We start from the raw sequence: 55,718 nt of genomic DNA, 5'->3' as shown, positions 1-55,718 counted from the left end.
AGCACCATGCATGATACATGCTTACAAAGCATGTATAACCGCCTGAAGCCCTACGGAACACTGGGCAAGAGGCTCCTACCGTACACACTTTTTGGCCTATAACCCGTTATGGGCCAAAAGTGTTATGGGTCGGGCGTGTCAGGTGGTTTTCTCTACACCCCAAGTTCATTGTTTCGAGGGTTGTAGAGTAAACGGCTTTCGTGTGGCTACAGAAGGCAGATTCGACTGTAACCACTTACGCCTTGGGTCCCGGGGCGTAAGCGATGACGCGCCACAGTTTTTGCACCGCCAGCGGGTTCGTCCGGCCTTGGTTTTTCCGTTCTTAACAAGCTTGTTTTTGTATACACCACAACGTGGCTGATTTCTAGCACCATGCATGATACATGCTTGCAAAGCATGTATAACTGCCTAAAGCCCTACAGAACACTGGGCAAGAAGCCCCTACCGTACACACATTTTGAGCATTAACCCGTCGTCTCCAGCGTGTCGAGCCGACCGGTGGTCGCGCGGATACGGTCTTGCTTGCTCTTGAGCAGGTCGATAGGGATCGCGTCAACGTGGTGAGCTTGAAGGAGCCTGACCTGTTCGGCTTCGAGCTTCGCCTTCTGCCCTGTCGGCCACTCATCCTTCATACGTGGACAATAAATATCCAGATACACTAGGATGGGTATGGTGTACCCGCATCAATTAAGGAGGCAACAAGGATGACCGCTACTCGAACCGCATTTGTGACCGGAGCTAGCCGAGGGATCGGGCAGGCCACTGCTCGACGGTTGGCGTCACTGGGCTTCGACGTGATCGCCCAGCAGCGTGGCGATGACAGCGAACTGGGCCCGATCCGCGAGATCGCCGCCGAGCACCAGACCACCGTGACCCCTGTACGTGCCGACTTCTCCGAACCCGGAGCGGTCGAGGCTCTGCTGCCACAACTCGATGCGGCACTCGACGGCCGCACGGTCGACCTCGCATTCCTCAACGCGGGGATCGCGCCGTTTGGTGACTTCACTCAGCTGACGGAGTCGGTGTTGCGCGACCTGTTTCAGGTCAACACCATCGCCCCCTACGCGCTCGCAGCAGGGCTGGCGGACAAGATGAAGAGCCCTGGCGGGCAGGTCATCTTCACGGGCTCCGCACTCACTCGCTACGCATTCCCTGCATTGACCGGGTACGGGATGAGCAAGATCGCCCTGGAATACCTCGCCCGCAACATGGCCGTAAGCCTCGGCACACGGGGCATCACGGTCAACGTCGTCGCACCCGGCGTCGTGGACACTGACATCAACGCCGGATGGCTGCGCGGCAACGAGCAGGCTGCTGCCGGTACTCGCGAGTCCTCGGCACTTGGGAAGATCGCCGAAGCCGACGACATCGCCGAGACTGTTGCCCTGCTTGCACAGTCTTCGTCGCAAACGATTACCGGGCAGGTCATCGACGTGTCCATGGGCACCAGCCTGTAACCGACCAGCAGAGGAGGCAACCAGTGATGAAGACCGTCGCGGTCATCTACCACTCCAGCACGGGGAACGTGCATCAGATGGCCCAGGCCGCGCACACCCATGCCGAACAGCTCGGGCATCGTGTCCTGTCCACCCGGCTTCCCGAGCTGGACGACCCAGACGCCACCGCCGCCGCGCACCAGAAAGCCCTCGGCGATCTCGAAGCCGCCGATGCCGTACTGTGGGGTACGCCCGGCCGGTATGGGTCAATGACGGGGCCGGTGAAGCACTTTCTCGATCAGACCCTGCCTCTGCATCAGCAGGGTGTGCTTGCCAACAAGTACATGTCGACATTCGTGTCCACCGCCTCCAACCACGGCGGGCAGGAGTCCACGATCCTCGCATTCAACAACGTGCTCTACCACTGGGGAGCGATCATCGTTCCCGCCGGCGCCGCAGGTAAGGCCCAGGCCATGCCGCTCAATGGCAACCCCTACGGCGTTTCAAGCGTCTCCAAGGCTCAGCCGGATGCGGTGCCGTCTGAGAACCTGGAAGCGATGAAATTCCTCGTCGAACGACTCCTGAATCTAGTGCCGAGCGAGTGATCGACAGTCCTCCGCTCCTGGCGCATCACCTGAGCGGCAGGGGAGTACTGCTGTTCAGGAGGAGAGTCAACTAGGACAATGAGAGTCTTCGTTGAGTAGGATGGGAGTGTGAAACTGCCGCGCGGAACCGAGTGGATGGCCCACTGCCTTGTCGCCCTCTACGCGTGCGAGGACATCGGCCCGCTCGCCAAAACCACCCTGGCGGAGATGTTTGACATCCCCGACGCCTACCTGAGCAAGCAACTCCAGCAGCTCGTGCGCGAAGGCATCATCCGATCCTCAGCAGGACAACGCGGTGGCTACTTCCTAGCCCAACCCGCAGACAGCGTTACCCTCCTCGACGTCATCAAGACGGTACAAGGAGAGGCCCCGCTGTTCGTGTGCGAGGAAGTGCGCTGCCGCGGAATCTTCACCGACGAAGCCGACGCCATCAGAGAGACCGGTCCGTGCGGTATCCACCACGCGATGGCCGAGGCGGAGAATAAATGGCGCAGCTCCCTCGCGACCGTCACCATAGAAGAGCTGACCAAGCAGATCGGAGACCAGGGCGTCACCAAGATGCGCGACTTCGCCCGAACGCAACGCACCGCTCAGTAGCTGATGAGACGTCGCGATCCGGAGCGCGGCATCCCAGCCCGCCGAAACGAACAGCCCCACCGTCACCGACAGGACCGCAGCGACCCGCCCGTCATCGCCGTCGGGGTCCGGATCATCATCGTCAGGAGCGACGACGAACGCAGAATGGTAGTCGGCCAGGCCCTCCCGTTCCGCGAACCGCACAGCGTCGTGAAACCCGGCGATCCTGCCCGTGTGTCGGACCTTGCCGGTGGAGACCAGCAGGCCGGCAGCACCGGCCTCGACACCGCAAGTGATCTGGACAGCGCGAGTGACCACCGCCCACGGATTCCCCGCGTTCCGCGTCGAGGGGGCGAGCATGACCTCGAACGCCGCCGAGGCCACCTCCCACACATCCAGCCCATACCTGCGGGCCAGCGGACCGTACCGCACCGCCGTGTATCGCATCGGTTCCGCCGCTTCACGATCACCCCGCCAGGCCCCAGGCCCAGCCACATGCGAGCGGATCAAGAGGGCGCGTAGCCCTTCGGGGCTCTCGAACCCCTGGCTGGCTGAGCCAGCCGGTCCCGCATCATGGTCGCTTTCGGTGGGTGAGGTGTGTTCGGTCACGGTGGCGCCGCCCGTCAGCAGAAGCGTCACGTGCTCCGCGTCGGGGCGGCGGTCCTGGCGGCATGGGAAGGCTTGCCGGAAGGCCGTCCTGCGGTTCTGCCGCCTACTTGATGCCACGCGGGGAATCGCCAAGGTGCGACTGGTCGGCCAGGAGGGAGGCGGGCGGACGACAGTGAAGGATCGTTGTCATTCGCTTCCTGAGTGCGGGAGGAGATGCGAAAGCAAGAGCTTGATGATGAGAAGTGGAAGCACCCAACCGATGACGTTTGCGGCTGGCAGCACGGACGTCGTCACGGCGATCAACGCTGCCGCCGATGCGAAGGCGACCGGCTGACGAAGAGAGCGCGGGACGACAATCACCAACACCGTGGCCAGCACGATCCCGGAGTACGTGACAGCGGCCACCTCCCAGGGCATTTGCTCCGGCAGTAACAGTGCCAGCACAAAAGGGTGGACATGGAACGCGACGAACCCGAGCGCCGACCATCGCGGGGTATCCGGTTGATGGAATCGCCGCGAACCCGACAAGGTGGCGTTGACGACGACGCCCCCGAACACGTCGAAGGCCACTGCGGCGAGGATGACGACACCCCAGGTGGGCAGTGCGGCGTGAGTGGCGAGGGCAGTCGCGAAGACCGCTCCCGAAGCTCCGGCACCGTAACCCAGCAGGCGCTCGCCAGCCGCGGCACCCGGCGCGATGAGCACCTCGTCAATCCGTCTGCTCCACGAGCGCAGTGCTGTCATTGCTCTCCCTCCGGCGTGGCGACTTGATCCTTGGTGACTGCTTAATCACCATAGTAATCATGTATTCACCAGAGGATCGAACCGCGAAGGCGATCATCCGAGACGCGGCCGTCGAGCTGTTCGGTCGTGACGGCGTCGAGGCAGTGCCGCTGCGCGCGATCGCTGACCATGCCGGGGTCTCACAGCCCCTCATCATCAAGCACTACGGATCTCGGAGCGGGCTCATCGAGGCTGTCGATGAGCACGCTCTGAGGATCGTCGAACGCCTGCTGCACAGCGTCGCGATCGACTCGGACGGCAGTTTCGACTCGGAAGCGACGATGGACTCCGTCGCCCGGCTCCTCGCGGACTCGCCCGTGGGGCCTTACCTCTCCCGCTTGCTCACCTCTCACGGGGATCGTGCCCGGCGGGCATTCGAGCGTCTCGCGGAGTTCGCACGGGCGCTGGTCGACCGGCTCACAGCAGACGGAGCGATCGCTCCCGAGGTTGACCGTCATCAGCTGGCGGTGGTTCTGCTCGTGCACGACCTGTCGGTCCTCGTGCTGCGCGCTCGCATTGCCGAAGTGCTCGGTGCAGACCCGCTGGATCGTGGAGGTCTGGAGTCATGGTCACGCACCATGAAGGCGCTCTACTCGGGTGAGGCGCTGATCGACCCGAGCGCGCCGTGAGACCCTGCCCTGATTTCCGGTTCAGTTGTGTCGGATGCCCTACTGATCGCAGCCCTCGATAGTCCGCGCCTTGCAGCCATGATTCGCTTCCCAGCCTCGATCACGATGCCGACTGCTTCGCTCCGACCACAGGCGCCCCCTGCCTCGCAGACTGCTACGCCGAATGGCTCACACGCTGACCTCAGTCGTCCAGAGCAGCAGCACTCGATTCCGTCCGCCTGACCTGCCACCCATTTCCCACTAACTCATTGATTCATTGATGCACGTATGCCACCGTGGGTGGGGCGTGCGCACCTCCCTCATGAGACCACTCATGAGGGAGGCAGACGTGAAAGGCGGGATCATCCTGTTCCGCGACAACGGTGCTGCCGCGCGTCGGTACGTCGAGGCTGACTGCTCCGGCGCGGACGAGTACTATCTCGGCGCAGACAACGCGGTGGCCGAGTACGTTGCGCTCTACGGCAAGGGCGAGGTCACCGCCATCGTCGGCCTTGCTCGGCATCTCGATCCGCGCGACACGGCCTGACGGTCCCACGGACGCAGGTAAGCTGGAACCGTGCACACGCGCACGACCACAGGTGAGTGTGTTTGGAGCACCTCGGCTACGCCGTCACCGCCCACCGCGCCCAAGGCATCACCACCGACACCGCCCACGTCCTCGTCGAACCCACCACCACGCGGGAGCACCTGTATGTGGCGATGACTCGCGGGCGGGAGTCGAATCAGGCGTACGTCATCCTCGACCGCCCCGATGACCACGCCACTGCGCATCCGGGCGAAAATCCCGACGGCTTCGGCTGCGGCGGCGGGGTCGAGGGTCCACCGGAACAAATCCGCCGGCTTTCGAGAGTCCAACGCGACGGCGTGGAGGAGGGCTTGGAGGGCGGTGCGGGTCTTGCCTTCCCAGAACCCACCTGATTCCACACCACCAGCCGACAACCCGGTGGCAGTAGCCAGTCCGGTCGCGCGGATCATCGCCGTCAGCGGGTCTTCACAGCCCCGGACGGGTGACCAGCGCATCCCCGCCGGGAGTCCTCCGGCCAGGTGCTGGGGATCGAACACCGCCACCGGGTCGCGGCGTTGCCGGGCGCGCAGCGTGGCGGTCAGGTTGTCGGGGCGCGTGCTGGTGGTGACGACGGGGCCGGGGGCGTCGAGGATGGCGGGGATGACGATGTGCAGTCCCTTACCGGAACGGGGCGGGCCGATCAGCAGGATCGAGTCCTCCACACTCGCCCACACTCCCTGCCCCTTCGACGTCCCGAGCCGATACCCCACCTCACCCGGGGCCGGGTCCGTCAGCGACGGCCGCAACGTCGACGCCCGTTTCAGCAGCACCTTCTCCGAGGCGACCTGGGCGACCTCGTGCCGCCTCGCCGTGCCCGCCAACCGATGCGGATCCACCTGCTGAGCGTGGGAACGGCGCCGCCAGACGACCCATCCCCAGCCCGCGAAGCCGACCAGCCCGCCCAGAACCACGATTGTGGTGACCCAATAGGCGACCGAACTGAGACCAGGCGCCCCCAACGCGACTGCGGGGTTACCGGGGTTGAACAACACCCCGGCGCCAGCGGCACAACTGCCTGCTGGTTGTGGGATACCGGTGAGGAACGTAGCCACCGACCCAGTCGCGCGGAGCACGAGGGTGAGGAAGAACAGGACGATGAGGCCGATGAGGGCGGCGTTGATCAGTTCCTCACCCATCGACCCACTCTGCCGCTGCGAGGCACTCATCGCGTCTCCTGCACAATCAGGGTCCCGGAGGCCCGCCCGACCACCACCACCGGCATCACAGTTGTGTCGGGTGGGGTGATGGTGCCGTTCTCATCCGCCGCCACTTCCTCAACGATCTGGGCGAGGAGCACCATCTCACCGGGCAGGAACCCCACCAACCGCTCCAGCTCGTCTGACAGCGGCGATGGAGTGTCCGCGGCAGCTTTTTCACCGGCAGGGGCCGAGGTCTCTGGCTCGGGTTCGGGGTTTCGGCGTGGTCGGTGGGCGTGGATGATGTCGGTGAAGTGACTGCCGTCGGACTCATACACATCCACTCGCACGGGAATATGGCGTTGCTCGGTGAGGTCATCAAGGATGGCCGCGAAGTCACCCCGATCCCACACCTCACCGGCCGGCGGAAGATGCAGTTGCTGGTCCACGGTTACCGTCAGGGTGCCGGTGATGTCGACGGTGATGACCACGTGCCGCAACACCACCGGCACCGTCTCGCTCGGGTCGTTGCGGCGGTGTCTCAGGGCGGGAAGCTTGGGCATTAGTTGACTCCTGCGGTGAGGCGGCTGCTGGTGTCGAACAGCTCCAGCTCGCCGGGGTGGAGCTGGTGTTGGATCACGAAGGAGCGGTTCTTGATCCGCCACAGCCCCTGACCCACCCCGAGGTTCGGCAGCAGGGCTTGTTCGGTGCCGGTCAGGCCGAGGGCGGTGGCGGTGGGGCCGAGCTGATCGGATTCCTGGCGGTAGACGATCCGCGTCTCCGCATTCGCCAACAGACTGTTGGCCAGCGAGCGCAGGGCGGAGCCTTCGTCGCCGACGTTGTCGAGGTCGGAGAGTTTGTGGAAGATCAGCATGTTCGCGATCCCGTAATGCCGGGCCAGACGCCAATGCGCATCCAGCCGCTTCAACAACGCCGGATGGGACATCAGCCGCCAGGCCTCGTCGTAGATCACCCACCGCTGCCCACCGTTCGGGTTCAATAGCGCGGATTCCATCCATGCCGAGCTGCAGGTCATCAACACGCTGATGAGGGTGGAGTTCTCGGTCACCCGGGACAGGTCCAGGCTGATCATCGGCAGATCCGGGTCGAACGCCACGGTGGAGGGGCCGTCGAACAGACCGGCGAGGTCACCGGCGACCAGACGCCGCAGGGCATGGCCCACCAGGCGTCCGTCCTCGGCCAGGCGTCCGTCGGGGTCGTGGCTGGGGGTGAGGATGTGGTCGACGACCATTGGCAGGATCGGCACCTCGTTCTCCGCCACCGTCGCGGTCAGGGCGAGGTCGATAGCGGTGTGCTCCAACGGCGTGAGCCCCCGCGCCAACACGGTCTCGGCCAGCGCGCCGATCAGGTCACGGCGCCGGGACGCGACGGTGCTCGCCCACTCCTGGTCGGTGAGCCCGCCGGGGCGGTGTCCCTCATCCAGGGGATTCAGGCGGGTGTGGAGGCCGTGGCCGAGCACGATCGCCTTCCCACCCACCGCTTCGGCGACCGCGGTGTGTTCGCCCTTGGGGTCGCCGGGGACGTAGACGCGGCGCCCGAACGGCAACGACCGCGTATACAGCGACTTCGCCAGCGACGACTTCCCCGACCCGACGATCCCCGCCAGCACCAGGTTCGGGGCGGTGATGATCCCGCGGGCGTAGAGGACCCACGGGTCGTAGACGAAACTGCCACCCGAATACGGGTCCTGCCCGACGAACACCCCATCCGACCCCAGACCGCCTTCGGCCATGAACGGATACGCCCCGGCCAGCGTGGCCGAGGTGTCCTGATGCCGCGGCAACCGCAACCGTCCCGGCGACCGCAACGCCGCCGGCCCCGCCTCACCAGCCGCCGGTAGAAACGTCGTCGCCTTGCGCTCCTCCCGTTCCGCCAGCGCTTTCGCCTTCGCCGCCTCCCGCTCGACCCTGGCCTGCTCAGCCTGCAACCGGGCGGCAGCCTGGCGCCGGGCCTTACGAGCTTTGCGCCGTTCCGCGGCCGGGGAGACCAACACCGCAGCGTGCAGCCGTTCCTTCTCGCTGCTCACCGAGACCGCCCCACCGAAGACGATGCTGCTGCGCCGCCCGTCGGGGGCGAGAACCAATCCGTGCCCGCAACTGCCCGACGCGGAGACTCAGAGGTGACACCACTGAACGCGTCCCGCGCAGCGACGACCTCCTCCTCGTCAGGTGTGGGCGTGGTGTCGAGGTGTTCGCGGACCAGCCCGACATACCCCATCTGCGGGTTGTAGATCAGCACATACCCGTCGGCCTCGAAGTTGCGATCCCACTGCCCGCCCGGGAGCTCGTCGTACACCTCACCGTTCACGACCGCCGCGCCAGTAGTTTCGTCGCCGAAGTCCCACTGCGCCAGATGCGCAATCCCCGCCTGCACCCCCTCCACATCAATCAGGTCCAGCACCTCATCGGCTTCACTGCCCTGGAGGAACACCACATTCACCCACCGCCGCGAACCCTCGGGCTCAGGGCTGGTGTGGGTGTGCCAGGCGATCCGACCGGACGCTTCGTGCGCGCGCATCACCCGGTCAGCGACCTCATCCAGCCCGTCGGCGGCCTGATGCAACTCATCCGCCGCCGCCAACGCCACCGCCTCCGCAGGCACGCGGTCGTCGGTGAACGCGATATCGCGGTGATCAGCATGAGCACGAGAGAGCTGGTCCAGCACCTGCCGCAACAGCCGCACCGACCCCGACACTTCGCCCAACACCCGGTACGTGTCAGCCGGATCCTCAAAGGCCCGGGTGGCATGCGCCAACCCACGCAACCCCTCATAAGCCTCAGCAGCATCAGCAACCGGATCAACAAACGTCGCCATCCCAACAGTCCTCTCTACGCAGCGGCGGTACGCCTATGAGGGAGGTGTGCGATGGTGTCCTCTGATGGCTGTAATGGAGGACAGCCGAATCGACGGATGCGAGGTGCTCATGGAGTTGTCAGTTCCTGTGTGGATGCCCGCGTTCTGGTGGAGAGGCGCAGCGCAGCATGTCCGAGACTGGGTGCTCGAAGACCCGGACCAGGAGGATCACCGTGAACCTCGTTGGAGTGACACCTCCGAGCAGCGCTGGAGACGGATTGCCTCTACCGTTGCCCTCGTCGGAGACGAGCTTGCCGCGGGGCGGTGGACCATCGATGAAGATGACGACACGTACTACGGAATGGTGGTGGCTTCGGTACCGGAACCACTGACGGAGACTGAGCGGCACATCGTGACCTCATGGTTCTCTGCCGGCGAAGCAGTGTGCGTCGACCCCTGGTTCGAGCCCATCACCAACGGGCGGCACCGTCTCTGGAACACGTTGACGCACTTTGGCGATCGGTTGGTTCCCGTCGCCAGCGACGCATTGGGATACGCGACACCGACCAACACCGAAGTTCTTGGCGAAGCGTGGCCTGAGCTGTATCGAGCGCACGTCGACGACCTCGCAGCGATCGAGTGGTTCGACCTGCACGACCCGATGAACTCCCGCTTTGCCCACGCGATCGATCAGGCAGCACGCGGTGAGCACCCTGCACCCCGATAGAACCGTTCGGCTGGTCAGGTGATGCGTCCTAACATGGAGATATGCCAGCAATCGGACGCCTCACGCAACTCGTCTTTGAGTGCAAGGACCCCGGAGCGGAAGCACTCTTCTGGCAGAAAGTCTTGGATCTTGCACCGGCCACCGGTGATGACCAGTGGTTGACGCTGGACTGGGAGCCTGTCGGACGCCTCTCGTTCCATCGCGTCTCCGATTACGAACCCCCGCAGTGGCCGGGCCACGGAGGCGAGCTGCAGGTTCACCTTGACCTGCTAGTCGATGACCTCTCGGAGGCATGTGCCGCCGTCGAAGCAGCAGGCGGCCACCCACTCACTGAGGTCTTGGACCCAGGCCCGAAAGCCTGGCGCATCTACGCTGACCCCGCAGGCCATCCCTTTTGCCTCGTCACAGTGCCCGAATGACCCCTTCCTAGTCGTCGTCAGACCTGGCGGCAGAGTGGGAGGGCTGCGGCGGTGAAGGCTTTGGCTTGTTGTCCGGCGAGGAGTCGGGTTTCGCAGTTGGCTTGGATGGCGGCTTGTTCGAGGGCGGCGACGTGGGCGTCGAGGTCTTCGATCGTGGTGGCGGTGACGGTGATCAGGCCGGTGTAGCGCAGGATGCCGTGGCCGGCGGTGAGGTCGGCTTCTTGTTGGAGGACGTCGTGGTATTCGGCGGTCTGTGAGGCGTCTTCGATCTGTCCGATTTTGGCGCGTTGGGCTTGGTCGGAGATGTGCTCGACTTTCTTTTTGCAGATGTCGCGGGCGGCTTGGTCGGAGCGCATGGGGTGCAGATCAGGGAGAACGCTCGTTGGATTCCGCTGGAGAGCAGAATGGGTGAGAGGAAGCCTGTGTATACCAAGGAGCGGGGCCATTCGCTGATCCACAGCACGGCGTGGTGGGCGGAGTCGGTGCGGATCCGACTCCAGGTCTCGTTGACCGCGACGGGGCCGGCGGTGGCGTACCGGTTGCTGCGTCACCACGAGGACGCACATGATGTGGTCCAAGAGACGTGGTTGCGCTACCAGCGCGCCGACCTGGACGAGATCGCCAACATCGAGGCGTGGCTGACCACTGTGGTCACCCGGTTGAGTCTGGACTGCCTGCGGCGTCGACGCCCCACGCTTGCGCTGGATACGGACGCGGTTGCTGACGCCCGACTGTCCCCACACGAGGAGATCGAGCTCGCCACCGACGTGGAAGTAGCACTCGATGTCGTGCTGGACGAACTCACCCCCGCCCAACGGATCACCTGGATCCTGCATGACGTGTTCGGCATCAGCTTCGCCGACATTGCCGCAATGCTGCAGACCAGCGAGACCGCAGCTCGCCGCCAGGCCAGCAGAGCCCGCCACCGTCTACGAGATGCTCGTCCGGGTCATTCTCCGGTTACGGGTGAGAAGCGGAAGGTCGTCGAGGCGTTCCTGGACGCTGCCAGACAGGACAACATCCACGGGCTGATCACCGTGTTGCATCCCGACGTCGTGCGCACCGCCGACCCTCAAGCGCTCCCTGCTGGCGTATCGCTGAGAATCGCTGGCCGCGACCAGGTCATCGAGGAAACACGCATCCTGCGCACCAACGCTCACGCCGCCCAGATACGAGACCTTGGCGGCGACCCAATCCTCATCGTGGGAGACCCCACCCGCCTGGTGCTCACCTTCAACATCACCGATGGCAAAATCCGCAGCTACGACGTGATCGCCGATCCCCAGCAGCTACGGGCACTCGTCGCGTCGTGAGTCCAGCGGGTCGAGATCCTGTGAGCGGTGTATGCTGCGCTACTGGATGGGCGCATGGCGACGTCAGGTGCCGGTATTGGTCATGTGTCGCGTCGGACGTAGCTGGCGAAGACCTCAGCGAACTCATCGAGCTGCCGTGTTGCCTCGTCATCGTCGCGGTGGGCGAGCCATGAATCGGTGACTCCGTTGAGTGCGGACAGGATCATGCCTGCCAGTAGGGGAATCGGGATCGCATACGTGACATCTGCTTGGGTGGCGAAACGATTGAGGTGTGCGACGACCTGATCGCGGTAGGCGTGTTGTTCCCATGCAGGCAGTTCCGCTAGATCGGGGTCGCGGAGGGCGAGAGTTGTCAGTTCGGTCAGGACGATCTGGGTCTGGGGGTCTGCCTCGACGGTGCTCCAGTAGCCAGTCAGCAGTGCGTGGATGCTGGCCTTCACATCCCCTGAGGGGGTGATCTGCGCCCATGTCTGATCTAGGTCAGCGGAGATGTCGGTCGCCAGTAGAGCGGTGTACAGCTCGCGCTTCGAGTTGAAGCAGTAGTGGAAAGCTCCGTGCGGCATCCCAGCTTCGGCGCAGATCGCCCGCGTCGTCGCCGCTTTGATCCCCTCGCGCTTCATCACCCGTAGCGCTGCCTGAACCAAAAGGGCCTTACGTTCGTTGGCCCTCATGATTCTCCGGCCCGCAGTGGCACTGTTCATATCAATCGATGCTACCGCAAACCTTGGCCACTTGACTTTGGCCAGATGGCCAAACTAGATTGGTGTCTCGACCACACGAAGGGGGACAGAGGACCATGGGAGTGAAGGAGTCGGGGCGTGCTGGTGTCCGTGAGTGGGCTGCTCTCGGAGTCTTGACGATGCCGGTGCTGTTGATGAGCATCGACCTGACTGTGCTTTCGGTCGCGATCCCTGAACTCAGCGAGCACCTGTCTCCGACGGGAACCGAGCTGCTGTGGATCGTCGACATCTATGGGTTCTTCCTGGCTGCGCTACTGGTACTTATGGGCAGCGTCGGCGACCGGATTGGTCGGCGACGTCTGCTGCTGATCGGTGCTGGTGCTTTCGGGGCGGCATCGACGCTTGCCGCGTTCGCATGGTCACCGACCGTCTTGATCATCGCTCGTGCGTTGTTGGGTATTGGGGGAGCCACCCTGATGCCATCAACGCTGGCTCTCATCCGGAACCTGTTCGTCGATCCTGACCAGCGGCGCCGAGCTGTTGCAGTATGGGTAGCTGCCTTCGCCGGTGGGGCTGGTCTCGGCCCCGTGGTGGGTGGTCTTCTCCTTGAACACTTCTGGTGGGGGTCGGTGTTCTTGATCAACGTGCCGGTCATGCTCATCCTGCTGATCGCGACCGTCTTGCTCGTCCCGGAATTCAAGGCCGCCTGCCGCGGACGCTTCGATCTGATCTCGGCTGCTCTTTTGGTGACGACTCTGCTATTGGCCGTCTACGCACTCAAGGACGCCGCCGAACATGGTTGGGGAGCCCAGCACGCCCTGTGGTTCCTGACAAGTGGCGTCCTGGGAACAGTCTTCGTGCTCCGTCAGCAGCGACTGGCGGAGCCCCTGATCGATGTCAGCTTGTTCCGGTCACTTCCGTTCAGCACCGCAGTTCTGGCCAACCTGGCCGGGGTGTTCGCCCTCACCGCCCTGTTGTACTTCCTGCCGCAGTACCTCCAGTCAGTGCTCGGAAAGTCGCCTTTGCAGGCCGGATTGTGGGCGCTGCCGATCGCCGTCGGAGCGATCTGCGGTTCCATGTTGGCAGCGCCCCTGATGAGGCTACTGCATGCCGGATGGCTCATTGGCGGGGGACTGGTGCTGGCCGCCCTCGGCTACATCACCGTGGCTCAACTGGGCCTCGAACTCGACTCGCTCCTTGCCTTCAACGGCGGCCTGCTCATCGGCACCGGGATCGGCATCGCTGACACCCTCTCCAACGACATCATTGTAGCCACCGCACCGGCTGACCGTGCCGGAGCGGCAGCAGGGATCAGCGAAACCGCCTACGAGCTCGGTGGCGCGCTGGGCACCGCCACACTCGGAGCCCTTGGCACAAGCCTCTACCGCCAAGAGGTGACCGCAGCCATCCCTGCCAACACGCCTCCAGACATCGCACAGCACCTGACCGAAACCATCGGCTCGGCAGTCGCTATCGCGGAACACATGCCAGACCGCGAAGCCACAGCCATTCTCGACATCGTCCGCCCAGCGTTCACTGACGCCATGACAACCGCCTTCACAGCCGCCAGCGCTATCTTGGCCATCATCGGAATACTCGCCGCCACCATGCTCGTCACCAAGCACCGCGCCTCCCGATCCAGCGAACCCGACTAGAGCTGGTCGCCGAGGTTGATCAGCCAGTTGAGCCAGGTGATGCCGCCGCCGTTGTAGGGGCGCCAGCTTTCGGCGTCGCGAGCGAGGGACCTGATCTGGCCTTGCCAGATCAGGTACTGGACGCCGAGGGTTTCGGTGTTGTCTTGGAGCCAGCGGGTGAAAGCCCACCCGGTCTCGAGCTGCTGGGGTGTGGGTCGGGTGCCGATGGCGTTGCCGAAAGTGACGTCACAGGCCCGTCCGAGGGGGTGTTCGGATTTGCTGCCGGGGCGGGGTGAGTAGCAGGCCCAGGAGCTGTCGGGGTGGGCGGTGAGGGCTTGGGTGTAGACGTGGAGCATGCGGGCGGTGATCTGCCCGTCGGTGGTGGGGTCATCGACCTTGCGGTCCGGCTCCCCGTCACCCGGATCGGGTGGTGGCGCGGTCTGTGGACCCTGGTGTCGCACCCGTCCTGCCTGCTACCGCCACTGGCCGCGGCGGTGGGGTTGGGGATGGTGGTGGCGGTGTCGCCGACGTTGACGTGAAAGCCGTTCTCCCTCAGGTGGGCGTAGGCGGTGGCGATCTTCTGCCCGCCGATGGTGTGTTCGATGATGATCAGCCCGCCGGACATCGAGGCGTGGGTGACGATGCCGTCGGCGGCGGCGAGGATGGAGGTGCCGTCGGGGGCGGAGTAGTCCGCGCCGGTGTGGAGTTTGTTCTCCCCGGTGATGGGATGGACCCGCATCCCAAACGGCGAGGTGGCGACCCAGGTGCCCTCAGGCAGCGGGAAGACCACACGCCCGGTCTCCGGCAACCGAGGGCTGTCGGTTGTGGGGGTGGTGAGTGTGGTCAGGATCTGTTCGGCGACGGACTCGTAGTTCGCGTACCGGTCGGGGAAGGCGGAGACTTCGACGGCTTGGGCGGCTTCGCCCTTCGCCAGGGTCTGCCAGCCGGGGATGTCGAGCAGGCCGCGGGGTGAGGGGTGGTTGGGGCCTGTGGGTCCGCCGAGGAACGCGCGGGCCTGGTAGACGGGGTCCATGAGGTCGGTGACGGTTCCCCACCCGGCCCGGGGTCGCATCTGGAACAGGCCGAAGCTGTCGTGGTCGGAGGTGTCCCCGTCATTGGGGTGATTCCCGGTGCCGGGGTAGACGCTGGTGTTGGCCAGCATCCGCAGATTCGACTCGGTGAGCGCGGCCATGAGCGCAATCTGCAGCCCGTCACGCGTGACGCCCTCGATCTGGGATCCGGTCTGGATGATGGTGGCGGCGTGAGTGAGCTGGGTGGTGTTCAGCGTGAAGGTCTGCCCGTCTGCGGTAGTCACTTCCAGCGAGTCCGGCACCGGCCCCACCACCCCGGGGCCTGAAGCACTGGTGGTGGTGCAGGAAGCGTTGGCGCCGGGGCTGAACATCATCCCAACCCCCAGCAGGAGCAGGGCGGGGCTGAACAGCACGAGCACGGCAGCGATCACGGCGAGCTTCTTCACGACCAGGTTACCGCGGCGGGTTGTCGAGCTGCGACAGGCGCAGCAGGTGACAGGTCTCGTAGGTCGGCGCGCAGACCACGAACACCGTGAACTCCACAGGGTGGGTCGAGGTGACCGGTTCCCCGTTTCAGGTCCCGGCGCGGTGCCGGGTGCCCTCGATGGTGTAGGCGACCGTGCCTGGTGCGAGTTGTCCCTCGGGTGCCTGGGCAAGAGCTTCGCCCCATTGGTCGGGGATGCAGGTGTGGTCGATCGTCAGCTGCTGAGTGGTGCCGTGCTCACGCAGGTCCTGCCAGGCGGTCCGCGAGGGCAGGTAGGCGACGACGTCGGTGGCGAGGCCGGCTTGTTCGGCGCCGCTGGGGTCCCCGACGGCGAGGATCGCCGAGGTGTAGTCCAGCGGCAGCAGCCCGGTGGTGGTGTCCCACGCAAACAAGGTGGTCGCGACATTGCGAGCGAACGCTCCGGCGCCATCGAACGTCTGCCAGAGGCAGTCGCCGACACCCTCCTCTACCTGTAGACGTGCGACGGCATGGTCTACCCAATGGGGACTGCCCGGCCGAGGCGTCTTTATCTGTGACGCCCCTGGGGGTCACGCAAAGCCACTCCCGCAGCGATCAGATGATTCCGAACTGTGCCCGCTGAGAACCCCTGGCGCTCACCAACACGTTCGAGCGACTCTCCGTTCGCATAACGCTGAACCATGTCGCGCACCTCTGCAGCGGAAGGGGTCGCCCGCCGTTTGCGGACGCCTCGCTCCCGGAGCAATGCCGCCAGCCGGTGACGACTGAGACCGACATCGGTGGCGATCGCGCGAAGAGTCTCTCCAGCGCGGTAGTGCGCTACCGCAGCTTCGAGCGCCTCGCCGGTGACTCTGCTTTGCATGCTGTCCGGCGCCACTCGCCGATGGGTGGCACGTGCCGCGCGGGGGCGGATCACTCGGTGCAGTCGCCCAATACGAACCAGCGCAGGAGCAAGTTTCGACAAGCCTCCCGCTAGGTCCACTCGAGAAGCTAGTGAGACAGCACTCGTAGTACAAAAGCCCTGGTGGGATGACCCACCAGGGCTTTTGCGTTGCCTCCGCTGACTATAACCCGAGATTGCCAAGTCTTCTCCGCGTCAGCGGGTCGCTGCCGCCTCGGGCTCACGTTGCTTGTTGAAAGCCGGCCGACGTGCCCACTTCGGGGCCTTCTCAGGCAGGGGCCCAACACCAACGAGGAACGCGGGGATAGCGGTCAGGGCTGGAATACGTTTCAGCACCGCATTGAGCTGCTTGGGCGGTTTGATGTTCTTCCCGTTGAGAGCAGGCATGATAACTCCGGAGTGCAGGAGACGCTGCATTTGCTGAACGATGACGGTGGGAACGATCCGGCGACGGTAAACGCGAGGCAGGGCGCGATCACCTTCCGAGCGGCTCAACTCGCCTACAGCCAAGGGCTTTGCCAGGAGGCGCGCTGTAGCGACTGCGTCCTGGACTGCGAGGTTGATGCCGACGCCGCGAACCGAGCCTCCGCCATACCCTCGCGACAACCTGCGTTCTCTCGACTGGGCCGCCGGAGGTGTGAACATCGCGGTCGAATCGCAGGGCCCCGATCGCAGAGCAGACTCGATTCAGGCTTTCATGGCACGCTACCTCGGTGAGAACCAGACCTTTTGCCGTTCTCATCGACGATGACAGGCCGGGTGAGGCGGCCGACCTCGTCGGCATCCGAGTCGATGGAGGAGATCTGCACGTCACGCTCGTGCACTGCAAGTACTCCTCGAAACCAGATGCAGGATCCCGCCTAAAGGATCTCTACGAAGTCCGCGGCCAAGCGATGCGTGGCGCGCGATGGCGAGACAACGCCGCGTTGCCACTCCTCGAACACCTCCCGGGCCTGAGCATCAGATCAGCGAGTGACGAGCAACTACGGCTCATCGCTGGTGCCGCCTCATACGTGCAGACCGTGACCAAAGGTGGGTTTGAGGTCTACGGACCGGACTGAGTGGCAATAGTCGTACGGATCTTCGACGAAACAAACGTCGACGCCCACGTCGTCTGTACGGGCTATTGAACGAGTGCGTTGGACAGGTCTCGGAAGTAGTTGTGGCGCGCCCAGAAGGAACGATCGCCAATGACGTAGAGGCGGCGTTTGGCGCGGCTGGCGGCAACGTTGACAAGGTTCGGGGTTCGTGCCCAGTTAGCGGGTGCTCCCGGTTTGCTGGGGTCACCGCCAAGGACGAGGATCACGACGTCGGCCTCGCGTCCTTGCGCTGTGTGAATAGTTCCGGCTCGGAGGCCCTGATATTTCGGAATGAGGCTACGGAGGCGATCTGCGACGGCTCGAAACGGAGAGATGGCGATGACCTCCGACGGCGGGACGCCGTGGTCGTTCAAGTAGTCGAGGGCCTTCTCGAATCGCTCGATCTGGTTTGGTTGGAGATGGCTGCCGGGGCTGTTGGCCGGCTCGTCGGCCCAGAAGCCGGGGGCGATGAGTGGCCCGGTTGGGCTGTCGAAGCGCTCGTTGGGGTTGTCGAGATTACGGTGGACGCCGTTGACCATCAGGTTGTTGTAGGCGATCTGGTTGCACAGAGTGAACATCGGGTTGTCGCAGCGTCGGTGCACCAGGAGTGGCGCGCTGACCCAGACTTTTTCCTCGCCCTGATCGAGTTGGGTCCCGAACGGCGTGACGCGGTCGGCCAGGGTCTGGACGGAGGCGCGTGGCGGGATCCAGGTCGTGCTGAGGTCGTAGTTGCTGGCGATGTTACGTTGTGCCTTTTCAGGGAGTGTGACGACAGGCTCGAGCTGGAGCGGGTCGCCCACTGCGACGATGCGTTGCGCGCGCCAGATCGCGCCGGCGGCGTACTGGGGTGAGGCTTGCCCGGCTTCGTCGATGAGGAGCCAGCCGATCGCCTCAGAGCCGATGCCGCTGAACATCCGGCTGGCGGAGGCGAAGGTCGTGGAGATTAACGGAACGACGAGGAAGAACAGTTGCCAGGCGGCACGGATCTTCTCGGGTTCGAGGTCGCGTGGGTAGTTCCCGGTGACGACCTCACCGGCAGCGCGTAGCCCGTTGAGCATGTCGCGTGCGGTGTTAGCGAGGAAGTCTTGGTGCAGTTGTAGTGCCGCGATGAACAGGTCCGAGCGCGCGGTGTCGAGTTCCTTGTCGAGCCAGGGTGCGTGTAGCTCTCGCTGGTCGCCCTGCCATGCCGGGCCGGGATAAGCCGCACCGAACCGTTCTTCGTCCTGCGCACACTGATCCTGAAGTCTGGCCCGTTGATCTCGGAGGCCGTTCAGGTCGTGTTGAGCTGACGACAGCCGTGCTTGGGCATGCTGCACGGCGTCGTGGAGCCGTTGCCCACGATTGGATACGTCTTGGTAATGCTGCTCGGCGTTGTCCAGTGTTCGCGCGAGGTCGGCAAGGCGGGTGCGCCATTCTCGGACGGCTCGTCCAAAGGAGAAGATCGCCTCCAAAACGCCGGGTTGAGTAGCGAGGTGCCGGTCGTGGCTGGCGGCCGCTTGCGTGCGGGCTGCGTCTGCCTGCTGCTGAATCGGCTGATGCTGGGACAGGTCGTGTTGGGCCCGGTTCAGACCTCGGAGTTCCTGTTCGATCGCTGCTTCCAGGTCGCGTTCACGTTCGGCCAGTTCCGGGACTCGCCGGAGCCGGTCTTGGGCCTGAGCGCGTTGCCGGATGAGTGCATCGACGCGCTGTTCGGCAGCGTGGAACGCCTCGCGTGCTTGTTCCCAAGGCGTGTGGGGGACCTCGCCGTCTCGCCACTGCCTCAACCGTGTCTGTATCCTCGGGACGCCGTTCTCGACAGGCTTCTTGGTCTTGGGGTCTTTTTCATCGAACCAGAATGCTGAGTGGAAGGCCGAACGGTTTCTCTTTCTGCCGAGTCGGGCGGCGACGAGACCCCAGGCTGTTGGTGGTTTCGTGTTGCTGGTGGAGTTGCTGGCGGCAACGTCTTGGAGGATCTTGGTCGCGATATCACCGAAGTAGTCGATGTGGCCACGCCAAGGCGCCTCGATTGCGTTCTCGTCGGGGATCTCGGTGGTGACGTTCTCGACAGCCGCGTTGTTCGCCGAGGCGACGACCATCTCGAAGCCTGTCAGCTCGGGTTTGAGCTGGCGAACGATCCGGTCGTGACCTTCGCCATCGGACCATCGATGGGTGACTTCAGTGAAGGCATGCGATGGCCGAGACAGACCCGCGAGTTGGCGGGCTCGCTCGACGACGTTCCCTGCGAGGATGTCGCGTAGCATGGTCGTCTTGCCGGTGCCTGGCGGACCGTTGACGCCCATGAGACCAGTGCTGTGTCCGAGGTCGTTCAGCGCTCGGTTGACGGCGAACTGCTGGCTCAGGGCCAGTGAGTGCTCCGGGTTAGTCGGCCATCGACCCTTGGGGAGGTGCTCGATCCTGGTTCCTGCGTCGACCGCGTCCGGGTGTGTGACGACATCGATCCGATCGGACACAGGCAGTGTCTGGTCGCCGGTGAGATATGTGGCGAGGCCGGCGCCGAGAACTCCGCGTGCGACATGGTCGCGTACGACCGCGAGGTCATCGAGGTAGAAGCTGTTCAAGAAGTCGGTGTCCATATTGTCTTCGGCTCGTCGTGCCGACACCGCCACACTCTCGATGACCACTCGATCGTCCGCGAGGTCATCGAAGCTGTCGACTCCGGCAGCGATATGGGAGAGCTTCAGCAATTTGTTCAGCGAGCCCGAGTCGTAAGGCGGAGGCTGCTCTCCACCATCGGCATCACGGCGGGCGCCTTCAAATGCGTCAATCGAGTCGACGAATTTTCCCGCGGTCTCGACGAACCCGTCCATCCAGCGCGGGTTGCTCGCTCCGGGGTCTCGTGTGCGACCAGCAGCCCAGAGCGCCGAGGACAGCACCGCCGAATCGGTGACGAGGCGACCGTCATGATCGATCAGGAGACCGGCACAGGCGCTCTCACCCTCGGGCCGTTTGTCGTAGGCATCAGGATCCTCGCCGAACACACGACCCAACGCCTCGTACGTCGCCTCAAGCTTGTAGACGCCCAAATACACGGTGTGACGCCAGACCCTTCGCGTCCCGTTGAACGGCTTGGGCGGAGCGAGCACCTCCCAGGGAAGAGGATCCCCAGCCTGCCATGCGATCACCTGACGATCCGACGGGCGGGTTGCTCGACGCGTCAAGGCGGGCACCTGCTGTGGGCTGAACAACTCCAACATCCACCAGAACGACAGAATCCGCAGTCGCTCATCTCTGACCCTATCCAGTCCCATGGAACCATCTTGCCATGTCTGACAGCAACAGTTGCCTGGCGAACAATCTCGGCGACCGATGTGCTTCGCTATCTTCCACATCCGTGCGCATCACGCAGCACTATGCCGGCAGATCGGAGATGGTTGTGGACTGTGCTGGGTGAGAATCCGAGGTGCTTGCCCACGCGTTCGAGCGACTCACCACCGGCATAGCGACGAGCCATCTCCCGCACCTCATCCGGCGGCGCTGTAGCACGCCGCATCCGTACACCCCGGTTCCGTAGCAGCAAGGCCAGTCGTCCCCACCCGATCCCGAGCTCGTTGGCAAGCTCTCGCAACGTGGCGCCAGCCTCGTACTGTCTCTGTGCCACGTCGGGCGCGCGGGAGCCTGCGCGGGAGCGGCTCCTCGCGGCCGGCCTTGAGCACGCGGATGCGAATCGACTGGTGCATCGAACCGATCCGAACTAACGGCGGGCGAGTTTCGACAACCCTTCCGCTGGCTCCACTCGAGAAGCTAATGAGACAGCACTCGTAGAACAAAAGCCCTGGTGGGATAACCCACCAGGGCTTTTGCGCTGCCAGGTTCGAGGACTGACGGGTTAGCCCGCATTAGCCCCGCTATGGCGTCACAAAACAGTGATCACCAAGGCGATTGTTGCCAGAACAAGCAGGGCGACCACGCCCATGAGCGCCATGCCTCCGGGGTGGCCAATGTTGACAGTGAGCCCGATCCCGTTGCGCTTTTCTTCCCATACTCGTGGATCTTCGCGGTTTTCATAGAAGATGCCCCACCTCCACAGATGGTCATCATCGGGCGATTGCGGACCGGAGCCTGCTGGAGTGTCCGTCAATGCGCGGCTTTGACGGACACTATCGATGACGAGCCAAATGACCGGAAGCGAGCTGGCCGCCATCAGTCCCCAAACTGTCCAAGAGATCCCGGCAGGCGTGAGTTGAACGACAGGTGCGACCGCCAAGATACTCATTAAGATCGCAGAGACGAAAGTGAGTATGGCCAGTACATGTTGTAAAGTCTTCCCTCTCTCTTCCTGAAACTTTCGGGAAGCCTTGGGGCGTCCGTCCGGAAATCGGGTGTGCTGATGTCTGCTCAGAATGACACACAGCACAACAAGTGAAAGCGTGCTTCCACATGAGATCAAGGGCAGGAGTAGCGCGCTACCCCAGCTCCTGGGCTTCCAACTGGTCACGTTTCCTTCAGCGTCGTAGTGCGTGGGCATTGGATCTGGCAGCGAGTGATAATTGATGGCCACCATGATTGGCTTTCGGCACACGGCGAACGCAACCACGGTCCAGCCGACATAGCCCAGCAAAATCAACACACTCACTTCTGGGATGCTGACGGCCGCCACCATTACCGCCCCGGCCACGATCCCGCCGACTAGAAGCCAGATCCTGTAACGACGGATCGCGCTACGTACGGCAGGCTCACCGACGCGATCGCTGGGAACACTCACCCCCAAGGGGAGCGTGGGGCGGGACATCTCCGGTACCGCGACTGTCACAGCCATTGTGAGCCCCAACGCTGCGAGCATCACGATCAACATCCAGGTATTCACTGATCCTCCTTCGGTGGGTCCAGTGACCGCATGACGTGGCCGCACATGTCCTTGAGGGCTTTAGGGGAAAGGCCCCGGGCTCGACCTTCCGCCAGCAACGTGGTGAGTCGTGATTCGAAACCTGCGAGGTAGTCTGGGGGAGCGACAGCAGTATCGCGATCAGTGGCAACGAAGCTTCCCGACTTCGCGTTCGTCGCCACTAACCCTTCGGACCGTAGCTGGTCATAGGCTTTCGATACGGTGGCCGGATTGATGGCGAAAGCGCTCGCCAGCTGACGGACCGAGGCCAGAGCATCACCGCGGTGCAACTCGCCGCGGCCTATAGCCTCCACGACGCGATCCCGAATCTGCTGATACAGCGGAACCGTCGAAAGCGGATCCAATGAGATATCCACCGTTCTTCCCACCTTCTTTGCCTTATCTGTGTTGTACATACTAATACAGATGGCACAAGAGCTGTAGGTAGAACATGGCAGTACTCAGGCTCCGCAATCGAGTAGTGATTTGAGCGTGTGCCCAGTTTTGAGGAAACTGTGTTCCTGTTCATACTTGTTTTATGCATGAACAGGATCGCCAGCACCGCTTGGCGGATGCGTTGTTAAGCGGCCCACGCGGTCGGCGGCTGTTGCTGGAATACGCGCTCGCCTCGGAACGGATCGAAGGAAAGGATAAGCGAGACGATTCACTCAGCTTGGCGGTGTTCATTGCGTCCTATCACCTCGAATTGCGCAGAGGGTCGACTTCAGGCGCGCTGATGGGTCCAGGTGCCAAGGAGATAAGAAAAACGGTGGTAACGCCGGAGGAGACCGCCGCACGTTTAGAGGGCGTGACTTTGGCCGAGGTGACACCGAGGTCTTTGCTGTCGGGCTTGTCGTCGTCGGTGGAGATGGCGGCATATTGGCAGGAGCCCCAAGGTGACGATGTTCTGGCTGCGACAGACCCCATGCGGGCCGGATTGCGCCGGGTCGCCGAACACCTCGCGGCCTCGACGCACACAGACTGGTGGACCACTCCAGTGGAGGCGTCCTCACAATGCACTGTGCAATGGGACGGTGAATTTCGCAGGGTTCCGGAAGACCCGCTGCGCGTGTTGCGCAAAGCGCGGGCAAAAGATGCAGACGAGGAGAAGTTGGCTGCCCGCGAGCGCCCCACGGATCCAACAGCATCGGGGAGCGGGATTTGGTGGTCTACGCCTCCACGGGAACTCCCGTCGTCGACTCGGGAGATGTTCGACACGAGCCCGGTGGGATTGTGGCTGGTAGAGGACAGTTTGGGGTGGGAGACCGCAGAAACCCTACGGCTGGAAGTTCCTGAGGGACTGCGCGTGTATGAGATCGATTCGGCAGAGGCGTGGGCTGAACTGTGCAGGCGGTTCCCGTTTGAGCAAACAGCACAGAAACGTCATGACTGGTATCTCACCACCGGGCGAAACGGAAAGTGGGTAGTGCCAGACTGGGCGAAGGTCGCTGAGCATTACGACGCGGTCCACCTCCAGGTCGCTGCGTACCTTGCGGCAGCGGGGACAGCGATTCCAGTTGATGCTGACACAGCGACAGTGATTGCTGGCTGGGGGCCAGACGAAACCTATTGGTTCACGCCGCGTGTCAACCACCTCGGCACCCCTACCGCGTGGATCCTTACGGAAGTCCTTACGGAAGATAGCATCGACTACCTTTGGGAGCGCCGGCCCAACTAGGTTCCGCACCTCGGCACCCCTTGGGGCTGTTCGTGGTGCCCTTCGAGGTTCGGTAGTGGCGGGTCTGGCTGTCCGCCGACCTTAGCGGAGCAGCGGGAGCGTGAGTGGGTAGCGGTACATCTCGTGGCGGGAAGCAGCCATCGCTGCCAGGATTGGGATCACGATGCTGACGATGTAGACGATCGCCCAGATGATGAAAGATACGGGCAACAAAATGACGGTGAAGGCGAGGACAGTGGCGGCCGCTGAGGCGAGCGCCAGGGTCACTGCGAAGTTGAAGGATCCTGCGGCTGCATTGCGCACGAAGTCGCTTTTGTCTTTGTAGATGAACCATACGATGAGCGGTCCCACGAAAGAGAGCATTCCCACGCTCACCACCGAGGAGATGATGAGTGAAAGGTGGGACAGGATCGCCCAGGTACGTTCGGTCGACGGATCGGTGGTCTGATGCGTGCTGTATGTCTCGTTCATGTCTTCTATTCTTCCGTGCGCGGCTGCGTGTGACCATGCGGTTTTCCTCCAAGTTCTAGCGGATGCAACCCGGAAAAGACGTGCCTGCGGTATCTTTGGGCGCAATACACGCTGGAGGAAAACGACATGCCCACCACTGCGAAGCCCTTTTCCGCGCTAATCGTGCTTTCAAAAATCCGTTTGCAACACGCATGCCCATGCAGAAAATAATGTGAAGGTATCCTTATATGAAGAAAGTCTGACGACGCAAGCGCTGAGGGAGGTGCGCCATGGCTGGCAACGGACAACACATTGCGGCGATGGTGCGTAGCCATGCGTCTGGTGATGACGATAGTTTCTATTCGGTCGCGCTCCAAGTGGCTGCTCGAGAAGCCAAAGCTGGTCATCACGTGCTTGCTAACGACATCAAAAAGGCTGTTGACGCCTCTCGCGAACGTGAGCCTGTTGGCAAGATCACACCGCTTGCGCAGCCTCGTGGCGAACTTGCTGAATTGGTCGAGGTGACATACGCCGACGTGCGATTGCGAGAGCTGGTCGCTTCAGCCGAACTTGCCACGCAGATTAAGCAAGTTCTCGCCGAACAACGTCAGCGCAAAAACCTGCTCGAGTACGGTTTCGCCCCGGCGCATCGGTTGCTTTTGGAGGGACCGCCTGGAACCGGGAAGACGATGACCGCTGCCGTACTCGCCACCGAGCTTGCTATCCCAATGTTCACAGTCAGGCTCGATAGCCTAATGAGTAAGTTCATGGGTGAGACAGCCAGTAAACTTCGCCTAATCTTCGACTCTGTTGCCCATCGCCGTGCCGTCTATTTGTTCGATGAAATCGATGCTCTTGGGGCTGACCGTTCCGGGAATGATGTCGGAGAGGCCCGTCGGATTCTGAACTCATTCCTTGTTTTTTTGGAGGAAGCGAGCGCTGAGTCGCTCGTGCTCGCGGCTACGAACCATCGTTCGATCCTCGACAAAGCGCTCTTCCGTCGGTTCGACGCGGTCTTGACTTACTCTTTGCCCGACGCGCGACAGGCGGTAGCCGTCATGCGAGCACGTCTCGGGACGCTTGCTAGCGGGACAAGCATGGCAAAACTGGGCGAATATACGGTCGGACTGAGCCATGCCGAGCTTGTGAAGGCGGCCGAGACTGCAGCAAAGACGATCTTGTTGCGTGGCGATAACAGGGTCCAAAGAGAAGATCTCATTGTCGCACTTACCTCGCGTAGAACGGCAAGCCTTGGCTGAGGCGCACCGCAACCTCGACCACCTGTACATTGAGGGGTACGTAGAAACAGCAGACTTTCACCGTGTGGGTGGGGGACCTGATAAGTCGATCCGCCAAGTCAATCGTCGCGACCATGGGACTCGGCTAAAGAAGGCTGCTGAAAATGTTTTCAGCACCTTCGACCAACAAATGACAGATCTCGAGATGCCCTCCTATGAGGAACTCCGGGCAACCGGCACGATCCTCGTTCTCGAGGGAGAAGGATCTGCGTATCCTTTGAAGGTCGAGTCCCTCAACTCCTACACAGGAGGAAAAGTACGTAAACCGAAGTGGCTTCTTTTGTCGGTGCGTAAAGCTCAGGACGAAAACCCCGAGACGGCAACTGTCTGGATTTCCGACTCCTACCGCTCGCAGTTCCTGAAGCTCTTCGAGGACTACCTCAACGATGAGAAAAACACCAAGAAAGGTCGACCCAAAAACCAGGATCTCGTCGCGAACATTGCACGCATTCGTCAGGCAGTCCTTGACGACCTCTGGACTTCGGAGATGCAGCCGCTGAAAACTGGACTCCACTGGTGGGAACTGTGGCTTGACGACAGTGGCGCACACCTCGCCGACTGGGAGCGCTTCGTCACTACGCACCAGCTTCAGACTCGTCGTAGCGAATTCCGTTTAGGAGACCGCCTTGTTGTCTGGGTAAAAGCATCATGGTCCCAGCTACAGATCCTCCCGTTCACTTCGGTGCCTCTGGCCGAAATCCGGCACCCCCAGTTCATCGACACAGTGGAAGACCTGAGCACTAGTGAGCAGGACGAGTATGTTGAGGATCTAGCCCAACGCATCATTCATGCTTCGGCAGATGTGCCAACCGTATGCCACCTGGACACGGGAGTGCTTCGTACTCACACTCTCCTTGGAGGGTCCTTAGCGCCCAACGATCACCACTCGATCTTCGGTGGATCAGGAACAGACGTTCACCCGAGTGGGCATGGCACCTCGATGGCCGGTCTCGCGTTGTTCGGAAACATCGATTCGTTGCTCACGGCACGGACTAGTGTTGCCCTTCGTCACAGGTTGGAGTCAGTGCGGATGTGGCCGGGACCCGGTGACCAGTTGATCGACCCGATCGACTACGGCACGGCGACTGTCGAAGCGGTCTCGCATCCGGAGGTAGCTCGACCCGATCGACATCGCACATTCTGCTTGACGTTGAGCACCGATCCCGACAAACCGGGCGAACCAACGCTATGGTCCGCGTCAGTCGACGCACTGGCGGCCGGCACGGATATCGTCCGGAGAGGAAACGAACTCCAACTGCTTTCAACGCCAGATCCCGCGTCTGGTCGACTCATCGTTGTCGCGGCAGGAAACGTGCCGGACTACGCCACTGATCATCATACGAACTCCGAAAACTCGCCAATCCAAGACCCGGCTCAGGCTTGGAACGCACTCACAGTCGGTGCGTACACCGAACTTACTGATGCTCCATCGCACCCGCAATACTCAGGTTGGAACGTCTTAGCCGAATCCGGCGACATCTCTCCGCACACGACCACGTCGCTTTACTTCAACATGACGCGCTGGCCGATCAAGCCGGACATCTGCATGGAAGGAGGTAACGTTTTGACAGATGGCGCTAGCACGTTTGAAGATAAATTGCCTTCGCTGTCGTTACGTTCGACTGGGCACAAAAACGATGTTGCACTGACTTCGGCCAATGCCACGAGTGCCGCAACCGCACAAGCCTCGCGATTGGCGGCCATGGTGATGGATCGGTACCCATCGTACTGGCCTGAAACTGTGCGTGGGCTGTTGACACACTCCGCAGAGTGGACCGATTCGATGGTTCAACAACTTGCTAGCGACCAAACCAAAACTGGGCGCCAGATACTCCTCCGCCAGTTCGGCTGGGGCGTGCCATCGGAAAAGGCAGTGTTGAATTCTAGGCGAGACGCGGTCACACTCATCGCTCAAGACAGCTTCGTTCCGTTCAGCGGAGACAAGTACTCGATGCGACATTTTCGCCTGCACGCGCTACCGTGGCCAACCGATGTCCTCCAAAGTATCGGTGCGGCCGAGGTGCGCCTTCGTGTCACCTTGTCCTATTTCATAGAGCCGTCTGCGTCTCGACGAGGTTGGCGCAGCAAGTACCAGTACGCGTCCCATGGTTTGCGGTTCGACCTCCAGGGGCGTTTGGAAAACGAAGCCGAGTTTATTCAACGAATTAATCGGGAAGCGCAGAACGAAGAAGGCGGTCCACGATTGAAGGAATCAGACCGTTGGTTCCTGGGCGAACGAGCGCGACACTTGGGGTCGCTTCACCAAGACGAATGGATTGGCACCGGTGCCGAACTAGCCCACTGCAACAGTGTCGCGATATATCCAGTGGGCGGCTGGTGGAAGAATAACAGTCGCAAAGACCGCCGCGACCTGCCTGTCCGATATGCGCTTCTGCTTTCGCTCCAAACGAAGGAACAAGACGTAGACCTTTACACGCCGATCGCTACTCAACTCGAGATTCCGGTCATGGCTGAGATATCTGCGCCGTAAAGCTACTCGGGGCGCTTAAGAAGCGGTTGCTCCTAGTCTTTGTGTACTTCCATGGGGTCAGTTCGCACCCAGGTGGGTGTTTCTTTGGTCAGCGTTGAGTCGGGGAATCCGGCTTCAGCCTCGTCTGCCCAGCGTTCAACGTCAGCGTCGGTAAATGCGACGCCGTTGACATCAGTGTATTTCGTCATCGTGCGTTCCTCATTTCTTGCTCGAAGCCCTTTGAGAGGTAGTTCGTGTGAATAACGAACACCCCGCCGGGGACATGGATTACTACCAATTCGACGCTACGGCCAACGTGATCAAAACCGATCACACCCCAGCGTTGCGGTTCCGTGCCAATCAATCCGCTTTTTCATGCCGGGCATTAAACGCCCACACCAAGCAGAAACAGCCGAAAGCGACGATCCCCAACGCCATTACCGTCAGCAAGGACGGTCCGAACGGCTGATCGACCAACGTGCGCAATGCCGAATTCGTGCCACCGGCCGCCTCGGGGTCATGCGTGATTGATGACCACATGAACAGACCACCCACAAAGATGATCGCGACCCCTTTAGTGATGTAACCAATCTGGCCCAGGCGCTTCACCCACAGGGCGACGCCCCCATCCAAGTCATCCTCAAACGCCTTCTTCACCCCAGAAACAATCTGGCCCACGCCAACCGCGGCAATGACAACACCGGCCAGAGCGATGATCACGACACCGCCAGGCATTCCCAACACCTGGCCCACCATGGACTCTTGCTTTTCTTCGCTATCCCCGCCAGCACCCGCAACGGCCTGAACGGCACTGGCACACAAGAACGCGTACACGGCACTGCGACCCACTGACGCAATCCTTTTGAACAACCGCTTTGCACCCGAATACTGCTGATTGCCAATCGCTGCTTCAATGAGCTGCCACACCACCAGCGCAGCCAATCCAACCGCACACACAATCAGCACCACGTATCCAAACGGTTGTTGTGCAATCTGCTGAGTCGCCCCGGAGTTAGAGGCTTCCTGTCCGCTGGTACCTCCGCCCCACGCGATCTGCACACAGATGAACGCAATGACCAAGTGCACTACGCCGTAGGCAAGTAGACCTACTGTGACAAACCCGCGATACACCGGATTCTGCTGGATCACTTCACCGGCTTTTTCAGCTGTCTCACTATGTGCGTCACCTGCTTTGTGGGCGACGTTTTCCGCTTTGTCTGCAACGTCTTGTGCCTGGTCAGCCACGTCTTTGGACTTGTCTGTGAGGTCGCTCATACCTCAAATTTACCGGAGCGAACGCGGAAAACCACTTGCAATCGAGTTTTGTATCAGTACATACTATGTATTGATACATACAGCTACGGAAGGAAGTGACATGAACACCACGATCTGGATCATCATTTCAGTGGGGGTGCTCTTTGCAACAGCCCCCGTCACTAGCGGTATGCGCAAAGTGAATGAAAAAGAACTCGCCAAATACGCAAACAAACAGAAACTTCCAACCCCTAACCACCTCCGCCCGGCCCTCATCGAACGAATCACACAACGTGAACGTGCGGCCTTGACCTGCGGAATTGCTGGAATCGTCATCAGCTTCGTGATCGGTGCCATTCTGCAGACCGCATTCGGCGGCTGGGACGCCGACATGCCAATCGCTGGCCCCCTCACTCTCATGGGTGTGGGATTCGGTGGAGGACTGGGCGGCCTCGTCGCCACCTACCGAACCAAACCGCTTGCCCCTGAACAACCTCGGGTAGCCCGCCCCATTGAAACAACCCTTGGCGACTACGTCAGCAAAGGTGAGCGGGTCGCACTGTGGCTCGCGCCTGTCAGCATCGCCCTGAGCACCGCCGCCATGTGGATCATTGCCGCCCGCACCCCCGGAGTGATTGCCGAATACAGCAACCAGTTCGTGATGCTCACCGTTGTTGCAGGGTTCCTGCTGTTGCTGTGGGGAGCCATGCTGTTCGCATGCACGCACATCCTCAACCGCCCACAGCACGCCGGCGATGACTTAGAACTCGCCTGGGACGACGCCGAACGCACCGTTGCACTACGCGGACTCATCGACAACGCAATCGCCATGGCCATGGTGTCAGCCCTGGTCACACTGGTGGGCGTTGCCAACGTGATCATCAGCCCCCAGGTGCGCGAAGGCGCCCAAGACCTCACCGCTGGACTGGGAGGACTGGCCTTTATCACTGGCCTGGTCTGCTGGGCGATTGTCCTGATTCCATACCTGACCGGTCGTTTCAACCCCACACCATGGCGCAAACTGTGGGCCGGGAAAGACTTCGGATCCACCTCGGGGGAGGCAGCGCACACTGACGCGACCGGCACGCACGCAGCTGCGAACACCTCGGACGAAAACGTCTGACGACCACCCTGCCAGACCTAACAGACCTCACAGAGACCTGACAGAAAGGACGGATGCCATGTTGCGCATTGACCCCGCAGGTGCGACACCTCCGTACGAGCAACTGCGTTCGCAGCTCATCCAGCAGATCGAGTCCGGCGAACTCCCGCCCGGTTCCCGCCTCCCAGCCGTGCGACGTTTGGCCAGCGACCTGGGGATCGCACCCAACACGGTCGCCCGCACCTACCGCGAACTCGAAACCCAGGGGTACGTGAAAACCGCGGGTCGGAAGGGAACGATCGTGAGTGAAGACACCTCGGCCGCGCCTGCACTCACGGCCACCCGCGACTTCGCCCGCCAGCTTGTGGATATGGGTATTGATGCGGAGTCGGCGGTGCGGATGCTTCGCCGGGCATTCGCCGAGGTGGCCCAGCGTTAAGCGCCTCCCTCAAGTAAGTGCCCCGTAAGTTGGAAGTGCCCCCGAGGTGGATGTTCCGCCTCGGGGGCACTGGGCTTTTTGCGCGGTTGGTTGGCGCGGTTGTGTGGGTGGTTGGGTTGCGGGTTAGCGCGAGCCGACGTTGGGCGCCTTGCTTGGCCACCAGATCTTGTCGCCCATGAGGGTGAAGATCGACGGCACGATCACCGCGCGCACCACCAGGGTGTCGACGATAACGCCTACTCCCACGATCAGACCCAACTGGCCCAGAGTGACGAGCGGCAGGATTCCCAAAGCCGCGAACACCGCTGCCAGCACCACACCCGCGCTGGTGATCACGCCACCGGTGTGGGTGATCGCTTCGACCATGCCGTCGCGTGTGCCGTGGACCTTCGCTTCAGTCCGGGCGCGGTGGACAAGGAAGATCGTGTAGTCGATCCCCAACGCCACAAGGAACAGAAACGCAAGCAACGGCACCTGCAGGTCAAGGGCTTGCTGGCCAAGGAAAACTCGGCTGAGCCACGCGCCGGCACCAATCGCGGCGACCGTACTTGTGAGGTTGACCAGCAACAGCAGCACCGGAGCCACGATCGAACGCAACAACACCAGAAGCACCACGAAGCACACGCCCAGAATCAGCGGGGCGATCAGTTTCAGGTCTCGCTCATTCCCGTCGCGCGCATCTAAGTCCTCAGCGACAGCGCCACCCACAACCGCCTCGGCGTCCGAAACCCCGTGGACAGCCTCACGCAAGTCTCGGATCTGCGCCAAACTTTCCGCGGTACTTGGCGCGTATTCGCTGGTCACCATGATTTTGGTGAGCGTGCCGTCGTCAGTTTCGGCAACTGGGTGGGCGCGCACAATGCCTTCAGCGTCCTCCACTTTGTCGACGACGTCTTGGGCCTTGTCGGTGTTGGCGACCACCCATATGGGCTGGGCTTCGCCCGGTGCGTAGTGCTGGGAAAGGACCTCGAACCCGGTGGCCGATTCGGACTTCACCCGGAACTTCTCAATCTGATCCAGCCCCACCGACGTGCCCAGTAACCCGGTCGCCATGACACCCAGCAGCGCTAGTCCCGCTAGCAGGCTCACGGCAGGTTTGCGCACCACGTTGCTGGCCACCCAGCGCCAGAAGGATCGCTTTTGTGTTGCGGTGTTCTGTGTTGTGGCGCGGGTTGAGCCCGAGGTGGTTGCCGGGGTGTTTGGTGTCGCTGTGTTCTGTTCCGGCTTGGGAATGAAGGGCCAGAACGCTTTTCGCCCGCTGACCGCAAGCAGGGGTGGAAGCAGGAACAGCACCGCTGCGAGCGCGATCACCAGGCCGATCGCTGAGGCAATCCCAATGCCGCGGGTACTCGGAATTGCAGCGACCACCAAGATCAGGAGCGCCAGAACAACCGTGAAGTTCGAAGCCAGGATCGCGGGCACCGTACCGCGCCACGCATTGCTCAAAGCGGTTCGGTGGTTTGGTGTGCGCAGTAGTTCTTCGCGGTAACGAGAGATGAGGAGCAGCGCGTAGTTCGTTCCAGCACCGAAAACCAAAACACTTATGATCCCGGCATCGAACTGCAGGTCCCACGTGGCTCCGGCGGCTGCGGTGACTCGCCCAGCCAGACCGTCGGCCATGCCCACTGCGAACAGGGGCAAGAGCCACAGAATAGGGGAGCGGTACGTCAGGATCAGCAGAACCGCCACGATCCCAATCGTGATCGACAACAGCAAAAAATTCGCGCCATCGAACGCGCCAGCCACGTCCGCACCAAACGCCGGACCACCCGTGACCTGCAACGACATGCCAGCCGGCACCTTGTCAGCCAGGATGGCACGCAGACCGTTAACGACCTCGGCGTTTTCAGTAGACGCCTCACTTACCTGCATGTCAGTGACCAGCAGGGCTGCTTTCTTGTCTTCACTGGGTAGCGGTCCGTTGGATTCAGCGCCGAGGTGGTTATCAAGTACCGGCAGAAGGTCCTTCAGTTGGGCGAGCTGGTCTTCAGTGAGCTCCGCGCCGTCGTCACGCGAAGCCACGACCAGGATCGTGCCACGGTCAGCTTCTGGGAACTTCTTCATGAGTTCCGCCGTCTGCGTGGATTCGGAGTCAGCGGGGGCGAGGTTGGTACCCACCGGGGCCTTCGCCTTTCCAAACACGCCAAACAGTGCCACGAGTATCAACAGCGAAACGCCCAGTGTGATCCACGCGCCACGACGGGATGTGAGGCGATCCGCAAAGGATCGAGAGTCAGTTGAAGTAGTCATACATCCAGCTCACCAAGGTTTGCGCGTGTGCACATCGCGCCAGTGGTTGAACGTGGAATCCACCAAAAGGTTGATTGGGTGGTAGTTCTGGGGTGGTGGCTCGGGTGGTGAGAGTTGGGTGAAAACTGCGTTTGGATACAGTTCAGATCTTGGACTGTATCCAAATGACCGGTTTTGTTCGCTCAAAGTGAAAAAAACTGGCTGTTTCGCTACAGTCGAGCGCGTTTCCGGTGCTCGACTGTAGCCAAACGCATCCAAGCGGGTCGGACCTACGACACTTAGACCCCACACGCAAAGCACATCAAGAACTACAGTCTGGACACGAACCTCGCTTGGAACCGCCCATGGCTACGATCGGGAACCAATACCGAAAGAGTCCACGCTACGACAGTGAGGTTGAGCAATGACGCAGAATTCAAAGCCCGAGCCCAGCACCGGTGCCGTAAAGCCCAGCACCCACCGGCCCATTGAACCTGATGCCGAAGCACTGGAATCAGCAATCAACCAACTGTCCACTTACACTGACTCAGCGCAAGGTGGCTGGACCCGCCAAGTGCTCAGCGAACCGTACAAGGCGGCCCGCGAATTTGTAGCAAACCGCATGAAGAGCGCAGGCTTGGAAGTCCATACCGACGGCGCGGGCAACATCATCGGTCGCCTGCCTGGACTGGCCAGTGAGCGTGGTACTAGGCTCAAACCGCTAGTCACGGGCTCGCATACGGACACAGTTGCTTCCGGTGGCCGGTTCGACGGAATCGTGGGCGTACTGGGTGCCATTGAAATGGTCGAAGCGATGCGTCGTGCAGGAACGCGTTTCGAACGTGACCTCATTGTCATCGACTTCTTAGGCGAAGAAGCCAACGACTTTGGAACCATGTGCGTGGGATCAAACACCCTGGTGGGAGGCGTGACCCCGGCAATGCTGGACTACACCGACCCCAACGGTACAAAATTTGGCGATGCCTTGGCACGCTTTGGTGTGGACCCCAACGCTGCGCTTAGCAACGCGTGGCAGCCCGGCTCCTTCCACGCCTATATTGAATTGCACATTGAACAGGGGCCACAGCTCGAACGTCACAACACTCAGATCGGTGTGGTTACAGCGATTACGGGAATCTCGCGTTTCATTGCCCAGTTCAGTGGGCGCAACGACCACGCGGGCACCACACCTATGGACGTGCGCCACGATGCTCTCATGGCCGCGGCCGCCTCGGCGTTGACGGTCGAACGGGTCACGTGCGGCGCCCCCAATCACGGGGTAGGAACTGTGGGCCGAATGGACGCATGGCCCGGCGCGCTCAACGTGGTGCCGGGCCGGGCAAAACTGGAAGCGGAGTTCCGCTCCGTTGACAGCGACTGGTTGGGTGTCGCTCAGCGCAACATCGCTGAGCAGATCGCCCAGGAAGCCCAAGCCCGAGGTGTCGAGGTGGATATCGAGTGGCTCGAGACGATGGAGGCGGTCCCCACGGTTCCGGCGATCCGCGACGAAATCGCCAACGCCGCTCAAACTGCTGGGCTCACCTGGGAAGCGATACCTTCCGGTGCTGGGCACGACGCGCAACACATGGCCGCACTTGGTCCCATGGGCATGATTTTCGTGCCCAGCGTTGACGGTCGCTCGCATTGCCCCGAAGAGTTCAGCCACACCTCGGACATTGCCAACGGCGTGAGCGTCCTCGCTGCCACCCTTGCCCGTCTTGACGCTATGGACTTCATCCGCCAGTAGCCACAGACGCCCCCGCCCCCAGCCCGAGGTGGTAGCAGCTACCCGCGCCCCGTCACGTCTAAGGGGTCGCGAGTTAACTAACCGTTCACCAAGCGTCTTTAACCTTAAGAAGTACTATGAAAAACAAAAGAATCGCTGCCATCGCTGGTGCGACCGTCATCGTTCTTCTAGTAGCGGTGTTGGGGATCGCCGTCGCCGATCGTTTTGGCTTTAGCATCTTTGGCAAACCGAAAACCGAAGTCACAGCGGTTGTAGGTAGCGAAAAGGAAGCCTTCTTTAAAGACCCGCGCGTGGTCGAAGCGTTCGCCAACAAAGGCTTCACAGTGAAAGTGACGACCGCAGGATCACTTGCTATGGCGCAAAACGAAGCCACGACTAATAACGACTTCGCTTTCCCATCATCTGAATCCGCTGGTCAGGCGGTTCAAAAAGCATTCAAAGACAAAGCACGAAACACATACACGCCGTTCTTCTCGCCCATCGCAATTGCAACCTTTGAACCCGTAGTTCAGGTCTTGGCTAAGAACGGCGTTGCCCATGAAAACCGGGGCATTTGGGAAATCGACATGGCCAAGTACCTGGAACTGGTTAAAGAGAACAAACGGTGGAGCGACCTGAAAGACAACAAGGCGTACAAGCCCCAACGCAACGTGCTCATCACCAGCACTGACATCCGCAAGTCCAACTCCGCGGTGATGTACATGACGCTGGCCAGCTACGTCATGAACAACAACTCAGTCGTCACCGACAAAGGTGCGGCTGAAGCACAAGTCGATGACCTATCCAAACTCTTCCTCAACCAGGGGTACGCGCAAGGGTCGTCAGCCGCTCCGTTTGAACGTTACCTGAGTCGCGGGATGGGTGAAGCGCCCATGGTCATCGCGTATGAAGGTCAGTTCCTGGGAGAAGAAACCGCACAGAACTCACGCATCCGTGACAACATGGTGCTCGCATACCCAAGTCCTACGGTCTTCTCCACGCACACTGCTGTGACGTTTACGGAAAACGGCGACAAAGTCATGGAACTTCTGTCCAATGACGAAGAACTGGCCAAGCTCCTCGCCGAACACGGGTTCCGGAGCAACGGCCCGCACTCCGCTACTTTCGACAACTGGGTGCAAGAAAAGAACCTGAGCGACCGGTACCGCCCCGCCGGCGACTTCGTTGAACTGGCGCAAGTGCCATCCAGTGAAATCACCACGTTCCTTGTTGACAACATCGGGAGACGCTATGACTTGGCCAACTAGGTCTGCAACCAGCACGAAAACCAAGCGCTGGCACATCATCCGCACCCTGATCGCTGTGCTGACCGTGGGTATGCTCACGTTCGTGACGGCTGCGTGCGACGGTGGAATTGGCGGTTTCGGAGGAAACGCAAACAGCCTGAAAGTCCTGGCAGGTTCCGAAGTCAAAGACTTAGAACCGATTCTTAACGACATGGAAAAAGAAACCGGTGTAAGTTTCGACATCACCTACGCGGGAACCCTTGAAGGAACCGAAAAGCTGGTCAACGAAGGCAAGGGCGATTTCGACCTCACATGGTTCCCATCCAACTACTACCTGTCGTTGTTTGAGCAGTCGAAATCGCTTGTCGGTGAAGAAAAGTCCATCATGTCCTCGCCTGTTGTGCTGGGCCTCAAGCCAGAAAAAGCTAAGCAACTTGGCTGGTCAGAAGACAAGCAACCAGCGTGGGCCGACGTTGCAGAAGCAGCAGAAAAAGGTGACCTGAAGTTCGGCATGACCAGCCCGCTGTCGTCCAACTCCGGTTTCTCAACTGTTCTGGAAGCTGCAACAGCGCTCTCTGGTTCAGGTAACGCTCTACAGACCAAAGACGTCGAAGCCGCCACAGAAGGACTTTCCAAATTCTCCAAGGGAACCTCTCTCACCTCGGGAAGTTCAGGATGGCTAGCGGAAGCCTTCGCACAAGACCAGTCCAAAGCAGACGGAATCTTCAACTACGAATCCGTACTCAAAGGCATGGACTTTGGGGGCCAGAAGCCCGTGCTGATCGCCCCTTCGGACGGGGTTGTCACGGCAGACTACCCACTGACCCTGCTCAACGGGGCAGATGACGAAACCAAGGAAAAATTCAACAAGGTCACCGAACACCTGCTCAGTGACGAAGTCCAGCAGCGGATCACGGACGAAACGCACCGGCGCACCAAGGTATCCAACCCTGATGACTTCCCCGCCACGTTCGAAACCCCGTACCCAGCAACCCTGGACACGGTACAAAAACTCCTTGGAGCGTGGGTGGCCAACGGACGCAAACCCGCCACGATGTTCTTCCAGATTGACACCTCGGGATCCATGCGCGGAGACCGACTGGAACAACTCAAAAAAGCACTTGGAATCCTGAGCGGAACCAGCGCACAAAACGACACCGAACGCTTCCTGGCAATCCAGCCACGCGAAACACTCAACTTGGTGGAGTTTTCGCACGAGGTCAAGAGCACCGAGAGTTACAAACTGACTGACGAAGGTAACACTGACAAGGTACGCAAGGACATCGACGCCAAGATCCAGACGCTGAACGCAGACGGCGGAACAGCCATTTACTCCACGCTCCAAACCACCCTGAAATCCGCGGCAAAAGAAAAGTCGGACGACAAGATCACCTCAGTGGTGGTGTTCACCGACGGCATGAACGAACACGGTATCTCATTCGACGAGTTTAGAAACTGGTACACCCAAAATCAGGGCGTCGACGGGATCCCCGTGTTCGCAGTGAGCTTTGGCAACGCAGATTCAGACGAACTGGAGCAACTGGTCTCGCTCACCGGCGGCCGCGTGTTCGACGGAAATGCCGACCTCACCGCCGCGTTTAAGGACATCCGAGGCTACCTGTGAAAACTCGCACTCAGGCCATGATCGCTGGCGCCAGTGGAGTGCTGCTGGGGGCAACTACTGCCGTTTTGGGGCTGGGTAGTTTTGCCGGCGCCGTTGGGGTCGCAGGTATCGCCGTCGTTGCAGGGGGCGCAATGGCCACCGCTGTAGGTGTATTCCTCCACGCGGTCAGTCCCGCGCCCAGCCTGCTGGTAACCACCTCGGAAGAGGTCAACGAAAGCACCGCCACCCTGCTAGAAAACGTGCTGAACTCCACCCGCGACGTGCGGCACAAACTCGAAGAATGGCGTGGCGAACTGCCCCAAATCAAGCGGAACATGCGCGCACAGGGCGGGGCGGGGGCCGCCTCGGGAGGGGATGCCACCTCGGGAGGGGATGCCGCCTCGGGCAGGTATGGGGGAGCCTCACGGCCGGCCGAGGTGTTAGACCAGCTGGCTGGGATCCTCACCCGGATCGAAGGGTTGGCCCAGACTGAGGCCGTGCAAGAGCGCGACCCCAGTGACGGGGACCTGCTCATGCTGGAAGGAATCGCCTGCCGGTACATTCCGGAGCTCATGGACGCGGTGGATGACACGTTCGACTTCCTGGCGAAGTTCAGCGGGGGCGCGTTGAAGGATGTACAGAACAATCTGGAGACGATCCACAGTGAGTTCGGCGTGATGAGCGAGACTCTGGAACAGCTGGAGCAGGACGTGGTGCGCGGTGTGAGCCACTCGTTGGAAGTGCATTCGGAGTTCTTGCGCAGGCGACTGAAAGCTTCGGATAGCCCGTCGATTATTGATATCTAGACCCACTTAAGACCTACGTAACACCCACCCGAAAGGACCGTCATGACTCTGCAACCACCAGAACCAGCTCCAGCACCCGTAGCCGAACCACCCGTTGAGGAAGTCAAGGACGACAAAGCGCTTGGCATGTTGGAACCCTTGGACCAGGCGGTTTCCACTGAGCTGAGCCAGCGTGCTGAAAAGTGGTTGAACACCGTGGCGGCGTTGAATCCGCACAGCCAGGAGTTCCAGACGCAGATTATTGCGATTGGGAACGTGGCGCGTAAAACGTTCGAGTCCACCGCGCGGACGTCCAGCCGGTTCATGGAGAAGTCGATGCGTGACGCCAAGGCGGAAGGCAGCAAGAGCCAGCAGCAGGTGTCGAGTTCACTGTTGGAGCTGCGCACCGTGATGAACGACCTGGCGCCGTCGGAAAAGACGTTTGCGCAGAAGGCCCTGGGGTGGGTGCCCGGGTTTAACGCGGTCAAGAAGTACTTCAACAGTTTTGAGTCGAACCAGAAGCAGTTGAATTCGGTGTTGCGGTCCTTGGATGCGGGCCAGGAACAGTTGCAACGGGACAACGCGGAGCTTGCCGTGGAGCGTCGCAACTTGTGGGAGGACCTGCACGAGCTACAGCGTGCGGAAGGCTTGTTGGAGCAGATCGACGAGCAGGTTGTGGGCAAGATTGAAAGCCTGAAGTCTGAGGGTCAGGTCGAGCAGGCTGGGATCCTGGAGAAGGACCTGTTGTTTGCTGTGCGTCAGCGTCGTCAGGACATTCAGACGCAGATCGCTGTGACCATCCAGAGCTACCTGTCCATGGGTATCATCGACGCGAACAACCGCCAGCTCATCCAGGGTGTGGATCGGGCCAAGACCACCACGGTGACGGCACTGCGGACCGCGGTGATCACGGCTGAGGCGCTGGAGAACCAGAAGCTGGTGCTGGACCAGATTGACGCGGTCAACAAGACTACGAACGACCTGATCAACCGCACGTCAGACATGCTTGCGCAGAATTCGGTGCGCACGCAGAAGCAGGCGGTGGAGTCCGGTGTTGCTGTTGAGACGCTTAACCGGGCGTTCGATAGCGTGTTCAAGACCATGGACGGGATCGACCAGTTCCGCGTTGAGGCGAACAAGAACTTCGCGCAAACGATTGACGTGTTGAAGTCGCAGGTTGACCGGGCGCAGCCTTATTTGGAGCGGCAGAACGGTAACGCGCAGGTTGATGAGCTGGTCTCCGACCCGAACAACGCACAGAACCTGCTGGAGATGTAGAGGGCTGGGTGGTCTGGTGCCACCTCGGGCTGGTTCTCTTGCCCGGAAAGTCGTTTGGATACAGTCCAACTTTTCGACTGTATCCAAACGACGTCATTAGACCCCTATTTAATGACCTACGTCACTGTTTTAGGTGCTTTTCGCTACAGTCGACACGCAAAATCGAACTGGACTGTAGCGAAACGAAGCGAAAGTACCCTTCCCGAGGTGTAAAAGAGTTTCCGCACAGCCCGCGACTTTGCGCCGTTACTTCACATCAGCCTGCGCCTGAGCGATGAGTTCTTCCAGCCATGTGAGCGCGGTGTTGTGCGTGCGAATTCCATAGTCCAGCGTGGCCTTGGTGTAGTGCGCAATTGATGCGAGTTCTGCTGGCACGCTCTGGCCTTCCACCTGCGCTTGTGTGTGTTCAAGGGTCGTGGCCGAACGTGAGACCGCGTCACGAATCGATTCCAAGACGGTGACGCGTTCGGGTTCATCCAGAAGCCCCAGGAAGTAGATGCGGGTGAGCGCCGCCGCATCAAGGTCTGCGTTTTCCGGAGGTGACATCATCCAAGTGTGAAAAGTTGTGCGTCCCTGGGGTGTGATGCCGTAGATTTTGCGCTTCCGCCCCGTGGTTTCTTGCGATACCACGTGGACGTCACCGCGTTTGAGTAAGCCGTCGAGCGCGCGCTTAATGCTGCCGGCGCTGGCCGAGTAGAACAACGATGTTCCCTGCTCCATAGCTTTGATGAGGTCGTAGAGACTCATATTGCCCAAGAGAAGTAACCCCAGAATCACGTGTGCCATGACATCAAGAGTACCCCTTGTGTCGCTTAAACATATCTGATAGACATATCGCATAGACATATGCGAGTGAGGTGCTCGCATTCGAAGCTCTGGGGGAGGGCTCGTCATGAATTGGTTTATCGGAATCACAATCGTCACATTGGCTAGCGGATGGATCGGCGTGGGAATCAACGAACTTCTAGGACAACGAAACTCTGTGGATTCACTGGGCTCACTGATCTGGCTGATCACTCCGTTTCTGCTGGTAGTTGTCGCTCGAGTGACAAAACAAGTGAGCGTGCCGGGTCGGTGGAACCCGCGGTTCAAACAGTCGTGGCCGTGGTACGTGCTCGCACTGTTGGTGTACCCAGTTATCTGCGTGCTGTCGAGTGTCGCGGGTGTGGGTTCGGGCATCGCCACGTTCAACGGGATTGGCCTTACCGCCCTCAGCGGAGCAGTGGCCGTCCCATTCATCGCGATGTTCGTGAAAAACATTTGCGAAGAATCCGTGTGGCGAGGCTTCTTTGTGGGTGAGATGGATCGCCGAGCCAGCGACTGGCTGGTGTACGCAATCAGCGGTGGCGTGTGGGGCCTGTGGCACTTGCCGTACTACCTGTTCTTCTTGCCGGAAGAGCAGATGCGCACCGTGATGGACGTGTCACGTCCCGTGTTTGCGCTTTTCGCGTGCGGTGTGATGGTGCTGTGGGGCGTACTGTTTGCGGAGCTGTTTCGGCTCGCGGGGTCGATCTGGCCACTGGTGCTGCTACATGCGGTCGAGGACGTCACGGTCAACCCGCTTGTCATGGAGGGTCACCTGGTGATCCGGCCGGGGTTCGAGTGGCTGATCTCGCCGGTTGTGGGGATTCTGCCGGCGCTGTGTTTGTTTGGCCTGGGGCTTGCGTTGCGTTGGTACCGCGTGAACCGGGTGCGTGGCTCGGAAACCAGCCCGAGGTCGTCGTCCCTTCCGCGTGTTTCGGAACGTTCGGAACAGGGTGCGACTGTGTGAGGAATAAAGTGCACACGAGGGTGAGTGTGAGATTAGAGGAGTCCTAATCTCACACTAATCTCCAAATCGGCGATTCACTGTGAGATTAGAGGAGTCCTAATCTCACACTAATCTCCAAATCGGCGATTCACTGTGAGATTAGAGGCGTGCTAATCTCACAGTGATCAATGATTTCGCGAATCGGTGTGAGATTAATGGAGTGGCGCATGGTGCGTACTGGACTTGCAAAGCGACGAAAAGAGCTTGAACAACAGGTTCAAGCAATTCTTGAAACACATCAAGATGGATACCTCAGCTGCACACAAGAAACACAGGCGATCGACTTCAAAGAGGAAGCGAATCGGCGTGCGCAAGACGGACAGATTCATGCTGGTGAACGTACTAATCCCCAAGCTGCAACCAAGTTAGCTAATGAGGTGGCGTGCATGGCCAACAGTCCAGGCGGGGGAGCGTTGATCTTCGGTGTCGAAGATAAGACGGGAAAGATCATCGGCACTGAGCTCGACATTGATTGGTTGCGTGAACGGATCTTCAGAAGTATTGATGTCGCACCAGACATTCAAGAACGGCTCATTGATGGGCAACGTGTACTTGTTTTATTCGTCGCGGAATCACACGAACCTATTGAGGACGAAGGCGGAAGAATCCGCTGGCGAGTTGGTGACCAGTGCAAGCCTGTTGATCGCACAGAATGGTGGCAGGTCCGCGAGAGCATGCGAAATTACGACTTTATGGCTCAGCCTTCTGCTTTCGGTCCTGAAGATGTCCGGCCAGCAGCGATGCGAATCACTCAAGAATGGCTCGGTCATGACGAGTTGCGTAGGACCGACGAAGAGTTCTTGCGTTTTATCGGGGCGCTTCGCAGTGATGGAAAACTCTCTGAAGCTGCTGCTCTTCTTCTGTGTTCGGTGGAACATGTGGCAGTGGAACTCACTGAATTTGATGTTCCCGGTGGCTCGGTTCTTAATAGAGTTGCGGGGCACGCGGGGGATTCATTGGCAGAGCAAATTTCAAAGATAGAAGGTGCTCTTGATGTTATGAATACGAGGGTCACCGTGAAGTCTGGTTTAAGTGACCAACAAGTCCGACGCGTGCCACGTGATGCTGTTCGTGAAGCCATTTTGAACGGAATCATTCATCGTGACTGGAATCTTTCAGAGCCTACTGAAGTACGTTGGATTGATGCGGATTCCACCCTGGAAGTTGTTAGCCCCGGTGGATTTGTGGGTGAAGTTAATTCCTCGAACATTCTGAGTCAGCGGTCGGCGCGTTATCCTGCATTGGCCGATCTTTTCAGGGCGGTGGGCCTCGTTGATAAGCAAGGTGTAGGTGTCGACCGAATGTACCGATCGCAAATCGCGCTTGGTCACCGCCCTCCTGAAATTATTGAAATTCCGGGGCCATACGTACGCACGACTCTTGTGGGGGGAACACCCTCGACTCCAGTTGTGAAACTCATGGACAGCATTCGTCCTGTTGAGCGAAAAAAAGATTTCCGGCTTGCGATCCTTGTTTACCACTTATTGCACCATCCATTCGTGACCGAACGAAAGCTGGCAAAAGCGCTTCAAGCGTCGGACGAGTCGGCTCGAAACACGCTTCAGGTAGCAGTTCAAACCATGGTCGGTGGAGAGCCAGTGGTGAATAAATATCAAGATGTTTGGTTGCTGGGGGACGGTGCAATACGAATTGTGGAATCCTCGCAGACACCTGACGCTGTTTTCAAGGTGCTGGAATATCGCAGTACGGATGAGTTTCAGGTTAATCAGACCGTAGCCTTGTGGTTAGAGTCCCATCCGTCGATTTCGACCGGTGAACTTCGGATCCTTAGCGGGGTTTCGCAAACGACCGCAAAAAAGATGCTGGATGTACTTGTTGAAGGTGGAATGCTTAAGGCTGTCGGTAAGGGTCGGGCTTCACGTTACGAACCCATGCATTCAGTTGCCTGACCGCTCAGTCGGTAGGACTCCGGCGGATATATCCAAGCCCAGAGGGCGCAAAACGAGCGAAACTGCGCAATATAATGCGCCGTATCGCTCGCTTTGCGCGGTTTCGCCCTACAGCACTACGGCAACTGAAGCCCGTCGATATCGACCTTGGTGCCCGCCTTCAACCACGCAGGGCTGGAGGTGTAGATGATGCTGAATGGCACCTCGGCGCCTTTTTCCGTAAACCACAGAACCACGGGCCCGCGCTCGCCAAACGTACGCTCCGGCGGAGGCGTGAGCGCGGCACTAGCGAACATGGCCGTCTGCGCGATCACCCGAGCGCCCGTCTCATCGAAAGCCGCCGCGAACTTCTGCAACACACCCGTCAGATCCCAGTCGTCAACGTGGCTGACCTGGGGCGACGCCACATACGTGAGCTGCTGGGCAGGGATCGTGACCAGGGCAGTGTAGCGCTCGACCTCCTCCCAACTGTCTCGCGTGCGCACAGCCAGATCGGTGAGTGCGCGGGCATCGGCGCTGGTGAGCTCGTTGGGAAGTTCCGCGAACCACACGGTCAGAGACTCGTCGTTCTCAGTGAGCATGTCCGCGCACGTGACTCGCGTGTCACCCATGTCGGCGACGGGCAGGCGACCCAGGTCCACCCCGTATTTCGTGGCTCCCGTATAGTCCGTGAAGTCAATTGCCTCTGGCGTAAAAGTGCCCAGGTCCCAGCGCAATCGGCGGGTGTCCACGGTGGCAACGACCGAGGTGGGAATCCCCTCCGCCGGCTCCGCCGCCACCGTGGCGAGCCGAGTGAGGATAGGCGACTGCGTACCAGCCACATTGGGCAGTAGGTGGACGGTGCCACCTCGGTCGGACAGGGCTTGGGCGGCCAACCGCAGGCTCACCGGGTCAAACGCTGCCACACCTCCGTCGATGGGCAACGCGGTGTCAACGTTGTCGAGATCGTACTTCAGGCTCACGCAGTAACTCCTATGTGTAGCGCGTCTTCTGAGGCTTACTTCCAGGCGAGTTTGACCTCGATTTCGGACTTCCCGCCCTGCTTCACTTCGATTTCGTATTCGTAACTCACGGTGTCGGGGACGTCTACGGTGACGTCGTGATCGCCCGTTTGCACGCGCACTTCGTTCTGGCGTTCGATCGCATCGGCGAGTTCGCGCAACTTCTTCGCCGCCTGCTCGCGGGTCATCGATTCTTCTGATTCGTGTTCAAACAGTTTTTCGCTCATGCCGATATTCAATCAAGCGAGTCTGAACGGAAGATGTCCTAGCGAATCGAAGGAGTCGCAACGGCCCACCCTCGGCAAGGGAACCGTCGGTAACGGAACCTTCGGCAAGGGCGGGCCGCCTGAACATACGCGTTAGGTGGGAGTTACGCGTTGGGTGGGAGGTCGGTGCCGGCACCTCGGCGGCGGATCACCGGAACGGTGGGCGTTCCCGGCACCTCTCCGCGGCTCTTGGGGCACCCGCCCGAGGTGGGAGCGGCTCCGGCTGCCGCCTCGGCGGAGGTTCCCGCAGGGACCGCACCTGGCTTACCTGCAGCCCCACCGGCGCACGGCAAACCAGAACCAGCAGCCCCGCCAGCCACACCAACCTCGGTGCCACCCTGGGCGCCGTTGACCGCTGCCAGGTGGGCGTTTTTGCTGGCCAGGATCTGGTCGCGCAACGCCTTGGTGTCCTCTTGGCCCAAGATGGAGAAGCCGCCGTCGACGATCATGTCGAGGTCGGCGATAGCGTCCTGGCCTTCACTGGTCAGGTAGTCGCCCAGGAACAGCGAGTTGGCCACGTGCAGGCTCAGCGGCTGGAGCGTACGCAAGTGCATTTCACGCCCACCGGCGATGCGTAGTTCCTTGTCAGGGCACATGAACCGCACGGCAGCCAGGATGCGCATCGAGTGCTGCGGGGTGAGGTGGTGCACGCCTTCCATAGGGGTGCCTTCGAACGGGATGAGGAAGTTCACGGGGATCGAATCGGAGTCGAGTTCGCGCAGGGAGTCGATCGCTTCGATAACCTGTTCGTCAGATTCGCCCATGCCCACGATCAGACCCGAACACGGCGACAAACCGCCAGCTTTCGCCTTCTTCACGGTGTCCGTGCGCTGTTCGAACGTGTGGGTGGAGCAGATTTCTTCGTAGTTCGATTCGGCCGTGTTGAGGTTGTGGTTGTACGCGTCAACGCCGTACTCCTTGAGGCGTTCGGCCTGATTGTCCTTGAGGAATCCCAGGCACGCGCACACTTCCAGCTGCGGGTTGGAGTCCTTGATCGACTTGGTGATTTCGCCAACCCGGTCGATGTCACGGTTCGACGGCCCGCGCCCTGAGGCCACGAGGCACACGCGACCCGCGCCACCTTCCATGCCGAAGGTCGCTTGGCGGGTGGCGTCCTTGGTGCTCAGCCACGAGTATTTGAGGATCTCCGTGTCCGAGCCCAGGCGCTGCGAGCAGTACCCGCAGTCTTCGGGGCACAGGCCGGATTTGAGGTTGACCAGGTAGTTCACCTTCACGGTCATGCCAAAGTGCTTGCGGCGCACCCGTCCCGCGGCGGCGACGATGTCCAGCAGGTCTTCGTCTGCGGTGCGCAGGATTGCCAACCCCTGTTCCGAGGTCGCAGGAGTCCCAGCGAGCACCTGCGTGGCGAGCGCGTCGGGGTCGATGTGGGCCGCCGAGGTGGCAGGGGAGTTCGTGCTAGGGGAGTGCGGGGTGGTTGGTGTTCCCGCCGAGGTGGGGGCAACTGTGCCCTGTGTGGCTGGTGAAGCATTATCTACAGACATGGGACAAGTCTTGAACACTGTTCAATTGAATGCAAGTGGAGTGGGTTGTGAGTCTTGCGTGGCCCGCACCCCCAGCCGTCCAAAGCCCCACCATCCTCAGCGCCAAGTTTTATCCTGCGGAATTTTTACTTCACCATGTATATTTTTTCTGTGATGTAGGTAATAGCTTGCGGTCACTGTCGACCCCAATAGAAGGACACAATGATGGCGGAACTTAAGAAGTCTTTGAACATGTTCCAGCTCTTAGCCTTCGGCGTCGCCGGCGTCGTGGGCACGAGTTGGATCTACACCAACTCCAAGCTCTTTGCCGAATACGGCGCTGGCGGTGTGATTTTTGGTCTGATCGCTGGTGTGTTGTTGGCTGCGTGCGTGGCGCTTGCATATTCGGAGCTGACCACCACGTTCCCTCGTGCCGGTGGCGAGGTCGTGTACTCCTACACTTCGATGGGCCGAGGAGCCGCATTCATCACCGGTTGGATGCTGTTGGGTGCGTATGTGTCGTCGTTGGCGTTCTATGTCACCGCGTTTGGTTTCCTGCTGGCGAACTTTGTGCCGTGGGTCAACACGATCCCGCTGTACACCATTAACGACGAAACCGTGTACCTGCCCGTACTGCTCATTGGTATCGCGCTGACCGGTATTTTCTTCTTGCTCAACTGGTTTGGGATCGAAGTGGGCGCGCAAGTGCAGATGGCCATGTTCGCTGCGATCGTCGTGATTGGTCTGGCGCTGGTTGTGGTGGGGTTTACCACGGGTTCACCGCAGAACTTCTTCCCTGCCTACGCGCCTGATGCGCAACCGGTGGCCGACACTCTACGCTTCATCATTCCCGGCATGACGTTCTTGGCAGGTTTTGGTCTGGTGGCTGTTTTAGCTGAGGACGCCAACGTGTCACCGCGCAAAGTTGGCCGCGCCGTAGGGTTCACCGTCCTTGCTGCCGGAGGTTTCTACTGCCTGGTGCTGGCTGCGACCGCTTGGGTGTTGCCATGGCAGGACGTGGCAGAAATGGACTTGGGAACCGTGTCGGCATTCCGCGAAGCCGGATTCGCCTGGCTAGGGGCTGGCGCCTACCTGATCGCTTTCTTTGGCCTGCTGACCAGCTTCTTAGGCCTGTTCGTAGCCAGCTCCCGCATCATGGTGGCGATGGGGCGCGCCCACTTGTTACCACCTCGGCTGGGGGACATTGACCAGCGCACCGGAACTCCACGCAAAGCCCTGATTGCAACCGCGGCCGTCACGCTGGGGCTGGGGTGGCTGGGACCCGGCGCGGTGGTGTGGTTCCTGGACACCGGAGGGGTGTACTTGGGGATCGTGTGGTTCATGGTGGTGCTGGCGAAGTACTTGACACCTCGGCGGTATCCGGAGCTGGAGCGCCCATACCGCACGCGCTGGGGTTTCCTGCCCGCGATCGGTGGAGTGGGTGCGTTGCTGGTGATCGTGTGGGCGATTTTGCCGGGCACGGGGTCGTCGCTGGTGTGGCCGTCGGAATACATCATTCTGGGTGTGTGGTGTGCGATCGGTGCCGTGCTTTATGCGGTGGCCGCGAAGAAGCAGATCAGTCGAACCGAAGGACTCAAAGCCCTGTTGGGTGACTCGTACGCTCACCTGCACCGGCACGAAGTTGAGGCTCAACAGCGCAAGACGGACCCGCCCAAAAAGTAGTTGCGCTGGCGGGAGCTGCGCGCACAACCGGAACACTCACACCCCCGTCCTTATGTCACCCCCACAACCCCCACGCTCACGAAAGGATTGACCGTGTCATTCGCCCCGTCCGTGCTCACTCAGGTGTGTGAAGAGTTAGAGGCTGAGGCATCGGCGGGAGGTGTCACGCAGCTGGCCTACGGGATTGTGTCCGGTGGCCAGTTGGTTGCCCAGCGTGACCCGGATGCGATCTTCCGGATCGCGTCCATGACGAAGTCCTTTACGGCGGCTGCGGTGTTGGGCGTGTGCCGAGGTGTCATTCCGGTATCCGGTACGGCACCTTCGCTGGATGACGAGTTGGTGGACTGGTTGCCTGACCTGCGGGAATCGCAGTGGGCTACCGGGATGACGGTACGCGATGCGCTGACAATGTCGACCGGATTGCCCAATGACGACCCATGGGCCGACCGCCTTGAGTCCTTGAGTGACGTCGGCATGCGTGACCTGATGAGGCAGCCTGCGGGCACCAACTTTGTGACGGGCACCGGGTATGAGTACGCCAACTACGGGTACGCGCTGTTGGGTGCGTTCGTGGAGGCGGCAACGGGCCGGGAGTTCACCGAGGTGGTCGCCACCCATTTGCTCACGCCCCTGGGGTTGGAGTCCACTGGTTTTGATGTGCGTGAGCTGGATCCTGGCAGGCTGGTCACGGGGTATCGGAAGAACTTGGCGGGAGAGTTGGAGCCGCAACCGTTCACGCTGCCCGGTGCGTTTTCGGCGATTGGTGGGTTGGCGTCCTCGGTGGCTGATGTTGCCCGCTGGATCAGTGTTCTCATGACGGCTGTGGATGGAAGCGCGGTGGTAGGTCGAGTGGCTGGTGAAGCCGCTGGGCTGGCCACCGTGGCAGGTGAGGCCGGTGGGGAAGGTGGGAGCGACCTCGGCGAGTTTCCCCTGGGTGCCAACCCGCGCGAGCAGCGCACGTGGCGCCGGATTCTGGCCGACTTGCAACAAGCGCAACGGCTCATCAGTGTCACGCGCAACGCCCGTGACGCGGTGGTGACAGCCGGCTACGGGTATGGGTTGCGGTGTTATTTCGATACGCAGTTGGGGCACAGTGCCGGGCATTCGGGCGGATACCCCGGGTTTTCGCTGCACATGAGGTGGCATGCGGCAAGTGGCACGGGGGTCGTGCTGTTGGCGAATGTGACGGGTTTCCCCGCCGAGGCGGTCGCCACCAACGCTCTTGACGCGCTGGTTTCGGATGTGCGCGACCGAGGTGACGGATCGGTTGCGTGGCCCAGGGCTGAAGCGGTGGAGGCGACTCCGGCACGCAAGGGTGCGGGCGCCTCGGGGGCTGGTGTTGGCGCCTCCGGCGGTGGGGCCGCTGGGGCTGGCGCGGGCGATGATGACGCTGGGGCTGGCGTTGTGTATGCGGTGGACCCGGTGTGCAGTTTTGCGCCGTCTGAGGAGGCGCGCGAGCGGGCTGCGCAGGCCGAACGGATGATTGCTGCGTGTGATGATTCGGGGGCTGACCAGGTGTTTTCGGGCAACATGGACATGGATGTGCCTAGGTCTGAGCGTCTGACGCACTGGGCCGAGGTGCGTGAGTACGTGGGCGGTGAAGGTTCGGTGGCTGCCGGGCTGGAAGGCATTGAGGTCACGTGGATCAATGCGCACGAGGCCACCTGGAAAGTGTGGGGCGCGGAACGCGACGGTCAGCAGCGTGGGCGCGAAGTGACCATGAAACTTAACGCGGCCGGGCTGATCCAAAAGTTGAAGGTGAAGAAGCTTTAGCTGGGTAGTGTTTTCAACTTCCCACTTAACTTCCCACTCGACTTAACACTTTGGGAAGCTGAGTGGGAAGTTAAGTGGGAAGCTTGTGGGGAGTGCGGTAGTGCTGAGGTTTTTCTACTGGTTGGCTATGTCTTGATGCGGTAGCGCTGCCGAGGACTTCTCAGTGGTTCGGTGCGCTCGACGACGCCTTCGGCGATGAGTTCGTTCACTGCTTTTTGCACTGCGGTACGGCTTAGTTTTGTGCTTTTCACCAGCTCCGATGTGGAGGCAGAGGCCTGACCCTTCAACACGGTGAGCACTTGGTCAAAGGCGCTTGCGTAGCGTTCCTTTTCTGCCACTCTCCGCCGGTGAAAAACAATGGTGAAGCTGTCTAGCCGGTTGATGTACTCAGGCGGTGGCATGAGGGCATCGGCGAGCGAGCGTTGAATGACAGCGATGCCCGTGCCCCTGTTCTCGGCAACAACACCTGCTCCACCTCCATCGGTGTGAAACTTCACGTCTTCAAGAAACGAAGAAAGGCGTTGGTTTCGGGTTGAGCTCACGCCTGGCTTCCCGAGGTTTCTTACGGTAACGCCCCCGTAGAGTCCTCCCGGACTCGTGATTTCGAGGCGATCAACGAACATGTTGATTTGCACCTGGCTACCTTGCGCGTGTGGCGAGTAATCCCGGTGCATGAGGGCATTCACAAGCGCTTCACGTACTGCGATAGGAGGGTAGTCAGGCAAATCCGAGCGGTACTTTTCGCCAATAAGTGCGGCCGTGCGCATGTTGTTTTTGACGACTTCGATTCCTTCATCGACGAGCTCAGGGATGGTTCCGGTGAGGGTTTTGCTGTCGAGGAGTCGAATCCCTTCCGTGACAGACCCCTTCGTTGTTCCCGGGAAGTTGGCAAAAGTCACCGTGAGACGTGGATAGAATTCCTGCGGGTACTCGCCCATGACCAGCAAGGACGCCAGGGTTGGGTGTCCGTCCTTAAGGATGCGCAGACGCTTCATTGCGGTTTCGATGCCGTCGTTAAACGTTTTGGGACGACGTTCGCGCTGAACAGCCATGTAGGCATTCACGGTGTCTGAATGTAGGTCTTCAAGTTGTGCTTCTGGTACGGGTTGTTCGTCCCATTTGGGTTGGACTCGTTCTTCAATGAGACGGTCGACTTCGTATTGCGTAAGTCGGATGTCGCCGTCGCCAACCCGTATATAGCTACCGCCATATTTTCCCTGGTCAGTGACGTAGCAAGGCTTGTCCTCGGAAGTCATCTCATTGACTTCCGCTACAACAACTAAGGAGTCTTCAAAGGGAACTGTGTCGATGAGTGGGCGTACCGGGGGTGTGGTTTGGGTGCATCGAGTTTCCAGTGCGTCCTGAGCTTTCGCTGCATCGAAGCCTTTCACGGGTAAAAAGCCGTTCGACTCATCCAGCCCCAGGATGATGAGGCCACCGTTGGCGTTTGCGAACGCGCTGAGGGTTTCGCGAATTGACTTGCCAACATTGCTCTTGACTTCGGTTGGTTGGTTGTCCGTCCCTACCAGCCGCAGTGTGTGGACGATTGACTCTAAGCGTTCGGTGTCCATGGAGTGCTCACTTACTTCCCACTTAACTTCCCACTCAACATAACACTTTGGGAAGCTGAGTGGGAAGTTAAGTGGGAAGCTTGTGGGGAGTTCGAAAATTCGACGCGGAAAGGCTTCCAAGCCACCTTTCCAAAGATCGTGTTTAACCTGGGCAAAACGAGCTAGGAACCCAAGGATAATGATTATCCTTTGGTGTGCACGCGCTGAATCCAAGGATAACCATTATCCTTGGATTAGACGGTGGTTGACCTTGTCCCAGCGTCAATGTTTACAGTCAAGCGTTATGACCATTTCATTGATTGACAGCACCTCTGCGATGGCGCAGATTTTGAATGTAGCCCCCGATCTGCGGGCGGATCTAGTGAGAGAGATGTGGGCGCCCATGGCCGGCATGTACCACTTCATTCCTGACGGGCTAGATATGGCGTCCGTCCACCGTCAAAACTTTGGTTTCGACTGGGAGAACACTACGGACCAGCTACACGAGGGTTTGAAGATGCTGGTGGAGGCTGATGCGTGGAGGCGAGTCGCTGGGGCGCTTGAGGTGGGAGTCGCCGCTTTGCAGGACGCCGATCCGAGCGTGATCGTGCCAGATCTCAAGGTGTTGCTCCTGCTCGGCGATCCAACCAACGACCATTTTCTCAATGAGGTTCAGGGCTTGTCGGGGTTCGGCGGAATCAGTGGCTACATAGCAATCACGGTGTGGCCCACCCAGCGCGTCCTCGATCGGCTCGAAGCCATCGCCGTCCATGAGCTCCATCACAATGTCCGCTATTCGCCCGGCGGTATCGTATGGAACCCCAACACAGTGACGGTTGGGGAGCACATCATCTCCGAGGGCCTCGCAGACACATTCGCCGCAGAACTCTACGGCGACACTGGATACACTCACTTCGTGGCGGATGCGACCCGCTCTGATGACCAGGTTCTTGCGAAGGTCGCGACCGGGCTTGATATCACCGGGATGCAGGACTTCGCGGCGTGGGTTCTCGGCGATGCCACAGCACAACGTTTCGGTGGTTCGCCGGTAGGCCTGCCCACCGGCGCTGGGTATGCTGCCGGAGCGAGGCTGGTTGCCGCGTACGTCGAAGCCGAAGGCACGACCGCGGCGCAAAACGTACGTACCCCCGCGGCGGAAATCCTGCTGCAGGCTCTGCCTCGCCTTGGTCTTGCACCGTCCGGGCGCGGCTGACGACTAAGAGGTGACGAGGAGTACGTGATGGAGTGGACCGTCAAGGAACTCGCCGAACGAGCAGGGATAAGCGGTCGCGCATTGCGCTACTACCATCGCATCGGGCTGCTTCAGCCCGACCGTGTCGGGTCCAACGGCTATCGCTACTACAGATCCGAGTCGGTCGCACGCCTACAGCACATCCTTCTCCTTCGAGACACAGGGATGGCTCTTACCGAGATTGCCACGGTACTCGACGCGCAGGATACCCCCAACGCTGAGATAGAAGCGCTTCAGGTCCACCTTCGGCGACTAGAAGCGGACAGGCAGACACTTGAGCGTCGCATTACCGCAGTTCAGCACACGTTGAAGATGCGCCGAGAAGGTCGCGCACCTCAGATGGACGTGATGCTCCAGGGCTTCAACGATGACTACGAAGCCGAGGTTGTTGAACGTTGGGGACGCGACGCGTTCGAAGCATCAAATCAGTGGTGGCATGGTAAGTCCGTTCGCGAACAACAGACATGGAAGGCTGACACGGAGGCACTCCTGGCGCGTTGGCGCGAACTCCAGGAAGCTGGCTACGAGCCCGATTCCACAGCCGCCCAAGAACAGGCGACCGCGCACATGAACTGGTTCGCTCAAATCCCTGGAACGCCAACACATTCCGGCGACAAAGAGAAGTCCACCGCGATGGTTCTCGGAGTCGCGGACCAGTACGAGTCGAATCCCGATTTTCACCTGACTTTCGGTAGCGAGGCTGCTGCACGATTCGCTGCCGACGCGCTCCGCAACCACATAAGGCACCTGCCGGAACACCGTGGCTAAGACGGCGAGCAGGAACGCTGCGATGCGCTCAAGAACAGGTGGCCTGTACCGAACCTGACACGCTAACTGTGGAGCCGCACCAGGGTACGCAAGCGCTCCAACCCAGGGGAGGCGGGGCCGTCAGCGGGAAGCTCCGTTAGAGCGGTCCGGGTTGCCACCTCGGCGGTGTGTTCATCCAGGTCAGCGCCGATCACCACCAGCGCGCTCCCGGCCACAGTGTCTTTTGCGCGAGAAGCAAAAACGTTGGGCCCCACCGCCTGCACCACGAACGCTTGCGTGCCCCGGCCGGTGGGCACGGTGACAAACCCCTTCGCCCGATACGCACCCGGCGGAAGGTCCTCGAGGAAGTCGAGAACCACCTCGGCGTTGACCGCGCCGGGAACCTCCACGGTGACGGAGTGGGCGTGGGTGTGGTCGTGAGCGGGCGCGTCGATCGAGGCGAGGCGTGCTTCGTCGCGCTCGCGGTAGGAGGCCATGAAGAGGTCGTGGAGGGGAAGTTCGGTTTGTTGCCACTCGGGGTTGGCGGGGCTGGTTTCCCCGGCCGAGGTTGTGGCGGTTTGAGTGTTGGGTTCGGGTGAGCCGTCGAAGAGTAGGTGCGGGTCGATCCTGCCCAGGACGGTGCTCACGACGTGTGCGCGAGGGTTGCGACTGTGTACGCGGTCGCGGATTTTGCTTATGTGTGCGTCGCGTTGGTTGGGCGGGATCAGGTCGAGTTTGTTGACAAGCACCAGGGTGGCAACTGCGTAGCGAAGTGGTGGGATGCCGCCCTGGTCGACGGTGGAAAAATGTTCGCACGCGTCGATCACGTCGATGACGCCGCCTAAGCGGAAACGACCTCGGCCCCAGCGGGAGACCAGGCGGGCTAAGGTGAGTGGTTCGGCGAAACCGCTGGCTTCAACCACGATCGCGTCGAGTTGGTGTTTGGGTGCGGCCATGGCGGCGAGGGCGTCTTCGAGGCCACCGGCGTCGGTGAGGCAACAGATGCAGCCACCGGAAATGGCGACTGGTTCGTTGACCTGATTGCTGATCAGTCCGGCGTCGATGTTGAGTTCACCAAAGTCGTTGACAATCACTCCCACTCGCGCGCTGGGGTGACGGAGCAGGTTGTTCAGCACGCTGGTTTTGCCGGCGCCCAGGTATCCGGTCAGCAGGATTACCGGGACGGGCGAGCGCACGTGGGTGAGGTTCGCGCTGGCCGGCGAGGTGGATGGGGTTTCGGCGAGGGTGCCGGCTGGCGTGCCGGAGTGGGAGTCGTGGCCTTGGTTCGTGTGCGTCACGCGATACAGGGTAATGAATCGTTGGCACCGGGGCTAGCAGGTGCGGTGATGGGACATGCTTGGCGGTGAGTCTGCTCTGCGTTTGGGGGTGGCTTCAGCGCAGGAACTCGCCCGCAGCTTATTAAGGCTCCAGAATTAGTCGCGCGCCAGTCTTTCTGAGCATCCCAAACGTATCGGTAGTGTTTACTTTCATTGCCTTACACACGTCGGGTATGAGGATTCGTTTTCGTGCCCCCGGTTGCGACTTTTCCATGGTGGCAACTGTGTGCCCGCGTGCCATGGCATAGGCGATTAGAAGGTAGTCGGCATGATTGTTTGTGAACTGATTGATGGCTACGGGTTTGTAATTCTGTGACTGTGCCCAGGTTGAAAGCTCGCTGAAGTGGGCGAGCACACGGTTCGATACACGGATAAGCCCCCCGGAAGGCCCGCGCCGGGATGGCCCGCACCGCGAAGGTCCGCGCCGGAAAGCCTGCCGGACAGTCGTTAGGACAGGTCTGGCCACACTAAATACTTGTCGCACACGAGGCACTGGAACAAGTGCGATACTACGTGACCGTATTTGACGGACTCCTTGATAAAGGTGCGAGCGTTGTCGTCGAGCGTGGGGTCAGCAAGAACTTCATCCAAAATACCGCGCGCGGTGAGCTCATCTGCCCCTGTCTCCCCAAGGTAGGCGCAGTAGTCACCACAGTGTGCGCGCCAGTATTCCTGTTGCCAGCTTCTGAAACCGGGAGTGCGGTGGATTAGCTCATCTAGTTTGTCCGGGTCATCGACACCTTCTTCTAGGTTGTACTCATCCTGGAACTCGCCCTCAAATATTTTGGCGGCTCGTCCGCTGGCGATGCATGTGGGGCACAGGGCATTTGGTGACTTGACTGCCCAAAACGGGCCACTGTAGAAAACATGGGTGGCCTGCGCGCAGGAGTCGCACACCACAGGGTCGTCGCTGCGTTCGAATGCGTCCGTTGCGAAAGGGTCGGGGTGGTAGCGGAAAATGGGTATTTCCATGGGTGCTCCTGTGACTGGTTTCTACTCCTGTCATCGTACTGCGTGGACTCTTTCCCCAGGGGGTTGTCGCCTGCAGATGGGGGGTGTCCCTATGGTGTTTGTCAAGCCGCGGTCGGGGTGCGGGGCTCGTATAGGGTGCCTGTTTTCATCATCGC

General features: G+C 60.7%; 51 protein-coding genes and 6 pseudogenes. 28 read left to right on the top strand and 29 right to left on the bottom strand.

The features are described from left to right. Positions 1-234: 234 nt before the first annotated feature. Together QP868_RS08690 and QP868_RS08685 are read right to left on the bottom strand one after the other, a co-directional pair. Positions 235-378 (bottom strand): annotated as a pseudogene (locus QP868_RS08690) (IS1/IS1595 family N-terminal zinc-binding domain-containing protein); the annotation flags it as partial. An 86-nt stretch (positions 379-464) separates the two neighbouring features. Next, positions 465-632, bottom strand: a complete 168-nt coding sequence (locus QP868_RS08685; protein ID WP_284926175.1) for a hypothetical protein — start codon at positions 630-632, stop codon at positions 465-467. Between the two features lie 72 nt (positions 633-704). On the opposite strand from QP868_RS08685, the gene QP868_RS08680 reads away from it, so the two are divergent. The 4 genes from QP868_RS08680 to QP868_RS08665 all read left to right on the top strand — a co-directional run bounded on the left by QP868_RS08680 (position 705) and on the right by QP868_RS08665 (position 3,337). Continuing rightward, positions 705-1,457 (top strand): SDR family NAD(P)-dependent oxidoreductase, encoded by a 753-nt coding sequence (locus tag QP868_RS08680; protein WP_284926174.1) that lies wholly within the window; start codon positions 705-707, stop codon positions 1,455-1,457. Between the two features lie 26 nt (positions 1,458-1,483). Continuing rightward, entirely contained in the window at positions 1,484-2,041 is a 558-nt protein-coding gene (locus tag QP868_RS08675) for an NAD(P)H-dependent oxidoreductase (RefSeq protein ID WP_284926177.1), read from the top strand. Between the two features lie 108 nt (positions 2,042-2,149). Then, on the top strand, positions 2,150-2,638 hold the full coding sequence (locus QP868_RS08670; protein WP_284926173.1) for an RrF2 family transcriptional regulator: 489 nt from the start codon (positions 2,150-2,152) through the stop codon (positions 2,636-2,638). A 576-nt stretch (positions 2,639-3,214) separates the two neighbouring features. Beyond that, a complete protein-coding gene (locus QP868_RS08665; protein WP_284926172.1) occupies positions 3,215-3,337 on the top strand; it encodes a hypothetical protein in 123 nt (40 codons plus the stop codon). Positions 3,338-3,412: 75 nt separating this feature from the next. Here the strand turns inward: QP868_RS08665 and QP868_RS08660 are convergent, their stop codons facing one another. Continuing rightward, entirely contained in the window at positions 3,413-3,970 is a 558-nt protein-coding gene (locus tag QP868_RS08660) for a hypothetical protein (RefSeq protein WP_284926171.1), read from the bottom strand. A gap of 59 nt (positions 3,971-4,029) precedes the next feature. Here QP868_RS08660 and QP868_RS08655 point away from each other — a divergent pair, with 59 nt between their 5' ends. From QP868_RS08655 to QP868_RS08645, 3 genes and pseudogenes are all read left to right on the top strand, one after another. Beyond that, positions 4,030-4,638: a TetR/AcrR family transcriptional regulator gene (locus QP868_RS08655; protein WP_284926170.1), complete on the top strand. Its 609-nt coding sequence runs from the start codon at positions 4,030-4,032 to the stop codon at positions 4,636-4,638. A gap of 328 nt (positions 4,639-4,966) precedes the next feature. Beyond that, positions 4,967-5,164 (top strand): hypothetical protein, encoded by a 198-nt coding sequence (locus QP868_RS08650; RefSeq protein WP_284926169.1) that lies wholly within the window; start codon positions 4,967-4,969, stop codon positions 5,162-5,164. A 71-nt stretch (positions 5,165-5,235) separates the two neighbouring features. After that, positions 5,236-5,427, top strand: a pseudogene (locus tag QP868_RS08645) (C-terminal helicase domain-containing protein); the annotation flags it as partial. Here QP868_RS08645 and QP868_RS08640 read toward each other — a convergent pair. The 4 genes and pseudogenes from QP868_RS08640 to QP868_RS08625 all read right to left on the bottom strand — a co-directional run. Further along, positions 5,419-6,369, bottom strand: a pseudogene (locus QP868_RS08640) (type IV secretory system conjugative DNA transfer family protein); the annotation flags it as partial. The pseudogenes QP868_RS08645 and QP868_RS08640 overlap by 9 nt on opposite strands. Continuing rightward, complete coding sequence (locus QP868_RS08635; RefSeq protein WP_284926168.1) at positions 6,366-6,842, bottom strand: hypothetical protein; 477 nt, start codon at positions 6,840-6,842, stop codon at positions 6,366-6,368. The gene QP868_RS08635 and the pseudogene QP868_RS08640, both read right to left, overlap by 4 nt. 59 nt (positions 6,843-6,901) lie before the next feature. Then, positions 6,902-8,386 carry an ATP-binding protein gene (locus QP868_RS08630; protein ID WP_284926167.1) on the bottom strand — a complete coding sequence of 495 codons (1,485 nt, stop codon included), beginning with the start codon at positions 8,384-8,386 and terminating at the stop codon, positions 6,902-6,904. Further along, positions 8,383-9,174 (bottom strand): hypothetical protein, encoded by a 792-nt coding sequence (locus tag QP868_RS08625; protein WP_284926166.1) that lies wholly within the window; start codon positions 9,172-9,174, stop codon positions 8,383-8,385. The genes QP868_RS08630 and QP868_RS08625 overlap by 4 nt, the downstream gene beginning before the upstream one ends. Positions 9,175-9,238: 64 nt before the next feature. Here QP868_RS08625 and QP868_RS08620 point away from each other — a divergent pair, with 64 nt between their 5' ends. Both QP868_RS08620 and QP868_RS08615 read left to right on the top strand, forming a co-directional pair. Next, positions 9,239-9,880 (top strand): hypothetical protein, encoded by a 642-nt coding sequence (locus QP868_RS08620; RefSeq protein ID WP_284926165.1) that lies wholly within the window; start codon positions 9,239-9,241, stop codon positions 9,878-9,880. Positions 9,881-9,921: 41 nt separating this feature from the next. After that, positions 9,922-10,299 carry a VOC family protein gene (locus QP868_RS08615; RefSeq protein WP_284926164.1) on the top strand — a complete coding sequence of 126 codons (378 nt, stop codon included), beginning with the start codon at positions 9,922-9,924 and terminating at the stop codon, positions 10,297-10,299. A 17-nt stretch (positions 10,300-10,316) separates the two neighbouring features. Here the strand turns inward: QP868_RS08615 and QP868_RS08610 are convergent. After that, a pseudogene (locus QP868_RS08610) lies at positions 10,317-10,831 on the bottom strand (SCO6880 family protein); the annotation flags it as partial. Between QP868_RS08610 and QP868_RS08605 the strand changes: the two are divergent. Next, on the top strand, positions 10,722-11,612 hold the full coding sequence (locus QP868_RS08605; protein ID WP_284926163.1) for a sigma-70 family RNA polymerase sigma factor: 891 nt from the start codon (positions 10,722-10,724) through the stop codon (positions 11,610-11,612). The pseudogene QP868_RS08610 and the gene QP868_RS08605 overlap by 110 nt on opposite strands. Before the next feature lie 80 nt (positions 11,613-11,692). Here QP868_RS08605 and QP868_RS08600 read toward each other — a convergent pair whose 3' ends face one another. Then, entirely contained in the window at positions 11,693-12,283 is a 591-nt protein-coding gene (locus QP868_RS08600; RefSeq protein WP_284926162.1) for a TetR/AcrR family transcriptional regulator, read from the bottom strand. Between the two features lie 125 nt (positions 12,284-12,408). Here QP868_RS08600 and QP868_RS08595 point away from each other — a divergent pair, with 125 nt between their 5' ends. Then, positions 12,409-13,947 (top strand): MFS transporter, encoded by a 1,539-nt coding sequence (locus QP868_RS08595; protein WP_284926161.1) that lies wholly within the window; start codon positions 12,409-12,411, stop codon positions 13,945-13,947. On the opposite strand, the pseudogene QP868_RS08590 reads toward QP868_RS08595, so the two are convergent. The 4 genes and pseudogenes from QP868_RS08590 to QP868_RS08575 form a co-directional block, all read right to left on the bottom strand. Continuing rightward, positions 13,944-15,403: pseudogene (locus tag QP868_RS08590) on the bottom strand (M23 family metallopeptidase). The gene QP868_RS08595 and the pseudogene QP868_RS08590 overlap by 4 nt on opposite strands. A 7-nt stretch (positions 15,404-15,410) precedes the next feature. Further along, a pseudogene (locus QP868_RS08585) lies at positions 15,411-15,857 on the bottom strand (hypothetical protein); the annotation flags it as partial. 110 nt (positions 15,858-15,967) lie between these two features. Continuing rightward, on the bottom strand, positions 15,968-16,384 hold the full coding sequence (locus tag QP868_RS08580; protein WP_284926160.1) for a helix-turn-helix domain-containing protein: 417 nt from the start codon (positions 16,382-16,384) through the stop codon (positions 15,968-15,970). A gap of 132 nt (positions 16,385-16,516) precedes the next feature. Then, positions 16,517-16,927 (bottom strand): hypothetical protein, encoded by a 411-nt coding sequence (locus tag QP868_RS08575; protein ID WP_284926159.1) that lies wholly within the window; start codon positions 16,925-16,927, stop codon positions 16,517-16,519. 107 nt (positions 16,928-17,034) lie between these two features. On the opposite strand from QP868_RS08575, the gene QP868_RS08570 reads away from it, so the two are divergent. After that, complete coding sequence (locus QP868_RS08570; RefSeq protein WP_284926158.1) at positions 17,035-17,382, top strand: hypothetical protein; 348 nt, start codon at positions 17,035-17,037, stop codon at positions 17,380-17,382. 62 nt (positions 17,383-17,444) lie between these two features. On the opposite strand, the gene QP868_RS08565 is transcribed toward QP868_RS08570, so the two are convergent. The 4 genes from QP868_RS08565 to QP868_RS08550 form a co-directional block, all read right to left on the bottom strand. Further along, a complete protein-coding gene (locus tag QP868_RS08565; RefSeq protein WP_284926157.1) occupies positions 17,445-20,648 on the bottom strand; it encodes a DEAD/DEAH box helicase in 3,204 nt (1,067 codons plus the stop codon). A 68-nt stretch (positions 20,649-20,716) separates the two neighbouring features. Beyond that, a complete protein-coding gene (locus QP868_RS08560) occupies positions 20,717-20,890 on the bottom strand; it encodes a helix-turn-helix domain-containing protein (RefSeq protein ID WP_284926156.1) in 174 nt (57 codons plus the stop codon). A 363-nt stretch (positions 20,891-21,253) separates the two neighbouring features. Then, positions 21,254-22,204 (bottom strand): DUF1648 domain-containing protein, encoded by a 951-nt coding sequence (locus QP868_RS08555; RefSeq protein WP_284926155.1) that lies wholly within the window; start codon positions 22,202-22,204, stop codon positions 21,254-21,256. Continuing rightward, positions 22,201-22,599 carry a GntR family transcriptional regulator gene (locus QP868_RS08550; protein ID WP_284926154.1) on the bottom strand — a complete coding sequence of 133 codons (399 nt, stop codon included), beginning with the start codon at positions 22,597-22,599 and terminating at the stop codon, positions 22,201-22,203. Before QP868_RS08550 ends, QP868_RS08555 begins: the two co-directional genes overlap by 4 nt. 161 nt (positions 22,600-22,760) lie before the next feature. Between QP868_RS08550 and QP868_RS08545 the strand changes: the two genes are divergently transcribed. Beyond that, complete coding sequence (locus QP868_RS08545) at positions 22,761-23,900, top strand: hypothetical protein (protein ID WP_284926153.1); 1,140 nt, start codon at positions 22,761-22,763, stop codon at positions 23,898-23,900. An 81-nt stretch (positions 23,901-23,981) separates the two neighbouring features. Here the strand turns inward: QP868_RS08545 and QP868_RS08540 are convergent, their stop codons facing one another. Next, positions 23,982-24,371, bottom strand: coding sequence for a DUF4870 domain-containing protein (locus tag QP868_RS08540; RefSeq protein ID WP_005886114.1), 390 nt, complete (start codon positions 24,369-24,371; stop codon positions 23,982-23,984). 269 nt (positions 24,372-24,640) lie between these two features. Here QP868_RS08540 and QP868_RS08535 point away from each other — a divergent pair, with 269 nt between their 5' ends. Together QP868_RS08535 and QP868_RS08530 are read left to right on the top strand one after the other, a co-directional pair. Further along, entirely contained in the window at positions 24,641-25,609 is a 969-nt protein-coding gene (locus QP868_RS08535) for an AAA family ATPase (protein WP_005886112.1), read from the top strand. Beyond that, positions 25,569-28,139 carry a S8 family peptidase gene (locus QP868_RS08530; RefSeq protein WP_284926152.1) on the top strand — a complete coding sequence of 857 codons (2,571 nt, stop codon included), beginning with the start codon at positions 25,569-25,571 and terminating at the stop codon, positions 28,137-28,139. Before QP868_RS08535 ends, QP868_RS08530 begins: the two co-directional genes overlap by 41 nt. A gap of 32 nt (positions 28,140-28,171) precedes the next feature. Here the strand turns inward: QP868_RS08530 and QP868_RS08525 are convergent, their stop codons facing one another. Both QP868_RS08525 and QP868_RS08520 read right to left on the bottom strand, forming a co-directional pair. After that, positions 28,172-28,327 carry a hypothetical protein gene (locus tag QP868_RS08525; protein WP_284926151.1) on the bottom strand — a complete coding sequence of 52 codons (156 nt, stop codon included), beginning with the start codon at positions 28,325-28,327 and terminating at the stop codon, positions 28,172-28,174. Positions 28,328-28,478: 151 nt separating this feature from the next. Next, entirely contained in the window at positions 28,479-29,393 is a 915-nt protein-coding gene (locus QP868_RS08520) for a DUF1206 domain-containing protein (RefSeq protein WP_284926150.1), read from the bottom strand. 100 nt (positions 29,394-29,493) lie between these two features. Between QP868_RS08520 and QP868_RS08515 the strand changes: the two genes are divergently transcribed. Together QP868_RS08515 and QP868_RS08510 are read left to right on the top strand one after the other, a co-directional pair. Continuing rightward, on the top strand, positions 29,494-30,495 hold the full coding sequence (locus tag QP868_RS08515) for a hypothetical protein (protein ID WP_284926149.1): 1,002 nt from the start codon (positions 29,494-29,496) through the stop codon (positions 30,493-30,495). A gap of 58 nt (positions 30,496-30,553) precedes the next feature. Next, the gene (locus QP868_RS08510) at positions 30,554-30,913 is read left to right on the top strand and encodes a GntR family transcriptional regulator (protein WP_284926148.1); all 360 of its coding nucleotides are present in this window, start codon (positions 30,554-30,556) and stop codon (positions 30,911-30,913) included. A 123-nt stretch (positions 30,914-31,036) separates the two neighbouring features. Here the strand turns inward: QP868_RS08510 and QP868_RS08505 are convergent, their stop codons facing one another. Next, the gene (locus tag QP868_RS08505) at positions 31,037-33,163 is read right to left on the bottom strand and encodes an MMPL family transporter (protein WP_284926147.1); all 2,127 of its coding nucleotides are present in this window, start codon (positions 33,161-33,163) and stop codon (positions 31,037-31,039) included. A gap of 403 nt (positions 33,164-33,566) precedes the next feature. Here QP868_RS08505 and QP868_RS08500 point away from each other — a divergent pair, with 403 nt between their 5' ends. The 5 genes from QP868_RS08500 (at position 33,567) to QP868_RS08480 (ending at position 39,781) form a co-directional block, all read left to right on the top strand. Continuing rightward, positions 33,567-34,889: a M20 family metallo-hydrolase gene (locus QP868_RS08500; protein WP_284926146.1), complete on the top strand. Its 1,323-nt coding sequence runs from the start codon at positions 33,567-33,569 to the stop codon at positions 34,887-34,889. Positions 34,890-35,005: 116 nt separating this feature from the next. Further along, entirely contained in the window at positions 35,006-36,136 is a 1,131-nt protein-coding gene (locus tag QP868_RS08495) for a hypothetical protein (RefSeq protein ID WP_284926145.1), read from the top strand. Beyond that, positions 36,120-37,739: a substrate-binding and VWA domain-containing protein gene (locus tag QP868_RS08490; protein ID WP_284926144.1), complete on the top strand. Its 1,620-nt coding sequence runs from the start codon at positions 36,120-36,122 to the stop codon at positions 37,737-37,739. The genes QP868_RS08495 and QP868_RS08490 overlap by 17 nt, the downstream gene beginning before the upstream one ends. Continuing rightward, the gene (locus QP868_RS08485; RefSeq protein WP_284926143.1) at positions 37,736-38,524 is read left to right on the top strand and encodes a hypothetical protein; all 789 of its coding nucleotides are present in this window, start codon (positions 37,736-37,738) and stop codon (positions 38,522-38,524) included. The genes QP868_RS08490 and QP868_RS08485 overlap by 4 nt, the downstream gene beginning before the upstream one ends. A gap of 42 nt (positions 38,525-38,566) precedes the next feature. Then, positions 38,567-39,781 (top strand): toxic anion resistance protein, encoded by a 1,215-nt coding sequence (locus QP868_RS08480; protein WP_284926142.1) that lies wholly within the window; start codon positions 38,567-38,569, stop codon positions 39,779-39,781. 246 nt (positions 39,782-40,027) lie between these two features. Here QP868_RS08480 and QP868_RS08475 read toward each other — a convergent pair whose 3' ends face one another. Beyond that, positions 40,028-40,567, bottom strand: a complete 540-nt coding sequence (locus QP868_RS08475; protein ID WP_284926141.1) for a PadR family transcriptional regulator — start codon at positions 40,565-40,567, stop codon at positions 40,028-40,030. 106 nt (positions 40,568-40,673) lie between these two features. Here QP868_RS08475 and QP868_RS08470 point away from each other — a divergent pair, with 106 nt between their 5' ends. Beyond that, positions 40,674-41,552: a CPBP family intramembrane glutamic endopeptidase gene (locus QP868_RS08470; protein ID WP_284926140.1), complete on the top strand. Its 879-nt coding sequence runs from the start codon at positions 40,674-40,676 to the stop codon at positions 41,550-41,552. A gap of 167 nt (positions 41,553-41,719) precedes the next feature. Further along, entirely contained in the window at positions 41,720-43,501 is a 1,782-nt protein-coding gene (locus QP868_RS08465) for a DUF5635 domain-containing protein (protein WP_284926139.1), read from the top strand. A 116-nt stretch (positions 43,502-43,617) separates the two neighbouring features. Here QP868_RS08465 and QP868_RS08460 read toward each other — a convergent pair whose 3' ends face one another. From QP868_RS08460 to bioB, 3 genes are all read right to left on the bottom strand, one after another. Continuing rightward, positions 43,618-44,463 (bottom strand): hypothetical protein, encoded by an 846-nt coding sequence (locus QP868_RS08460; protein WP_284926138.1) that lies wholly within the window; start codon positions 44,461-44,463, stop codon positions 43,618-43,620. Positions 44,464-44,498: 35 nt separating this feature from the next. Then, entirely contained in the window at positions 44,499-44,729 is a 231-nt protein-coding gene (locus QP868_RS08455) for an amphi-Trp domain-containing protein (RefSeq protein ID WP_204515242.1), read from the bottom strand. Between the two features lie 143 nt (positions 44,730-44,872). Beyond that, positions 44,873-46,270, bottom strand: a complete 1,398-nt coding sequence (gene bioB / locus QP868_RS08450; RefSeq protein ID WP_284926137.1) for a biotin synthase BioB — start codon at positions 46,268-46,270, stop codon at positions 44,873-44,875. Positions 46,271-46,471: 201 nt separating this feature from the next. On the opposite strand from bioB, the gene QP868_RS08445 reads away from it, so the two are divergent. Further along, complete coding sequence (locus QP868_RS08445) at positions 46,472-47,932, top strand: APC family permease (RefSeq protein WP_284926136.1); 1,461 nt, start codon at positions 46,472-46,474, stop codon at positions 47,930-47,932. A 93-nt stretch (positions 47,933-48,025) separates the two neighbouring features. After that, positions 48,026-49,705 carry a serine hydrolase domain-containing protein gene (locus tag QP868_RS08440; RefSeq protein ID WP_284926135.1) on the top strand — a complete coding sequence of 560 codons (1,680 nt, stop codon included), beginning with the start codon at positions 48,026-48,028 and terminating at the stop codon, positions 49,703-49,705. A gap of 125 nt (positions 49,706-49,830) precedes the next feature. Here the strand turns inward: QP868_RS08440 and QP868_RS08435 are convergent, their stop codons facing one another. Beyond that, positions 49,831-51,276: an ATP-binding protein gene (locus QP868_RS08435; RefSeq protein ID WP_284926134.1), complete on the bottom strand. Its 1,446-nt coding sequence runs from the start codon at positions 51,274-51,276 to the stop codon at positions 49,831-49,833. Between the two features lie 283 nt (positions 51,277-51,559). Between QP868_RS08435 and QP868_RS08430 the strand changes: the two genes are divergently transcribed. Together QP868_RS08430 and QP868_RS08425 are read left to right on the top strand one after the other, a co-directional pair. Next, complete coding sequence (locus QP868_RS08430; RefSeq protein ID WP_284926133.1) at positions 51,560-52,468, top strand: DUF2268 domain-containing putative Zn-dependent protease; 909 nt, start codon at positions 51,560-51,562, stop codon at positions 52,466-52,468. Positions 52,469-52,495: 27 nt separating this feature from the next. Beyond that, positions 52,496-53,275: a MerR family transcriptional regulator gene (locus QP868_RS08425; protein WP_284926176.1), complete on the top strand. Its 780-nt coding sequence runs from the start codon at positions 52,496-52,498 to the stop codon at positions 53,273-53,275. Positions 53,276-53,337: 62 nt separating this feature from the next. Here the strand turns inward: QP868_RS08425 and QP868_RS08420 are convergent, their stop codons facing one another. The 3 genes from QP868_RS08420 to QP868_RS08415 form a co-directional block, all read right to left on the bottom strand. After that, on the bottom strand, positions 53,338-54,552 hold the full coding sequence (locus QP868_RS08420) for a CobW family GTP-binding protein (RefSeq protein ID WP_284926132.1): 1,215 nt from the start codon (positions 54,550-54,552) through the stop codon (positions 53,338-53,340). Between the two features lie 121 nt (positions 54,553-54,673). Then, positions 54,674-54,946 carry a DUF4411 family protein gene (locus QP868_RS12110; protein WP_350309990.1) on the bottom strand — a complete coding sequence of 91 codons (273 nt, stop codon included), beginning with the start codon at positions 54,944-54,946 and terminating at the stop codon, positions 54,674-54,676. 92 nt (positions 54,947-55,038) lie between these two features. Further along, positions 55,039-55,563 (bottom strand): CbrC family protein, encoded by a 525-nt coding sequence (locus QP868_RS08415; protein ID WP_284926131.1) that lies wholly within the window; start codon positions 55,561-55,563, stop codon positions 55,039-55,041. Between the last annotated feature and the right edge of the window lie 155 nt (positions 55,564-55,718).

Origin of the sequence: Brevibacterium sp. UMB1308A (assembly GCF_030230605.1) — a bacterium.
In the GTDB taxonomy this organism is placed as follows: domain Bacteria; phylum Actinomycetota; class Actinomycetes; order Actinomycetales; family Brevibacteriaceae; genus Brevibacterium.
This window is presented reverse-complemented; position numbering and strand designations above follow the sequence as displayed.

Coding starts and splice junctions, on each gene's coding strand:
- QP868_RS08685 (WP_284926175.1), bottom strand. CDS start 632: ATGAAGGATGAGTGGCCGACAGGGCAGAAGGCGAAGCTCGAAGCCGAA.
- QP868_RS08680 (WP_284926174.1), top strand. CDS start 705: ATGACCGCTACTCGAACCGCATTTGTGACCGGAGCTAGCCGAGGGATC.
- QP868_RS08675 (WP_284926177.1), top strand. CDS start 1,484: ATGAAGACCGTCGCGGTCATCTACCACTCCAGCACGGGGAACGTGCAT.
- QP868_RS08660 (WP_284926171.1), bottom strand. CDS start 3,970: ATGACAGCACTGCGCTCGTGGAGCAGACGGATTGACGAGGTGCTCATC.
- QP868_RS08655 (WP_284926170.1), top strand. CDS start 4,030: ATGTATTCACCAGAGGATCGAACCGCGAAGGCGATCATCCGAGACGCG.
- QP868_RS08625 (WP_284926166.1), bottom strand. CDS start 9,174: ATGGCGACGTTTGTTGATCCGGTTGCTGATGCTGCTGAGGCTTATGAG.
- QP868_RS08620 (WP_284926165.1), top strand. CDS start 9,239: ATGGCTGTAATGGAGGACAGCCGAATCGACGGATGCGAGGTGCTCATG.
- QP868_RS08615 (WP_284926164.1), top strand. CDS start 9,922: ATGCCAGCAATCGGACGCCTCACGCAACTCGTCTTTGAGTGCAAGGAC.
- QP868_RS08600 (WP_284926162.1), bottom strand. CDS start 12,283: ATGAGGGCCAACGAACGTAAGGCCCTTTTGGTTCAGGCAGCGCTACGG.
- QP868_RS08595 (WP_284926161.1), top strand. CDS start 12,409: ATGGGAGTGAAGGAGTCGGGGCGTGCTGGTGTCCGTGAGTGGGCTGCT.
- QP868_RS08565 (WP_284926157.1), bottom strand. CDS start 20,648: ATGGGACTGGATAGGGTCAGAGATGAGCGACTGCGGATTCTGTCGTTC.
- QP868_RS08560 (WP_284926156.1), bottom strand. CDS start 20,890: ATGCGGCGTGCTACAGCGCCGCCGGATGAGGTGCGGGAGATGGCTCGT.
- QP868_RS08545 (WP_284926153.1), top strand. CDS start 22,761: ATGCATGAACAGGATCGCCAGCACCGCTTGGCGGATGCGTTGTTAAGC.
- QP868_RS08540 (WP_005886114.1), bottom strand. CDS start 24,371: ATGAACGAGACATACAGCACGCATCAGACCACCGATCCGTCGACCGAA.
- QP868_RS08535 (WP_005886112.1), top strand. CDS start 24,641: ATGGCTGGCAACGGACAACACATTGCGGCGATGGTGCGTAGCCATGCG.
- QP868_RS08525 (WP_284926151.1), bottom strand. CDS start 28,327: ATGACGAAATACACTGATGTCAACGGCGTCGCATTTACCGACGCTGAC.
- QP868_RS08520 (WP_284926150.1), bottom strand. CDS start 29,393: ATGAGCGACCTCACAGACAAGTCCAAAGACGTGGCTGACCAGGCACAA.
- QP868_RS08515 (WP_284926149.1), top strand. CDS start 29,494: ATGAACACCACGATCTGGATCATCATTTCAGTGGGGGTGCTCTTTGCA.
- QP868_RS08510 (WP_284926148.1), top strand. CDS start 30,554: ATGTTGCGCATTGACCCCGCAGGTGCGACACCTCCGTACGAGCAACTG.
- QP868_RS08505 (WP_284926147.1), bottom strand. CDS start 33,163: ATGACTACTTCAACTGACTCTCGATCCTTTGCGGATCGCCTCACATCC.
- QP868_RS08500 (WP_284926146.1), top strand. CDS start 33,567: ATGACGCAGAATTCAAAGCCCGAGCCCAGCACCGGTGCCGTAAAGCCC.
- QP868_RS08495 (WP_284926145.1), top strand. CDS start 35,006: ATGAAAAACAAAAGAATCGCTGCCATCGCTGGTGCGACCGTCATCGTT.
- QP868_RS08490 (WP_284926144.1), top strand. CDS start 36,120: ATGACTTGGCCAACTAGGTCTGCAACCAGCACGAAAACCAAGCGCTGG.
- QP868_RS08480 (WP_284926142.1), top strand. CDS start 38,567: ATGACTCTGCAACCACCAGAACCAGCTCCAGCACCCGTAGCCGAACCA.
- QP868_RS08475 (WP_284926141.1), bottom strand. CDS start 40,567: ATGGCACACGTGATTCTGGGGTTACTTCTCTTGGGCAATATGAGTCTC.
- QP868_RS08470 (WP_284926140.1), top strand. CDS start 40,674: ATGAATTGGTTTATCGGAATCACAATCGTCACATTGGCTAGCGGATGG.
- QP868_RS08465 (WP_284926139.1), top strand. CDS start 41,720: ATGATTTCGCGAATCGGTGTGAGATTAATGGAGTGGCGCATGGTGCGT.
- QP868_RS08455 (WP_204515242.1), bottom strand. CDS start 44,729: ATGAGCGAAAAACTGTTTGAACACGAATCAGAAGAATCGATGACCCGC.
- bioB (WP_284926137.1), bottom strand. CDS start 46,270: ATGTCTGTAGATAATGCTTCACCAGCCACACAGGGCACAGTTGCCCCC.
- QP868_RS08445 (WP_284926136.1), top strand. CDS start 46,472: ATGATGGCGGAACTTAAGAAGTCTTTGAACATGTTCCAGCTCTTAGCC.
- QP868_RS08435 (WP_284926134.1), bottom strand. CDS start 51,276: ATGGACACCGAACGCTTAGAGTCAATCGTCCACACACTGCGGCTGGTA.
- QP868_RS08430 (WP_284926133.1), top strand. CDS start 51,560: ATGACCATTTCATTGATTGACAGCACCTCTGCGATGGCGCAGATTTTG.
- QP868_RS08425 (WP_284926176.1), top strand. CDS start 52,496: ATGGAGTGGACCGTCAAGGAACTCGCCGAACGAGCAGGGATAAGCGGT.
- QP868_RS08415 (WP_284926131.1), bottom strand. CDS start 55,563: ATGGAAATACCCATTTTCCGCTACCACCCCGACCCTTTCGCAACGGAC.